At 46.5% G+C, this 57,671-nt stretch carries 57 protein-coding genes, 1 tRNA gene and 2 riboswitches (1 of these 60 running past the window's edge); of the genes, 19 read left to right on the top strand and 39 right to left on the bottom strand.

Annotated elements, in window-relative coordinates; translation table 11 throughout:
* Together uvrA and VNE01S_RS12085 are read left to right on the top strand one after the other, a co-directional pair.
* Positions 1-1,681 carry the 3' portion of an excinuclease ABC subunit UvrA gene (uvrA, locus tag VNE01S_RS12090; protein WP_053396357.1) on the top strand. Its footprint begins 1,142 nt before the window's first position, so the window shows 1,681 of its 2,823 coding nt (coding positions 1,143-2,823); the start codon falls outside the window, past its left edge; the stop codon is at positions 1,679-1,681.
* Positions 1,682-1,747: 66 nt separating this feature from the next.
* Positions 1,748-3,520, top strand: a complete 1,773-nt coding sequence (locus VNE01S_RS12085) for a PglL family O-oligosaccharyltransferase (RefSeq protein WP_053396356.1) — start codon at positions 1,748-1,750, stop codon at positions 3,518-3,520.
* A gap of 74 nt (positions 3,521-3,594) precedes the next feature.
* Here the strand turns inward: VNE01S_RS12085 and VNE01S_RS12080 are convergent, their stop codons facing one another.
* The gene (locus tag VNE01S_RS12080; protein ID WP_053396355.1) at positions 3,595-4,716 is read right to left on the bottom strand and encodes a pyridoxal-phosphate-dependent aminotransferase family protein; all 1,122 of its coding nucleotides are present in this window, start codon (positions 4,714-4,716) and stop codon (positions 3,595-3,597) included.
* 264 nt (positions 4,717-4,980) lie between these two features.
* A riboswitch (Lysine riboswitch) is annotated at positions 4,981-5,158 on the top strand.
* Between the two features lie 157 nt (positions 5,159-5,315).
* Here VNE01S_RS12080 and lysC point away from each other — a divergent pair.
* A complete protein-coding gene (gene lysC / locus VNE01S_RS12075) occupies positions 5,316-6,668 on the top strand; it encodes a lysine-sensitive aspartokinase 3 (RefSeq protein WP_053396354.1) in 1,353 nt (450 codons plus the stop codon).
* A 58-nt stretch (positions 6,669-6,726) separates the two neighbouring features.
* On the opposite strand, the gene pmbA is transcribed toward lysC, so the two are convergent.
* Positions 6,727-8,070, bottom strand: a complete 1,344-nt coding sequence (gene pmbA / locus VNE01S_RS12070) for a metalloprotease PmbA (protein ID WP_053396353.1) — start codon at positions 8,068-8,070, stop codon at positions 6,727-6,729.
* Positions 8,071-8,180: 110 nt separating this feature from the next.
* Here pmbA and yjgA point away from each other — a divergent pair, with 110 nt between their 5' ends.
* The gene (gene yjgA, locus VNE01S_RS12065; protein WP_053396352.1) at positions 8,181-8,708 is read left to right on the top strand and encodes a ribosome biogenesis factor YjgA; all 528 of its coding nucleotides are present in this window, start codon (positions 8,181-8,183) and stop codon (positions 8,706-8,708) included.
* Between the two features lie 43 nt (positions 8,709-8,751).
* On the opposite strand, the gene thiQ is transcribed toward yjgA, so the two are convergent.
* The 5 genes from thiQ to mpl form a co-directional block, all read right to left on the bottom strand.
* Positions 8,752-9,456 carry a thiamine ABC transporter ATP-binding protein gene (gene thiQ / locus VNE01S_RS12060; protein WP_053396351.1) on the bottom strand — a complete coding sequence of 235 codons (705 nt, stop codon included), beginning with the start codon at positions 9,454-9,456 and terminating at the stop codon, positions 8,752-8,754.
* Positions 9,440-11,044: a thiamine/thiamine pyrophosphate ABC transporter permease ThiP gene (gene thiP, locus VNE01S_RS12055; protein ID WP_053396350.1), complete on the bottom strand. Its 1,605-nt coding sequence runs from the start codon at positions 11,042-11,044 to the stop codon at positions 9,440-9,442. The genes thiQ and thiP overlap by 17 nt, the downstream gene beginning before the upstream one ends.
* 9 nt (positions 11,045-11,053) lie before the next feature.
* On the bottom strand, positions 11,054-12,046 hold the full coding sequence (gene thiB, locus VNE01S_RS12050; protein ID WP_053396349.1) for a thiamine ABC transporter substrate binding subunit: 993 nt from the start codon (positions 12,044-12,046) through the stop codon (positions 11,054-11,056).
* A 49-nt stretch (positions 12,047-12,095) separates the two neighbouring features.
* Positions 12,096-12,215: riboswitch (TPP riboswitch) on the bottom strand.
* A gap of 37 nt (positions 12,216-12,252) precedes the next feature.
* Positions 12,253-12,876, bottom strand: a complete 624-nt coding sequence (locus tag VNE01S_RS12045; RefSeq protein ID WP_053396348.1) for a flavin prenyltransferase UbiX — start codon at positions 12,874-12,876, stop codon at positions 12,253-12,255.
* A 14-nt stretch (positions 12,877-12,890) separates the two neighbouring features.
* Positions 12,891-14,243 carry a UDP-N-acetylmuramate:L-alanyl-gamma-D-glutamyl-meso-diaminopimelate ligase gene (gene mpl / locus VNE01S_RS12040; RefSeq protein ID WP_053396347.1) on the bottom strand — a complete coding sequence of 451 codons (1,353 nt, stop codon included), beginning with the start codon at positions 14,241-14,243 and terminating at the stop codon, positions 12,891-12,893.
* A gap of 308 nt (positions 14,244-14,551) precedes the next feature.
* Here mpl and fbp point away from each other — a divergent pair, with 308 nt between their 5' ends.
* Entirely contained in the window at positions 14,552-15,568 is a 1,017-nt protein-coding gene (gene fbp / locus VNE01S_RS12035) for a class 1 fructose-bisphosphatase (protein WP_053396346.1), read from the top strand.
* A gap of 167 nt (positions 15,569-15,735) precedes the next feature.
* On the top strand, positions 15,736-16,263 hold the full coding sequence (gene ppa / locus VNE01S_RS12030; RefSeq protein ID WP_053396345.1) for an inorganic diphosphatase: 528 nt from the start codon (positions 15,736-15,738) through the stop codon (positions 16,261-16,263).
* Between the two features lie 63 nt (positions 16,264-16,326).
* Here the strand turns inward: ppa and VNE01S_RS12025 are convergent, their stop codons facing one another.
* From VNE01S_RS12025 to tamA, 3 genes are read right to left on the bottom strand one after another with little or no spacing between them, the layout of a single operon-like run.
* Positions 16,327-16,677: a gamma-glutamylcyclotransferase family protein gene (locus VNE01S_RS12025; protein ID WP_053396344.1), complete on the bottom strand. Its 351-nt coding sequence runs from the start codon at positions 16,675-16,677 to the stop codon at positions 16,327-16,329.
* Positions 16,678-16,719: 42 nt separating this feature from the next.
* The gene (gene tamB / locus VNE01S_RS12020; protein ID WP_053396343.1) at positions 16,720-20,478 is read right to left on the bottom strand and encodes an autotransporter assembly complex protein TamB; all 3,759 of its coding nucleotides are present in this window, start codon (positions 20,476-20,478) and stop codon (positions 16,720-16,722) included.
* Positions 20,475-22,190 carry an autotransporter assembly complex protein TamA gene (gene tamA / locus VNE01S_RS12015; protein ID WP_053396342.1) on the bottom strand — a complete coding sequence of 572 codons (1,716 nt, stop codon included), beginning with the start codon at positions 22,188-22,190 and terminating at the stop codon, positions 20,475-20,477. The genes tamB and tamA overlap by 4 nt, the downstream gene beginning before the upstream one ends.
* 118 nt (positions 22,191-22,308) lie before the next feature.
* Between tamA and msrA the strand changes: the two genes are divergently transcribed.
* A complete protein-coding gene (gene msrA / locus VNE01S_RS12010) occupies positions 22,309-22,932 on the top strand; it encodes a peptide-methionine (S)-S-oxide reductase MsrA (RefSeq protein ID WP_053396341.1) in 624 nt (207 codons plus the stop codon).
* Between the two features lie 62 nt (positions 22,933-22,994).
* On the opposite strand, the gene VNE01S_RS12005 is transcribed toward msrA, so the two are convergent.
* A complete protein-coding gene (locus VNE01S_RS12005) occupies positions 22,995-23,195 on the bottom strand; it encodes a DUF1107 domain-containing protein (RefSeq protein WP_053396340.1) in 201 nt (66 codons plus the stop codon).
* A gap of 205 nt (positions 23,196-23,400) precedes the next feature.
* Between VNE01S_RS12005 and VNE01S_RS12000 the strand changes: the two genes are divergently transcribed.
* The 7 genes from VNE01S_RS12000 (at position 23,401) to VNE01S_RS11975 (ending at position 28,788) form a co-directional block, all read left to right on the top strand.
* A complete protein-coding gene (locus VNE01S_RS12000) occupies positions 23,401-23,952 on the top strand; it encodes a YtfJ family protein (RefSeq protein ID WP_053396339.1) in 552 nt (183 codons plus the stop codon).
* A gap of 74 nt (positions 23,953-24,026) precedes the next feature.
* Complete coding sequence (locus tag VNE01S_RS18915) at positions 24,027-24,320, top strand: DUF2607 family protein (RefSeq protein ID WP_082331713.1); 294 nt, start codon at positions 24,027-24,029, stop codon at positions 24,318-24,320.
* A 68-nt stretch (positions 24,321-24,388) separates the two neighbouring features.
* Positions 24,389-25,072, top strand: coding sequence for a zinc uptake protein ZrgA (gene zrgA / locus VNE01S_RS11995; RefSeq protein ID WP_053396338.1), 684 nt, complete (start codon positions 24,389-24,391; stop codon positions 25,070-25,072).
* A gap of 55 nt (positions 25,073-25,127) precedes the next feature.
* The gene (locus tag VNE01S_RS11990) at positions 25,128-25,835 is read left to right on the top strand and encodes an ABC transporter ATP-binding protein (protein WP_053396337.1); all 708 of its coding nucleotides are present in this window, start codon (positions 25,128-25,130) and stop codon (positions 25,833-25,835) included.
* Positions 25,832-27,091, top strand: coding sequence for an ABC transporter permease (locus tag VNE01S_RS11985; RefSeq protein WP_053396336.1), 1,260 nt, complete (start codon positions 25,832-25,834; stop codon positions 27,089-27,091). The genes VNE01S_RS11990 and VNE01S_RS11985 overlap by 4 nt, the downstream gene beginning before the upstream one ends.
* Positions 27,092-27,094: 3 nt before the next feature.
* A complete protein-coding gene (locus tag VNE01S_RS11980; protein WP_053396420.1) occupies positions 27,095-27,595 on the top strand; it encodes a DUF3299 domain-containing protein in 501 nt (166 codons plus the stop codon).
* 296 nt (positions 27,596-27,891) lie between these two features.
* Entirely contained in the window at positions 27,892-28,788 is an 897-nt protein-coding gene (locus tag VNE01S_RS11975) for a TIGR03899 family protein (protein ID WP_053396335.1), read from the top strand.
* 65 nt (positions 28,789-28,853) lie between these two features.
* Here the strand turns inward: VNE01S_RS11975 and pgi are convergent, their stop codons facing one another.
* Positions 28,854-30,506, bottom strand: coding sequence for a glucose-6-phosphate isomerase (pgi, locus tag VNE01S_RS11970; protein WP_053396334.1), 1,653 nt, complete (start codon positions 30,504-30,506; stop codon positions 28,854-28,856).
* Between the two features lie 301 nt (positions 30,507-30,807).
* Here pgi and VNE01S_RS11965 point away from each other — a divergent pair, with 301 nt between their 5' ends.
* Positions 30,808-31,227 (top strand): secondary thiamine-phosphate synthase enzyme YjbQ, encoded by a 420-nt coding sequence (locus VNE01S_RS11965; protein WP_053396333.1) that lies wholly within the window; start codon positions 30,808-30,810, stop codon positions 31,225-31,227.
* A gap of 25 nt (positions 31,228-31,252) precedes the next feature.
* On the opposite strand, the gene alr is transcribed toward VNE01S_RS11965, so the two are convergent.
* Together alr and VNE01S_RS11955 are read right to left on the bottom strand one after the other, a co-directional pair.
* A complete protein-coding gene (gene alr, locus VNE01S_RS11960; RefSeq protein ID WP_211263095.1) occupies positions 31,253-32,338 on the bottom strand; it encodes an alanine racemase in 1,086 nt (361 codons plus the stop codon).
* A 3-nt stretch (positions 32,339-32,341) separates the two neighbouring features.
* The gene (locus VNE01S_RS11955; protein WP_053396332.1) at positions 32,342-33,754 is read right to left on the bottom strand and encodes a replicative DNA helicase; all 1,413 of its coding nucleotides are present in this window, start codon (positions 33,752-33,754) and stop codon (positions 32,342-32,344) included.
* Positions 33,755-33,928: 174 nt separating this feature from the next.
* Here VNE01S_RS11955 and VNE01S_RS11950 point away from each other — a divergent pair, with 174 nt between their 5' ends.
* Complete coding sequence (locus VNE01S_RS11950; RefSeq protein WP_053396331.1) at positions 33,929-34,693, top strand: DUF481 domain-containing protein; 765 nt, start codon at positions 33,929-33,931, stop codon at positions 34,691-34,693.
* 97 nt (positions 34,694-34,790) lie between these two features.
* On the opposite strand, the gene rplI is transcribed toward VNE01S_RS11950, so the two are convergent.
* From rplI to fkpA, 15 genes are all read right to left on the bottom strand, one after another.
* Entirely contained in the window at positions 34,791-35,243 is a 453-nt protein-coding gene (rplI, locus tag VNE01S_RS11945; protein ID WP_053396330.1) for a 50S ribosomal protein L9, read from the bottom strand.
* Positions 35,244-35,276: 33 nt separating this feature from the next.
* On the bottom strand, positions 35,277-35,504 hold the full coding sequence (gene rpsR, locus VNE01S_RS11940; RefSeq protein ID WP_000090472.1) for a 30S ribosomal protein S18: 228 nt from the start codon (positions 35,502-35,504) through the stop codon (positions 35,277-35,279).
* 16 nt (positions 35,505-35,520) lie between these two features.
* Positions 35,521-35,823: a primosomal replication protein N gene (priB, locus tag VNE01S_RS11935; protein ID WP_053396329.1), complete on the bottom strand. Its 303-nt coding sequence runs from the start codon at positions 35,821-35,823 to the stop codon at positions 35,521-35,523.
* 8 nt (positions 35,824-35,831) lie between these two features.
* Entirely contained in the window at positions 35,832-36,221 is a 390-nt protein-coding gene (gene rpsF, locus VNE01S_RS11930) for a 30S ribosomal protein S6 (RefSeq protein WP_041154705.1), read from the bottom strand.
* Positions 36,222-36,431: 210 nt separating this feature from the next.
* A complete protein-coding gene (gene bfr / locus VNE01S_RS11925; RefSeq protein ID WP_053396328.1) occupies positions 36,432-36,917 on the bottom strand; it encodes a bacterioferritin in 486 nt (161 codons plus the stop codon).
* A gap of 76 nt (positions 36,918-36,993) precedes the next feature.
* Positions 36,994-37,185, bottom strand: coding sequence for a (2Fe-2S)-binding protein (locus VNE01S_RS11920; RefSeq protein ID WP_053396327.1), 192 nt, complete (start codon positions 37,183-37,185; stop codon positions 36,994-36,996).
* A 326-nt stretch (positions 37,186-37,511) separates the two neighbouring features.
* Positions 37,512-38,696 (bottom strand): elongation factor Tu, encoded by a 1,185-nt coding sequence (gene tuf, locus VNE01S_RS11915; RefSeq protein WP_061781645.1) that lies wholly within the window; start codon positions 38,694-38,696, stop codon positions 37,512-37,514.
* A 154-nt stretch (positions 38,697-38,850) separates the two neighbouring features.
* Positions 38,851-40,950 carry an elongation factor G gene (gene fusA, locus VNE01S_RS11910; RefSeq protein WP_053397178.1) on the bottom strand — a complete coding sequence of 700 codons (2,100 nt, stop codon included), beginning with the start codon at positions 40,948-40,950 and terminating at the stop codon, positions 38,851-38,853.
* Positions 40,951-41,087: 137 nt separating this feature from the next.
* A complete protein-coding gene (rpsG, locus tag VNE01S_RS11905; protein ID WP_053397177.1) occupies positions 41,088-41,558 on the bottom strand; it encodes a 30S ribosomal protein S7 in 471 nt (156 codons plus the stop codon).
* A 98-nt stretch (positions 41,559-41,656) separates the two neighbouring features.
* On the bottom strand, positions 41,657-42,031 hold the full coding sequence (gene rpsL / locus VNE01S_RS11900; protein ID WP_004399892.1) for a 30S ribosomal protein S12: 375 nt from the start codon (positions 42,029-42,031) through the stop codon (positions 41,657-41,659).
* 173 nt (positions 42,032-42,204) lie between these two features.
* A complete protein-coding gene (gene tusB, locus VNE01S_RS11895; protein ID WP_053397176.1) occupies positions 42,205-42,480 on the bottom strand; it encodes a sulfurtransferase complex subunit TusB in 276 nt (91 codons plus the stop codon).
* 12 nt (positions 42,481-42,492) lie between these two features.
* Positions 42,493-42,849 (bottom strand): sulfurtransferase complex subunit TusC, encoded by a 357-nt coding sequence (tusC, locus tag VNE01S_RS11890; protein WP_053397175.1) that lies wholly within the window; start codon positions 42,847-42,849, stop codon positions 42,493-42,495.
* Positions 42,846-43,241 carry a sulfurtransferase complex subunit TusD gene (gene tusD / locus VNE01S_RS11885; RefSeq protein ID WP_053397174.1) on the bottom strand — a complete coding sequence of 132 codons (396 nt, stop codon included), beginning with the start codon at positions 43,239-43,241 and terminating at the stop codon, positions 42,846-42,848. Before tusD ends, tusC begins: the two co-directional genes overlap by 4 nt.
* Positions 43,238-43,960, bottom strand: a complete 723-nt coding sequence (locus tag VNE01S_RS11880; protein WP_053397173.1) for a helix-turn-helix transcriptional regulator — start codon at positions 43,958-43,960, stop codon at positions 43,238-43,240. Before VNE01S_RS11880 ends, tusD begins: the two co-directional genes overlap by 4 nt.
* Positions 43,961-44,144: 184 nt before the next feature.
* Positions 44,145-44,930 carry an FKBP-type peptidyl-prolyl cis-trans isomerase gene (gene fkpA, locus VNE01S_RS11875; protein ID WP_053397172.1) on the bottom strand — a complete coding sequence of 262 codons (786 nt, stop codon included), beginning with the start codon at positions 44,928-44,930 and terminating at the stop codon, positions 44,145-44,147.
* Positions 44,931-45,062: 132 nt separating this feature from the next.
* Between fkpA and VNE01S_RS11870 the strand changes: the two genes are divergently transcribed.
* Both VNE01S_RS11870 and VNE01S_RS11865 read left to right on the top strand, forming a co-directional pair.
* A complete protein-coding gene (locus VNE01S_RS11870) occupies positions 45,063-46,043 on the top strand; it encodes a WD40 repeat domain-containing protein (RefSeq protein WP_053397179.1) in 981 nt (326 codons plus the stop codon).
* Between the two features lie 16 nt (positions 46,044-46,059).
* Positions 46,060-46,287, top strand: coding sequence for a SlyX family protein (locus tag VNE01S_RS11865; RefSeq protein WP_053397171.1), 228 nt, complete (start codon positions 46,060-46,062; stop codon positions 46,285-46,287).
* 25 nt (positions 46,288-46,312) lie between these two features.
* Here VNE01S_RS11865 and VNE01S_RS11860 read toward each other — a convergent pair whose 3' ends face one another.
* From VNE01S_RS11860 to tsaE, 9 genes are all read right to left on the bottom strand, one after another.
* Positions 46,313-46,498, bottom strand: coding sequence for a DUF2065 domain-containing protein (locus VNE01S_RS11860; protein ID WP_053397170.1), 186 nt, complete (start codon positions 46,496-46,498; stop codon positions 46,313-46,315).
* A 60-nt stretch (positions 46,499-46,558) separates the two neighbouring features.
* Positions 46,559-47,539 (bottom strand): protease modulator HflC, encoded by a 981-nt coding sequence (gene hflC / locus VNE01S_RS11855; RefSeq protein WP_053397169.1) that lies wholly within the window; start codon positions 47,537-47,539, stop codon positions 46,559-46,561.
* Between the two features lie 2 nt (positions 47,540-47,541).
* Positions 47,542-48,729 carry an FtsH protease activity modulator HflK gene (hflK, locus tag VNE01S_RS11850; protein ID WP_053397168.1) on the bottom strand — a complete coding sequence of 396 codons (1,188 nt, stop codon included), beginning with the start codon at positions 48,727-48,729 and terminating at the stop codon, positions 47,542-47,544.
* A gap of 45 nt (positions 48,730-48,774) precedes the next feature.
* Positions 48,775-50,064: a ribosome rescue GTPase HflX gene (gene hflX, locus VNE01S_RS11845; RefSeq protein ID WP_053397167.1), complete on the bottom strand. Its 1,290-nt coding sequence runs from the start codon at positions 50,062-50,064 to the stop codon at positions 48,775-48,777.
* 44 nt (positions 50,065-50,108) lie between these two features.
* A complete protein-coding gene (hfq, locus tag VNE01S_RS11840) occupies positions 50,109-50,375 on the bottom strand; it encodes an RNA chaperone Hfq (RefSeq protein ID WP_006957051.1) in 267 nt (88 codons plus the stop codon).
* A 184-nt stretch (positions 50,376-50,559) separates the two neighbouring features.
* Positions 50,560-51,507, bottom strand: a complete 948-nt coding sequence (gene miaA / locus VNE01S_RS11835) for a tRNA (adenosine(37)-N6)-dimethylallyltransferase MiaA (protein WP_053397166.1) — start codon at positions 51,505-51,507, stop codon at positions 50,560-50,562.
* Positions 51,508-51,509: 2 nt separating this feature from the next.
* A complete protein-coding gene (gene mutL, locus VNE01S_RS11830; protein ID WP_053397165.1) occupies positions 51,510-53,504 on the bottom strand; it encodes a DNA mismatch repair endonuclease MutL in 1,995 nt (664 codons plus the stop codon).
* Between the two features lie 13 nt (positions 53,505-53,517).
* Positions 53,518-55,245 (bottom strand): LysM peptidoglycan-binding domain-containing protein, encoded by a 1,728-nt coding sequence (locus VNE01S_RS11825; RefSeq protein ID WP_053397164.1) that lies wholly within the window; start codon positions 55,243-55,245, stop codon positions 53,518-53,520.
* Positions 55,239-55,703, bottom strand: coding sequence for a tRNA (adenosine(37)-N6)-threonylcarbamoyltransferase complex ATPase subunit type 1 TsaE (gene tsaE / locus VNE01S_RS11820; RefSeq protein WP_053397163.1), 465 nt, complete (start codon positions 55,701-55,703; stop codon positions 55,239-55,241). The genes VNE01S_RS11825 and tsaE overlap by 7 nt, the downstream gene beginning before the upstream one ends.
* Positions 55,704-55,903: 200 nt before the next feature.
* On the opposite strand from tsaE, the gene queG reads away from it, so the two are divergent.
* Complete coding sequence (gene queG / locus VNE01S_RS11815; RefSeq protein ID WP_053397162.1) at positions 55,904-57,022, top strand: tRNA epoxyqueuosine(34) reductase QueG; 1,119 nt, start codon at positions 55,904-55,906, stop codon at positions 57,020-57,022.
* Between the two features lie 556 nt (positions 57,023-57,578).
* On the opposite strand, the gene VNE01S_RS11810 is transcribed toward queG, so the two are convergent.
* Positions 57,579-57,654 (bottom strand) — tRNA-Gly (locus tag VNE01S_RS11810).
* Positions 57,655-57,671 lie beyond the last annotated feature (17 nt).

Raw genomic sequence — 57,671 nt, 5'->3', positions numbered from 1 at the left:
AAGACGTTACAGAGACACCGAGTCAAGCTCTGTACGTGAAGACTTAGCCAAATATATCTCAACCAAAACCTGTGATAGCTGTGATGGCAGCCGATTACGTTTAGAAGCACGCAACGTGTTTATCGCTGACACCACACTTCCTGAAATCGTTGAGCTGAGCATCGCCGATGCATTGAGCTTTTTTGCCTCACTTACTTTAGAAGGTCAACGCGCTCAAATCGCCGAAAAGGTGATGAAAGAGATCAATGATCGCCTGCATTTTTTGGTCAATGTTGGCCTCAATTATTTGAATCTGTCGCGCAGTGCAGAAACACTTTCTGGTGGAGAAGCACAACGCATTCGTCTCGCAAGCCAAATCGGTGCGGGTCTTGTTGGCGTCATGTACGTCTTGGATGAACCATCTATTGGCCTTCACCAGCGTGACAACGAGCGACTGCTAAACACCCTCACCCACCTGCGTGATTTAGGCAATACGGTATTGGTGGTGGAACACGATGAAGATGCGATTCGCATGGCCGACCACGTCATCGATATTGGCCCTGGTGCTGGTGTACACGGCGGTAATGTGGTTGCGGAAGGCACCATGAAAGAAATCATCGCCAATCCAAACTCTTTGACTGGACAATACCTCAGTGGCAAGAAAGAGATCGCTGTCCCGGACACTCGTACCCAACGAGACCCGAAAAAAGTCGTCGAACTGATGGGCGCATCGGGTAATAACCTGAAGGATGTAAACCTAAAACTGCCTGTAGGTCTGTTTAGCTGTATTACCGGGGTATCTGGCTCAGGTAAATCCACCTTAATCAACGATACCTTCTTTAAGATTGCTCATACGCAGCTCAATGGCGCTACAACAGCAACACCTTCGCCTTATAAAAAAATCAAAGGCCTAGAACACTTTGATAAAGTGATCGACATCGATCAAAGTCCGATTGGTCGCACGCCTCGCTCGAACCCAGCGACCTACACGGGCATCTTCACACCGATTAGAGAACTGTTTGCAGGGACTCAAGAATCCCGCTCACGTGGCTACAAACCAGGGCGATTCAGCTTTAACGTCCGCGGTGGGCGCTGTGAAGCCTGCCAAGGTGATGGTGTGATCAAAGTAGAGATGCATTTCCTACCTGATGTGTATGTCCCTTGTGACGTATGTAAAGGAAAGCGCTACAACCGCGAGACATTGGAAGTTCGTTATAAAGGCAAAACCATTGACGAAGTTCTCGAACTCACCGTTGAAGACGCGCGAGAGTTTTTTGACCCTGTGCCTGTCATTGCCCGTAAACTGCAAACATTAATGGATGTCGGTTTGTCTTACATCCGATTAGGCCAAGCCGCTACGACACTCTCTGGTGGTGAAGCCCAACGCGTCAAGCTGGCGCGAGAGCTATCAAAACGAGATACAGGCAAAACCCTGTACATTTTGGATGAGCCGACCACAGGACTGCACTTCCACGATATCCAGCAACTATTGACGGTACTCCACAGACTGCGCGACCACGGCAACACGGTGGTCGTGATAGAACACAACCTCGATGTGATAAAAACGGCAGACTGGATTGTTGATTTGGGTCCCGAGGGAGGTCAAGGCGGCGGTGAAATTGTTGCGGAGGGTACTCCTGAAGATGTGTCATTGGTCGAAAGTTCCCATACCGCACGCTTCCTTAAGCCTATGTTAAAATAACAAATAGTTGTAAAGTCACCAGGCCAGCGAAATCCATCGCTGGCCTGTTTTTAGGATTATTGAACCATGGCCACGATACATGTAGCTGGAACCAAACTAGCGCAGCCAACGCCCAAACTGCCATTAATCAAGCCATTCCTTTTCTCATTGGGTGCTGTGTTTATTCTGGCAATGCACTTCTTTATGCCCAACCCGGGAGGCTCTGGACTCGCCCTGTCTTTTAATCCAACAACCTGGCTCGTGCTGGGGATTGCCATTGCTATCGGGCTTTACCAAATTGGCACTCTGGGCATTCTGAGATACAACAAACTAACTATCGGCTTTTTTATTAGCTGCTTAGCGATAACAATACCCGTTGTATACCCAACCTCAGCTATTGAGCTAACAGTCGGAAAAATCGCGGGGTTATGGGCTGGCTACATCCTGTTTGTTGTCCTGCAACAGTTTCGTTTCAGTAACAAACAAAAACAACGTTTGCTCTGGTTTATCGCCATCGGGGTATTCATTGAGGCGATCTTGGGCTGGGTGCAATATTTGTTTCTCCAACCAGGCAACCCCCTGGGTTACGATACAGTGCAAAATAGACCATACGGCATTTTCCAACAACCGAATGTCATGGCAAGCTTCCTCACCACAGGTTTAGCAATCTCTGGATACTTACTGACGCGACAACGAGTGAAATACCAGTCAAAACTCAGTGAAATAGCGTTATTATACTTAATGCCTCTGGTGACAATCCCATTACTCATTGTCCTAGCTTCACGAACTGGCTGGTTAAGCGCCATCTTAGTGATACTTTTTACCCTCCCATACCTATTTCGCTTTGCGACTAACAAGCGCCGTTGGGGGTGGGTATTATCCGTCGTTTTAGGATTAGGTATCGGGCTCATTCCTTCTCTGCTCAGCTCTGACACGGCCACATTGTCAGAACAAAAGGTCAACTTAGAGAGCCCAAGACAATATACTTTCCCACAAACCTTAGACATGTTTATCGAGAAGCCATTTACGGGCTATGGCTACGGTAAATTTGAGTCTGAATACATTATTTACACAGCTAGACAGCACCAGTTAAATAACAACTACGAACCCGGCCTAGCATCGATGGATCACCCACACAATGAGCTGCTTTATTGGGGCGTAGAGGGCGGCCTATTGCCCCTTGTTGGGATACTGATTGCAGCAATACTGATCCTCTATCGTATTTACCAAACGAAGAAAGGAACCCGACTCGCTCTGTTTGCCCTGTTCATTCCGATCGTACTGCACACCCAGCTAGAGTACCCTTTCTACCACTCGGCGGTTCACTGGATCACCTTCATTATTTTGCTGTACTGGGTGGATCAGCGCGTGAATAAATACCGGATATTTACGCTCAGTTTTATCTCTCAAACGGCACTGCGTGTTCTGAGTTTACTGGTTCCGATTTTGCTCGGTTTTTATATGTTAAGTGCCCTGCATACAAACTATGTGTTGACGCAATTTGAGAGGTCTAACCCCAAAAACCCAGACATTCTTGATCAAGTCAGCAACCCCGTTGTTTGGAAAGATCGTTATAATTGGGACATTTATAGTACGTACTTGAATATTGGCTTATTCACGCAAGACGCCAAACTTATAGAGCCTTACATAAACTGGTCATTAGAGATCATCAAAGATAAACCAAGACCTGCGTTTTATAACAACCTTATTCTTGCTTACCAAGGCTTAGGAGACATGGAAAAAGCAGAGCAAATCCGCAGTGAAGCTCAATTTCTGTTCCCGAGACAAGATTTCTCTCAGGTCCAATATATTCCGCCTAATATCGATGCATTGAAGGCAGAAAATGAAAAACAGCCCTAGTGCGCTGATAACAAAAATGACAAAGGCGACTCATTGAGTCGCCTTTCTTATATTAACAACGGTACCTGAACCATTTATTGAGTCAGAGACTCCTCTAATGCGCGTAGACAGAGCGCGACATTTTCTGGACGAGCAGCATAGCCCATCAAGCCAATACGCCACGCTTTGCCTGCTAAGGCACCTAAGCCCGCACCGATTTCTAAGTTGTAAGTTTCCAATAGATGGCTGCGAACTTTTGCTTCATCAATACCATCAGGAACATAAATCGCGTTCAACTGAGGCAGACGAGACGCTTCATCCACCACAAATTTAAAGCCCAGTTTTTCTAAGCCCGCTTTTAACTTTTCATGCATATCACGATGGCGCTGAAACGCATTTTCTAGACCTTCATTTTTTAACATCAATAGCGCTTCATGCAGCGCATACAGGCTGTTCACTGGCGCTGTATGGTGGTAACTGCGTTTACCCTCACCACTCCAATAACCCAGCACGAGACTTTGATCTAAGAACCAACTTTGAACAGGGGTCTTACGTGATTGGATCTTTTCAATCGCGGCTGGAGAAAGCGTGACTGGAGAAAGTCCTGGCACACAAGACAAACATTTTTGGCTACCCGAGTACACCGCATCCAGTTGCCACTCATCCACCTTTAGCGGCACTCCGCCAAGTGACGTTACTGCGTCAACAATCGTCAGTACATTGTGTTGCTTCGCCAGTTTACCCAGCGCTTGTGCATCACTACACGCACCTGTGGACGTTTCTGCATGCACAAACGCCAGAATTTTTGCGTCTGGGTTTTCGTTTAATGCCTGTTCCACTTTCTCAACTGAAACGGGTTTGCCCCACTCATCGTCAACAACAACCGCAACACCACCAGCACGAATCACATTCTCTCGCATGCGTTCACCGAACACACCATTACGACAAACGATGACTTTTTCACCCGGTTCAATCAGGTTAACAAAACAGGTCTCCATTCCTGCACTACCCGGTGCTGACACTGCGATAGTGAACTCATTGTCCGTTTGGAACGCGTATTTAAGCAGTTGTTTAAGCTCATCCATCATACCAATAAACAAGGGATCTAGGTGGCCGACTGTCGGACGACTTAAAGCTTGTAATACTTGAGGTGAAATATCCGAAGGACCTGGTCCCATCAGAGTTCGATGAGGGGGAATGAAACTTTGAATCGTCATTGGCTTCTCCTTGAATTGTAGGCTGTCTTTTCTTGTAGTTATATCGATTTCATAAATCACCTTAATTCAAATCGGCATAAGCAGCAATTATTCCTAAGTAGGGTAGGCAGATTCGTGTCACTAACTTGTTACTTTAAATTGTCATTAAGTTACAAATTATCGTTGACAAGCGATATATAAAAACGTTCAATGCAAAACAGGTGGTGAATATTTATCCCACCAACGCCAGCTTTTAGAATAATTATTTGAAGTTGGTAGATTGCATTTTGCAGAAGAGGAGCACTACCCAGGTAGGTGTATTGTGGAGCCGCAACTCCAATACAATTCACTAAGGGGGAGTAGTGCCGAGGTAGGTCAAGATTGTGGTTTTGATCTGTCGGTTGACTTGGGTTGAGTCCCATCAACTGTCATCAGCGCAGACTGATGATGAGCTTCTGAGGTATACCGTACAAATATAAACCTCTCAATACGCTCATTTTCTCTTCAAATACAGCTTTGTATTACCGCAAAACATCGGATGTTGGATCCCATTAGGCAAGTACTAAAGTACGTCATTGGGCTCCTAACTGTCATTTTCAGGAAGTCGTGGGAGAAATGTTGTGAGCAATTTTAACGTTGCTAAATTTGGTGGAACCAGCGTTGCTAACTTTGAAGCAATGAGCCGTTGTGCCGCTATCATCGAATCAAATCCAAACACTAAGCTTGTGGTAAGCAGTGCTTGCTCAGGAGTGACGAACCTATTGGTTGAGTTAGCCAATGGTGTGCAAGATCAAGCGCGCCGCAGCCAGATCCTCCAGCAACTCGCAGACATTCATGATTCGATTCTGAATCAACTCAAAGAGCCATCTGAAGCGGCGAACCAAGTCTACGGCATACTAGATACCGTCACTAGCCTCGCGGAAGCGGCTTCTATTCAAGCGAGCACTAAACTCACCGATCACTTGGTCGCTTGTGGCGAGCTCATGTCGACGCATATTCTGACTCAGTTGATGAAAGAGCGCGGTATCAACGCAACACGCTTTGATATTCGAGATGTACTAAAAACGGATAGCACTTTCGGTAAAGGTGAACCCGAACTGGAAACCATCGCTGGCCTTGCACAGCAATCCTTGGTGCCGCTTTGCAATGAGTTTGTCGTCGTTACTCAGGGCTTCATTGGTTCGGATGAAGAAGGCAATACGACAACTCTGGGACGAGGTGGCAGCGATTACAGTGCCGCGCTAATCGCCGAAGCCGTACAAGCTTCGGGATTAGAAATTTGGACCGATGTTCCAGGGATCTACACCACAGACCCACGCATTGCACCAAAAGCGTCACCGATTCCGGAAATCAGCTTTAGTGAAGCGTCAGAGATGGCGAACTTCGGTGCGAAAATCCTGCACCCTTCCACGTTAGTGCCTGCACTGCGTCATGACATCCCGGTGTTCGTCGGTTCATCCAAAGAACCAGAGAAAGGTGGCACTTGGATTCGACACAAGGTGGGAAGCTCTCCCTTATTTCGTGCGCTGGCTCTGCGTTGCAACCAAACCATGGTTACCTTACGCAGTGCAAAAATGTTCCACGCTTACGGTTTCTTAGCCAAAGTATTCGAAATATTGGCAAAACATAAAGTGTCGGTCGACCTGATCACCACCTCAGAGATCAGTGTGTCGTTAACCTTAGATCAAACGGACACCGCTGGTGGTGCGCCACAGTTACCAGAAGCCGCGCGCTTAGAGCTCGAAGAACTGTGTACCGTGGAGGTTGAACACAATCTATGCTTGGTCGCACTAATCGGTAACAATATGAGTGAGAGTAAAGGCTATGCAAAACAAGTATTCGGCACGTTAGAAGACTTCAACTTGCGTATGATTTGCTATGGTGCAAGCCCGCATAACCTGTGCTTCCTTGTGCATGAATCCGTCTCTAAACTGGCCATTCAGAAACTGCATAAAGAACTGTTTGAAGAGTAGAAAACAAAAAAGGTTGGCTACCGAGCCAACCTTTTACTTTCAAGTCATTTGGATGCGGTTACTCGCCCGCGACTTTCATCGACTCAAGCAAGATAGACCCCGTCTGGATCTGTGAGCGTGTTTCCACGTCACTGCCTACAGCCACGATCTGGTTGTACATATCTTTGAGGTTACCCGCGATGGTAATCTCTGATACTGGGAATTTAATCTCACCATTTTCAACCCAAAAGCCTGCTGCGCCACGAGAATAGTCACCTGTAACGATATTAACGCCTTGGCCCATCACTTCTGTCACCAATAGACCTGTACCCAGCTCTTTTAGCATTTGTTCAAAGTTTTGCCCGGTAGACTTCACGTACCAGTTGTGGATACCACCCGCATGACCTGTTGGTGTCATATCCATTTTACGCGCCGCATAACTCGTCAATAAGTACGTTGCTAATACGCCGTCAGTAATGATTTTACGGTCTTGTGTGAACACGCCTTCGCTATCAAATGGACTCGACGCCAACCCGCGTAAAACGTGTGGACGCTCAGAAACATTGAACCACTCTGGGAGAATTTGCTGCCCTAATTGATCCAGCAAAAACGATGACTGACGATAAAGATTCCCACCACTGATGGCCATCACAAGGTGGCCCAACAACCCTGTCGCTACATCGGCCGCAAACATCACTGGGTATTGCCCTGTTCTGAGTTTTTGTGCATCCAAGCGATTGATCGTCTTCTCACCCGCCGTCATACCGACAGTTTCAGGCGTCCAAAGCTCATCTTTGTGGCGGGCAACTGTGTAGCTGTAGTCACGCTCCATCTCACCATTAGCACCTTGACCAATCACACAGCAGCTAATGCTATGACGGCTAGACGCATAACTGCCCAACAGACCATGGCTGTTGCCGTAAACTTTTAATCCGTAGTGACTGTCGTAACTACCACCATCACTCTGTTTGATCTTATCACTGTAAGACAACGCATGCTCTTCCGCTGCGATCGCAATTTCCGCGGCATGATCAGGATCTGGCGTGTCCGGGTGGAACAGGTCCAAATCAGGGATCTCTTTGACCATTAACTCTTTCGGCGCTGGACCTGCATAAGGATCTTCAGAAGTGTATTGAGCAATATCCAACGCAGCACGCACGGTTTGTTGGATGGCTTTTTCACTCAAGTCCGACGTAGACGCGCTGCCTTTGCGCTGACCACGATATACCGTAATGCCTAACGCACCATCGCTGTTAAATTCCACATTCTCTACTTCGCACATACGAGTAGACACACTCAATCCCGTTGTCTTGGTGATTGCTACTTCTGCGCCATCGGATTTCTCTGCGGCCATCTCAAGAGCTTTGGCTACGGCGGCTTCTAGCTCAACGCGCTGTTGAGCAATTTGCTGTCTTACGTCCATATCAACTTAATTCAATGAGGTCTTTGTACTCTAGGATAACAAGAATTTCGCTTTCTCCCCACGATTCTTGTTAAAATAGAGAAATAGAATGTTCAAATTAAGGCAGAAAAATGGCACGTAAAAACCAAAAAGCGCCATGGGAACCAGAAGAAGAGATCATCTGGGTAAGTAAAACCGAGATGAAACGTGACATGGAAGAGTTACAGAAGCTGGGTGAAGAGCTCGTAAACCTGAAACCGTCAGTGTTAGAGAAATTTCCGCTGAGTGAAGAACTTGCGGATGCAATTAAAGATGCACAGCGCTTTAAGAACGAAGCACGTCGTCGCCAACTGCAATTCATCGGCAAGCTGATGCGCCATGAAGATCCAGAACCGATCCAAGCGGCGTTGGATAAAGTCCGTAACAAGCACTCGCAGCACACTGCAGTACTGCACAAGCTTGAGCAATTACGTGACCGTGTGGTTGAAGAAGGTGATAAAGCTATCGCAGATGTGCTCGATCTTTACCCAGAAGCCGATCGTCAGCGTTTACGCCAACTTGCTCGCCAAGCTTCAAAAGAGAAAGCAGCAGGAAAACCAGCGAAAGCTTACCGTGAAATCTTCCAAGTGCTAAAAGAGCTCAATGACGAAGAGTATTAAGCGATAAACAAAAAAGGTTGATGAGGATTCATCAACCTTATTTTTATTCACCCGCTCTAACAAAATCACTCAGCAGTGTATTTGTGTGGCTAGATATCAGTTGCTCAATGCCTGCCGACACTTCCACTCGCCCACCCGCCACAAAGGCAAAATGTGAAGCTATCGCCCTAGCGTCACTAATATGATGCGTAACCATCAATACCGTAATATCACGCTCTTTGGCCAAACGCTGAACTAAGGTCAGCATTTCTTCACGTAGAATAGGATCCAACGCGGAGAATGGCTCATCGAGCAACCATACCGGATGAGGCTGTACAAAGCATCGAGCCAAAGCGACACGCTGCCGCTGGCCGCCAGAAAGCTGCTCAGGCAAACGATCCAGATACTCGGCAACACCAACTTGATTAGCGGCTTCCTCGACCTGCCTCTGCTGCGAGTCATTGAGTTTTAGCCCAGGGTGCAAACCCAAGCCAATGTTTTCACGCACGGTGAGGTGGGCAAACAAATTGTGCTCCTGGAACAGCATCGCAAACGGACGCTGATGGGGCTCTTTCCCTACGACCTCACTTCCGCTGGCCGAAATACTGCCTTGCTCAGGCTCAATAAAGCCAGCAACTAGTGCCAATAAAGTGGATTTCCCTGCCCCACTCGGCCCCATTAAAGCAACAATCTGCCCTTGTTCAATACTCAGGTCAAAATGAAACAGCTCACTATGGTAATAGTAACGGACATCACTTAGCGTCAGCATAAGTCACCTTTGAATTCGCTTTAAATAGAGTTTCGATCAACGTAAAACAGCCGACACTGAGAGCCAGCAAGGTCACAGAAACCACCGCGGCGGCGTCCATCTGATAACTGCCCAATAGCTGGAAAAGGTATAGAGGCAAGGTTCGAAATTCTTGGCTACCAAACAAGGCAATCGCGCTCAAGTCACCGATGGCAAACATAAAACTGATCGCAAAAGCATGAGCCATCGGCTTTTTCAACGCTCGCCACTCCACCACTTTCAGTCGTTGCCAGCCTTTCATGCCTAAACTTGCACACACATATTGGTATTGTTGCTCGATTTGCAACATCGGCTGTGACAGTGTTTTGATCACGTACGGTAAGCCCATTAAGCCATTCACGGCGACCACCACAACAAAAGCCAAGCTGAACACGTCGGTCATTGAACGAAGCAACAAGAACAACCCTGTCGAAATCACCAAACCTGGCGTGACCAAAATAATAGTCCCTATTAGCTCGATTTGATCCGCTCGTTTTTCATGAAAGTTCAATCTCAAGCGACGGCTAGAGATCAAAATGCCAATGCCAGCCAGCAATGCAAACACACTCGCCAGCGTCGCTACTTTGAGTGATGCCCATAAGGCAGACCAAAAACGGACATCAGAAAAAACCGCCAGTACTTGGCTGTTCAAACCACTTAAGATCACCATTAATAGTGGTGGTAGAACCAACAGCGCACTAAAGCCTATCCACCCCCAATCCCAAAACTTGGATTTGGCAGAATCGTTGGTTAAGTAAATCTTCGACGATGTGCTACCCGCACTGACAGACACGGGTTTTGCTAAACGCTGAATTGTCAGCGCCATTAAGCCACAAAGCAGCATTTGCCAAATAGCCAGCAGAGCTCCAGCCTGTAAGTCAAAATCAAATTTGATCGCCTGATAGATTGCCAGCTCAATGGTGGTCGATTTCGGCCCACCACCTAACGCCATCACCGTGGCAAAACTGGTAAAGCAAAGCATGAACACCAACCCACAAACATGCGCCAGTTGCTGTTTTAAACGCGGCCATTCGACCCACTTAAACTTTTGCCAATGCCCCATACCTAGGTGAGCACACAGCTTATGCTGTTCTGCTGGGATGGTTTCCAGTGACTGCAGCAACAATCGGGTCGCATAGGGGAGGTTAAAAAACACGTGCGCCAACAAAATGCCATTCAGCCCATAAATGGAGAATGGCAGTTGGCTGTCTAATGCTTCTAAAAGCTGAGCAAGTAGACCACGGTTACCGTAAATCGCCAGCAAACCAAATACGCCCACCAAAACGGGTAGCACCAGTGTCGTCGCAAACAGTTTTAGCAACAGCCTTTTACCAGGAAAACTTCGACGCGAGAAAGCATGCGCGACAGGAATAGCCAAGCCGACGCTCAATACGGTCGATAAAAACGATTGATAAAAACTGAATTTCGTTACGTGGCGGTAATATGGGTCTTGCCATACTTGCAGCACGTTTAAAGAGGGAGCTTCAATAAACAGAGCCCCCAAGGCAGAAACAACAAAGGTCGCGATAATGATCGCGACCCAAATGCCTATTTTAGGAGTCTTGCGCAAAACAGTACCTTAGAAGGTCAGAGCACTTTGCCACTCACGGATCCATGTTTTGCGGCTCTCGGCAACTTCATCAGCACTAAAACTCAACGCTTTGCTTGGAACCGTCAGAGTGTCAAAACCTTTTGGCAGGGCAACATCCGTCACTGGGTACATCCAGTTTCCGGTTGGCATGACCGACTGGAATTCATCACTTAAAATAAAGCTCATAAACTCATCGGCCAGCGCTTCATTTTTTGAGCCTTTCACCTTCGCCGCCACTTCAACCTGAGTGTAGTGCCCCTCCGCAAAATCCGCCGCTGCAAATTTCGCGTCTTGCTCTGCAATCAAATGGTACGCAGGAGAAGTCGTGTAAGAAAGCACGAGATCCGACTCACCCTCTAAGAACATAGAGTATGCTTCAGACCAGCCTTTGGTTACCGTCACGGTTTTCTTCGCTAACTGTTTCCACGCTTGAGGGGCATCATCACCGTAAACAGACTTCATCCATAGCATCAAGCCTTGACCAGGCGTCGACGTTCGCGGATCTTGGTAAATCACTTTAAGATCATCGCGTGATTCAACCAGCTCTTTGAGGCTTTTCGGTGGGTTGGCTAGGGTTTCTTTGTTGTAGACAAAAGCAAAGTAGCCAAAGTCATACGGCACAAATGTCGCATCATTCCAACCGCCTGGGAGCGTAACGTTGGCAGTGTCAACTTTGTGCTCTGTAAGCAGGCCGGTTTTCTTTGCTTCCGCCATCAGATTGTTGTCGAGGCCGAGTACGATGTCCGCTTTGCTGTTGTCACCTTCCAAACGCAGGCGGTTCAAGATAGAGACACCGTCATCAAGCGCGACAAAATTAACGTCGCAACCGCACTTTGCTTCGAATGCTTTTTCCACTTTAGGGCCCGGGCCCCAATCAGCAGCAAAAGAATCGTAGGTATAAACGGTTAAGGTGTTGTCAGCCGCCACAGCCGAGAATGAAGTTAAGGTCGCAATTGCTAAGGTGCTTAGAGTGGTTTTCACTGCTCGCTCTCTCCTTGTTGAGCGGCACAGGCTTGAGGGACGGGGAGAATTCGTGTCCAAACTCAATTCCTACGCCAGCATTATCTGGTTCAGGTACACGGGTCCCGAGCTTGCGCTCGATCTCAGCTGATCCCTATTGATAGGATGAATAGCGCCCCGATGAGTATCGGCAAAATTGTAATCGTTATGTCATCTGATAGCTAGCGTTAACCACGCTGATCATAGCCCCAACGCGGCACTAAACCTTGTGCAACACCAAGGTGATCCAGAATACGGGCTACCATAAAGTCCACTAGATCTTCGATTGATTGAGGTTGATGATAAAAGCCTGGAGCGGCTGGCATGATCGTCACGCCCATTTGCGACAACTTATGCATATTTTCGAGGTGCAGCGTTGAAAATGGCGTTTCACGCACCACCAGCAATAATTGCCCGCGTTCTTTCATTACGACATCGGCAGCGCGCTCAATCAAGTTGTCAGACATACCATGCGCAATCGCCGCCACACTGCCAGCAGAACATGGGCACACCACCATTTGCTTAGGTGCCGCAGAACCCGAAGCGACTGGCGAAAACCAATCATCTTTACCACACACCGTAAGTTTCTCAGGATCGCAGTTCAGGTGCTCCACCAACACTGCTTTGGCAGCATCAGGATTACCAGGTAGCTTTAAACCATGCTCGGTGGCCAATACCACTCGCGCGGCAGATGAAATCAGTAAGTAGACCTGATAATCAGCAGCTAAAAGGCATTCCAATAAACGTAATCCATAGGGCGCACCTGATGCGCCCGTAAATGCCAAAGTAATGGCTTTTTGTTTATCACTCATGTTTCTACACTAATTTACTCTGCTAATTTTGCCAGTAGCTTGCCGTGAATACCTTCAAAGCCACCATTGCTCATGATCAGGATCTGATCACCTGGTTGAGCTTCCGCGACGATTTTAGCCACCAACTCATCGACACAGCCCGAGACTTGTGCTGGTTGATGACACGTTTTCGCCACCGCTTCAACCGACCAGTCAATCGTTTCCGGCTGATACAAAAATACTTGGTCAGCCGCATGCAACGACTCAGCCAAGGTGTCTTTGTGCACACCGCGCTTCATCGTGGCACTGCGCGGTTCTAAGACCGCAAGAATACGCTTGTCGCCCACTTTGTTGCGTAAGCCGCCTAGCGTCAATTCAATCGCCGTTGGGTGATGCGCAAAGTCGTCATAGACCGTCACGCCATTCACCTCACCCTTGTGCTCTAAGCGACGTTTGGTATTAATAAATGTTGCCAGTGATTCACACGCTAAGTCTGGTGTCACCCCAACGTGACGCGCAGCCGCAATCGCCATCAACGCGTTATCGACGTTGTGATCGCCGACCAGATCCCACTTCACAGTACCCACTTCCTCGCCTTGGAAGCGCACTTTAAATTGCGAGCCATCTAGGATCAGTTTTTCCGCTTGCCAATCGCCTTGTTCACCACTGAACTCCGTTTCACTCCAGCAACCACGCTTTAGCACATCGTCAATTGCCGTATCTTGCTTGGGCGCTAATATTCGACCATTGCCCGGCACTGTGCGTACTAAATGGTGGAATTGGCGCTTGATCGCTTCCAGATCATCGAAGATGTCCGCATGATCAAATTCTAAGTTGTTCATCACTAATGTGCGTGGATGGTAATGAACAAACTTAGAACGCTTATCGAAAAAAGCACTGTCGTATTCGTCTGCTTCCACTACGAAGAACATGCTTTCGCCAAGTCGTGCCGACAGGCCAAAGTTACCCAGCACACCACCAACAAGGAAACCTGGCTTGTAACCGCAATCTTCTAAGATCCACGCTAACATACTTGAAGTGGTTGTTTTGCCATGGGTTCCCGATACCGCCAATACCCAGCGGTCATGCAGTAGAAACTCTTGTAGCCATTGCGGGCCAGAGGTATAACGAAGGTTAGTATTCAGAACATGCTCAACACACGGGTTGCCGCGACTCATCGCGTTGCCAATCACCACCAGATCAGGCGCGGGATCGAGTTGAGAAGGGTCAAAGCCTTCTATTATTTCAATACCTTGAGACTCAAGCAGCGTACTCATTGGTGGGTACACATTGGCATCACTGCCTGTCACTTTGTGTCCGAGCTGTCGTGCTAAAATCGCTGCGCCACCCATAAATGTGCCGCAAATCCCTAAGATATGAATATGCATAAACTGACCCTATCGCAGGCAAAAAATTATCTGGTCATTATGGCGTTAACGCACTGAAAAGCGAACTACTTTGATCAGTTCGTGACCTTTAACCCACTAAGTGTTCATTCCTTACCCATTGAGTACTTTTGGCTTTCTCAAATGAAACAAGCTGTAAGGTCGACAAATAAATTGAGATCTCAAGCAGTTAGTTCATTACCAATAAAAAGATTCGGCTTTTAAAATAGCAGCTGGCGACAACTAAGATCCGAGAGAGATCCCAAACGCCAACTCCCCCTATATTTTGAAGCGACTTTTAAGGAAACATCATGTCTGGAATGCGCACCCTTGGCGAGTTCATTGTTGAGAAACAAGCAGACTTCCCCCATGCAGGCGGTGACTTATCATCCCTACTTTCTTCCATTCGTCTTGCAGCTAAAATCGTAAACCGCGAAATCAACGCCGCGGGTCTTGGCGATATTACTGGTGCTGTAGGTACTGAAAATGTGCAGGGTGAAGCTCAACAGAAGTTGGATGTTTACGCCAACGACAAATTTAAAGCGGCGCTAGAAGCACGTGACCAGGTATGTGGTGTTGCGAGTGAAGAAGAAGACGAAGCAGTAGCGTTTAGCAAAGAGCTTAATAAGAACGCGAAATACGTCGTACTTATGGATCCTCTTGATGGTTCTTCAAACATTGACGTGAACGTCTCTGTAGGTACTATTTTCTCTATCTACCGTCGTGTATCTCCAATTGGCACGCCTCCTACAGAAGAAGATTTCTTGCAGCCAGGCCACAAACAAGTTGCGGCAGGCTACGTTATTTACGGTTCGTCGACCATGCTGGTTTACACCACAGGTAACGGCGTTAACGGCTTCACTTACGATCCATCGCTAGGCACCTTCTGCCTATCTCACGAGAATATGATGATTCCTGAAGACGGAAACATTTACTCGATCAACGAAGGTAACTACATTCGCTTCCCACAAGGTGTGAAAAAGTACATCAAGTACTGCCAAGAAAGCGCACCTGAAGAAAACCGTCCATACACGTCACGTTATATCGGCTCTTTGGTAGCGGATTTCCACCGCAACCTACTGAAAGGCGGCATCTACTTATACCCAAGCACAGAAAGCAACCCTAACGGTAAACTGCGCTTGTTGTATGAGTGCAACCCAATGGCGTTCATTATTGAACAAGCTGGCGGTGTCGCATCAGACGGTATTAACCGCATTATGGACTTAGAGCCACAAGAGCTTCACCAACGTGTCCCATTCTTTGTCGGTTCAAAGAATATGGTGAAGAAAGTGGAACAGTTCTTAGAGCTTAACCGCGAAGAACAATAACCAGTTCGATACCCAAAAAGGCGCTTTAACAGCGCCTTTTTCACATTTCTTGAACTCAATCTAACCTTTCTCGTTTACATAAAACCGAGTTTAGCAGTAAGGTATTTTGGTTAAAATTTCAGCCCATCATTCCGTATTGGGTACAATACAAAAAAGGAACTTTCTCAATGAGCTTAAACAACGTACCAGCAGGCAAATCACTTCCAGATGATATTTATGTCGTTATCGAAATTCCTGCTAACGCTGATCCAATCAAGTACGAAGTAGACAAAGATTCAGGTGCTGTGTTTGTAGACCGTTTTATGTCTGCGCCAATGTTCTACCCATGTAACTACGGTTACGTTAACCACACGCTTTCTTTGGACGGTGACCCGGTAGACGTATTGGTACCGACACCGCATCCTCTACAGCCAGGTTCTGTAATTCGTTGCCGCCCTGTCGGTGTGCTAAAAATGACGGATGAGTCCGGTGAAGATGCCAAAGTGGTTGCCGTTCCGCACACTAAACTGACTAAAGAATACGACCACATTAATGACGTCAATGACCTGCCAGAACTGTTAAAAGCGCAAATCACGCATTTCTTCGAGCGTTACAAAGAGCTTGAGTCTGGTAAGTGGGTAAAAGTTGATGGTTGGGAAGATGCGGAGTCAGCACGCAAAGAGATTTTAGAGTCGTACGAACGCGCGCAAAAATAATCGATTCCCCGAATTTGAATAGTAAAAGGGCCAGCATAAAATCGCTGGCCCTTTCTTTTTTAGTTAGACTCTCTGGCACCAATCGCCGGATGACAGCAACACATCCAATTGGCTGGTATCTTGGTAAAGATAAATCCACGCACGGCCAAAGGGCGTATCAATTTGCTGTTCTCGGCGATACTCGATAGGCACATCTTCCAGTTTATCAATTCGCGCCAACATCTCGTCATCAAGCAGATATACCTCACCTTGAATAGAGCTATGCCCTTCAACAACGGCAGGATGACCGCTTAAATCATACAAAGCGTATTCGGGCGCCGTTTCATGACTGCCCAGAAATTCCGCGCTCTCGAGGAATGCTTGATTGCTTTCGCCTTTACGTAGCGTGCCGTAAACAAATAATAAATGTTGCATAGCCTTCCTTGCTCTTTCACCAATCAGAGTTAATGAGTGCCGTTAGTCAAACTCAAACTGATAGAGTATATCGACCGCGCTGCTCACCCCAGTAACGACTTCAAGATAGAGGTCTTTCATGAGTCGGTAACGTACCGTAAATTCGCCAACCGAGTCAAAGATGCCGACCCCATACTTCACCTGTAACCCTGGAAGTATATAACCGCTTACCGTGACTTGTGAGTCATCTCCCGAGCCGGCGGTATCCACTTGCAGATCTTGCACACCAAATGCTTCACCGATGGCCCCGACCACACGACCACTCTTCGCTAAGCTTAGTCCAATCAACGCGGTAGTCATCGAGTTACCACTCGACTCCGCATCAATATCCTGACCTCTTAATAGATAGGATAGAGCATTGGCTTGAGGCATGGCAGGTTCAGAGAAAATCGTCACGCTTGGGTCCGTAGCTGGCCCCGTCACTTTCACCCCTGCGATCACATCATCTTGCGTGTTTTCTGGGTTTCGGATCGCCGAGATCTGCACGTATGGAAGGTCAACCGGACCACTCATCAAGATCTTACCTTCTTGAATGCGCAGATCTTGCCCGAATGAACGGTAGGAACCATCGACAATATTAACGTCACCCACAACGTACGGGGCTTTGTCTTTCTGCGTGACATTCAAGTTACCAATGAGCCCACCTTCAAGACCAAACGCGGATAATTTAAAGTCATCACCAATCTTGATATTGATGTCAGTCTCAACTTCAAATGGAATCGATTTACTCTCATCGACGGGCTTTAATTCCTCATCAAGCAAGACTAAGTCTGATGAAACCCCAGTTGCGCTTGGTGGTAACTCCTCGACCACAATGCGCCCCCAAGGTAAATCGATATTACCTTCAATTTTAGCCAGTTTTGGAGAGACGTTGATTGTCATGTCTGGCACCACTTTAATGTCGACCATTGGCGGCATTTCAACGCGCAGCTCTTGGGCAAAGACGCGCAGCTTGGTCTTCCAGTCTGTCAGATCTTGCCAGTCTGCGTCACCCGCCAAATTTAACGTCCCATCAGGCGTATTGAGCGCCGCCTGTAGATCGGCCTGATAGCCTTTGAAAGCTACCGTTAATTGACCTGAGTCGACTTGCACAGGCGAAATCTCACCCTTCAACTGCATATTGTCGATGAGTAACTCGCCGTTAGCCTGTGGGTGTAATACCGGACCATTTAGCGCTAACTCCGTCGAAATATTGGATTTGAGCTCGCTGTAGTCCCCCACCAGCGGCGCAAGAAAGTCGAGATTAAACGTGGTGAGTTTCAACTTTGCGTCCAGCATTTGCTCTTGGCTAAGCACATCTGGAATCGTCGCTTGACCAGAAAAATCACCGTTGTCCGTAACCGCAACCAGCCAGCTAGCATCCAATCGATCACCGGCTAGGTTTGCGTCTAGCGTGATGTTGTCCCAGCCGATATCGATAGGCTGAGCCAGTTGCTGTGAAACCCCGCCTGCTGGCAGTCTCAGTTCCACCTTGGCTTGTGGTGATGCGTCTGGCGCCCACTTGGCCCACACATTCGCATTGGCTTCACCGTGCAATTCGGTCTCTTTAGGTACAAACGCGGCTATCTGTGAAAAGTTGAATTGATTGACACTTAGGCGTGCTTCGCCACTTTCACCCACTTTAATGTTTTCTTCTAAACACACTGACGAGTCTTGCTGCAACCAACAATGTGCGGCGACACTCACTAGCTGAGTCGCCATATCAAAGCCCAATTGTGTCGGCTGGTTCAAACGCCACTCACCTTGCTTAGACGTGATCAGCATTCGCTCCAATTGCCCTGCCCATCGGTAATTGGGTTGCTCATTCAAACCACCATTCAGCGCTAAACTGGTAGAGGCGATGTTAGAATCTACGTCCAAAGTCAGACTGTGAGCAGCCTGGTTACCTGACACGTTTAGCACTACATCTTCAACGCGATAATCTTGGTAAACACCTCCGTTGACCTTAAGTGTGAGGTTGCCTTTCGGTTTCGGCAGTGGTGTTACCTCACCCGTTAAAGTCACGTGCTGGACTTGGGCTTGCTGCTGGAAATCGATCGAGTCCACGTCTAACGCCAGTTTGACGTTTGGCTCTTTCATCGGCCCTCGGAGCACGACATCACCGATCGCTTTGCCAGATAGATCAGGCACAGACTTAGCCAAATTCGGTAAATCAAGCGACAACGACATACGCCATTCATCCGTCAGCTTACCTTTCGCTTCAATGCTGTTTGGCCCATGCGCCAGCATTAAGCTCGGCGTGTCGACTCGGAATCGGCCTTTACCGGTCACATCCGAAGCATCCAACTGACCTTCAATGTGCAATGGGTAGTCACGCAGTACACCATCAATATCCAGCTTACTGACTGCGACTTTCCAGCCACCTTGCTTGGTCAGCGCGCCTGTGGTTGAAATATCCCCACTCACTTTACCTTCGGCTTCTGGCCATTGTAGACCGGGCTGAATGTCTTGCAGTGATAAATTAGCCGCCCAGTTAATTGGCTGCTTCCAGTTAACCAGTACATCACCAACCGCGCTTCCGCCTAACGTCTTCAGGTTAAGCGAGCTGAGTTCAATCTGCTCTAAATTCCCCTTACCTTTCACCGCTAAATCTAAATCCGGAAGGTCTTTCCCTTTCAGCTCAGAATCCAAACTTAAGCTGTACCCTTTCAAAGAGCCTTTGGTTACTAGCTTATCGACCTTGACGAAGTAATCTCCTTTGCCAACCAGAGGCCATTGCGCCTTGGTTTTTCTCAGGTCGATGTCAAAGGGTAAATCAGGATCTAACAAGGCTAACTGCGCTTTAAGATCGGCTTGCGCTGGCCCACTGAGCTGCGCTTTTAGGCCAAGGTCGGCCACACTGCCTTGCGCTGAAAGTACGATTTTTTGCCCTTTCGCCATGTCATCTTTAACCAGCGCATCAAGGTTTAACGTCAGTGGATACCCTTCTTTTAGAGTCACTTGCGCATCTAATTTGCCTTGTGCTTGCGGCATGTCTAACTCAAGTACAGGCACAGAAACATCCGACCCTAAAGCTGTTGCCTCTACCGCCAAGTGATGCACAACAAGTGGCGATTCTTGCTTAAGTTGGAAGTTATGCACGTCCAAACGAACCACTTCCACTTGCAGTGGCAAGTCAACGTCGGGCAACGCTATTGGCTGTGGCTCTGTGGAGGTGGGTTCTGGTTGTGGTTTTTCTTGGTCGGTTTGAGAGTCGGCGAGCGCAATATTGATGTCTTTGAGTTCCGTTTTTCTCACGCGTAGGCGGTTACCTTCAAAACTCAGCCCCGTGGTAAAACTTTGCCAATCGATCTGATTGCCAAGAATATTCAAATCAATATTCGTCAGCGCAACACGAGATATTTTCACCGGGATCGGGGTTGTGATTTTCCCGACTGGTGCCGATTCTTCTTCCTTCACTTCCGGCTCTGATGAGGTTTCTTGCAGAGCGAAGGTTAAACCATCAATAGCAATCTCATCGATACACACGCTCGGCTCAGTAAAGCAGGTATGATTAATCGCCAGAGTTAACTCATCAACCTTGGTGTCTATTGCTAGATCTTGATCAGCAAACTCGACGTTTTTTAATGTGAATCTTGGAAACAGTGCACCACTGTATGAGCCTACTTTTAACTGAGGAACAAATGTCTCACCGGCCCACAAAGCCAGACCCAAACCAGGTCGCGTAAATAACAGAAAGCTCACTGCAAGTAGCAGCGTCAGCAGAATACCAAGTAGCGATAACGACAACCATTTCGACCACTTTAATACCACTTTGGTCATAGTTCAGGCCCCAAGGTAAAGTGAATTTTAAACTCATCGACGGGTTCTTCATCAAGCCCCCACGCGATGTCTAAGCGAATCGGTCCAACGGGTGAAGCCCAGCGTACCCCAGCACCGGTACCGCGTTTGAAATCTGGTGTGTCATTAAACGCATCACCATAATCGTAAAAGAGCGCTCCCCACCAATCGCCATAGACGCGGTATTGGTATTCAAGGGACGTCGTCAACATGTATTTCGCACCAGTTAATGCGCCACTCTCATCGCGTGGTGAGATAGACTCATAGCCATAACCCCGAAGGTTATTGTCACCACCTGCGAAGAAACGCAAAGACGGCGACAGTTTTTCGTACTCTTCAGCAAAGTTCGCCGCGCCGTCAATACGGAAAATACCGCGGTGATTTTCACCCGCGCTGCGAACCCATGTCATGCCCCCTAGCAGACGCGTCACTCGTGTCTCGGACAATGCCCCTGGATCACCGTATTCGATTGTGAGGTTCTGGCTGTCTCCCCAAGTCGGCATTGCGCCGCCGCGGATACGGCTACGCGAAAATGAAATGCCCCCGAGTAGGAACTGAGAACTGTCATCTTGCAAACCTTGTTCATAGTTTTCCAGTAGATAGCGAATAAACACGGTGCGAATCCAGCCATTATCCAAACGCTGACTTCGGCCTACCGAAAGGTTGGACTCCAAGCTTTTCGTATCGCGCTTATCCACATTTTTCAGGCCGTAGTTAATGCTGTAGTAGTCGTTGAGCACATCGGTTTTGGGAATCCGGTAACTGGCCGTCACCGTCTGCTCCGGTTGAGAAAGCTCTAGGCTGCTATTAAAGCTGTGTCCGCGGCTATGCACCCACGGTTTTTTCCATTTTAGAGAACCACGAACACCCACATCGGTTGAATAGCCCAAACCAGTTTCAAGCTGGTTACGCGCTTGAGGCGCAAGAGACACTTTGACTGGTAGCTCTCGCCCTTCTCCCAAATAAGACAAATCAGGCTCGACCAGCACCGATGAAAACCAGTCGGTGTTAGAGAGGTTCTGATTATACTCACTCACCTTCGAGACACGGTACGGTTCGCCCTGTTTGAAAGGCGCGAGCGATTCCACGCGTTCGAGTTTAATTTGACTGCCGGTGATCTGATTCTCACCAAAGTGGTAGCGGATACCACTGTCGAAATGCAATCGAATAAAGGCCTGATTGAGTTCTGGAGAGACTTCTAAGCGCGTTAAAGTGTAGGTGCCGTCAAAATAACCCTTCTGCAAGGCTAGATTACGCATTTTGGACTTTAACGCATCATAATCACCGTGATTCAGACGCTTGCCATTTTCTAGGCCGCTGTTTTTAACCAGCAGAATGAAATCCACATCATCCTTCGCCTCACCTGTGACCTGAATATCCACTTCTTTGATGATGACAGGGTTGCCTCGGTTGACCGTTACTATCAGTTCACTGTCGTCTTCAGCAACGTCAAAGCGGAAGGTTGGATGGTAATACCCCAGCGCATTGAGCGCTTCGGTAAGCGATCTCTGAACCCTTGCCTGGAAGCGTAGATCGGTTCGATAGTCTTCTTCAGGGATGGATGATAAAAAAGCCTTTGCGTTATCTTCCACACTACCTTTTAGGCCTTTGATTGTCAGATCAACGTTTTTGCCATGAGCTAACATTGGAGAAAGTAAAAACGCCATCAAAAGTGGTAATGGTTTTCGTAACATGCTTAATTATCTATCTGAATCTGGTTACGGAATAATAACGTTTGAAAATCAAGAAGTCTGTATGAAAACGGCCAAATAAACGGTCTGTACAAAAAATAAATCATCAAGGAATTTTAAGATGCTCAACAAACAAAACATGGTATCCCAAGAAGACGCTTTACCCGGACGCGACAATGCAATGCCAGTGGATGACACACATTTTGTCAACCAATCCAGCCTGACTGCGGAACCAGCTCCAGGTCAGGAAAAAATTCTATTCGGCTTAGGTTGCTTTTGGGGAGCAGAAAGACTCTTTTGGCAACTCGAAGGGGTGGTGAGTACCTCGGTTGGCTATGCGGGGGGCTATACCCCAAACCCGACCTATGAGGAAGTATGTACAGGGAAAACAGGCCATACTGAAGTAGTGCGAGTGGTTTTTGACCCTGCTGTGATCAGCCTTGAAGAACTGCTCAAAACGTTTTGGGAGAAGCACGACCCGACACAAGGAATGCGCCAAGGTAATGATTTGGGTACCCAATACCGTTCAGCCATTTATGTCTACAGTGATAAGCAGGCTCAAAGCGTAGAAAAGACCAAGCAAGCCTACCAAGCGCTTCTGGGCGGTACGCCAATTACTACCGAGACCCTACCCGCTGGGCCGTATTATTATGCGGAAAACTACCACCAGCAGTATCTTGCTAAAAATCCTGATGGTTACTGTGGTCTAGGAGGCACTGGCATCTGCTTCCCACCAAATAGCTAAAATGGAAAAGTCGCCGATAAGGCGACTTTTTCAACTATTCATATGTATTTAAAGCACTGGCATCATGCTGATAATGCTTTAATTTCTTGGTTAATTTCTTTGTACATAATGAGCTTCTGACGATTACTCACATCAGGTATGAGTACCTTACCATTATCAAAAGAAAACTCCCCGATTCCCTCGATGACAAACTGGCCTTTAAACAAAGTTTTAACAAAACGAGCCACCTGACGTGGTCTATATGCAGTAAATTCGCGCAGCATAAATAACTCCCAAACCTTTGAGTAATAATCTTGCAATTTCGCAAGTGCTCTATTCCTTGAGCTCTGCGGACATTATACCGTACTCTGGCTAAATGTATATTTTTTGTTAACAAAACCACCAAAACAATCACCGTTATCAACCCGCCAGCGACACTTTGCTGAATTTCGTTATATACTTTTTGCGCTAACAAAAAGGACCATCACAATGAAAACAAAAACATTAATCGCACTTGCGGTTGCCTGCTCTCCAATGCTGGCATCAGCACACAACATCTCACTGGGCAACACGGTTCCTAGCGTGACCGTTCAAGAACACGGTGAAATCATACTCCAAGGTGACACCACGGCTTACCAAAAATGGTCGAGCCAAAATCTACAAGGCAAGGTTCGTGTTATTCATGCCATTGCGGGCAGAAGCAGCGCAAAAGAAATGAACGCGCAGCTTATGGCCGCCATTACCGCCGCTAAATTTCCAGAGAAAAGCTACCAAACCACGTCGATCATCAATCAAGATGATGCTATCTGGGGCACGGGCTCTTTCGTGAAATCTTCCGCAGAAGACAGTAAAAAAGAATTCCCTTGGTCTTCCATGGTATTGGATGAAAATGGCAAAATCGCACAAACTTGGGCGCTTAAACCTGAATCTTCCGCGATCATTGTCCAAGATAAAGAGGGAAAGGTGCTGTTTGTCAAAGAAGGCGCGTTGACTGAAAGCGAAGTGAAACAAGTACTTGGCTTAATCGCAGCTAACATCTGATCACAAATGCATTTCGCGTTAGAAAAGGAATTGTTATAACATAACAGTTCCTTTTTATTGGGTTTACTTTGCTTGTGTCTCAGCTACGTTTACATTCATATCGCTTGGCCGTGATAGCACTCTGTAGTGTTATGCTCACGCTATGGATGAGTGTGGCTAGCATTGAGCACCAGTACGACCTTTCTCATCACCAGAATCATCATTGCCAACTCTTTTCTTGTGCCCAGCACGGGGTAAGTTCGGCAACACTGTCGACCGAAGACCTATCACTCCCTGATACTTTTTTCATCAGTGAGCATTACCACTATGTCACTTTGACTGCGTTGGTCTACCACGCACGCTCACCGCCTAACAATCCAAGCGCTTAATTCGTCATCTAGCTCCAAATGTGTTGGAGTGATATTTCACAACTTTAAGATTGTATTTAGGATTTAAAATGAACAAGTATTCACCTCTTGCTGCGCTTATCGCACTGACTCTTAGCCATTCTGCAACTGCAGAGGACACCTTCCGCCAGCATGATGCTCACGTTCATGGCGAGGTTGAACTTAACATTGCACAAGATGGCAATGAGATTCTGGTAGAAATCACCGCGCCCGGTGCCGATGTGGTTGGCTTTGAGCATGCGCCGAAAACAGACGAGCAACATGACATATTGAAACAAGCAAAAGCTCATCTGAGTAACGCCAGTGCCGTTTTCACCTTGACGAAAGCTGCGGGTTGTAGCGTGAAGCACCAAAAAGTGTCTCACACGCTTGAAGGAGATGAGCAACACGGCCATGAACATCACGATCATAATCATGATGAACACCATGACCACGATGAGCATCATGATCACCAACACGATGAACATCACGACCATGATGAGCATCAAGATCACCAACACGATGAACACCACGACCATGATGAGCATCATGATCATGAAACAGAACACTCTGGGCATGGTGAATTTACTGTGGAGTACCACTACCAGTGTGACAATGTGGCTCAGCTAACAACCATTGAAACCTCTTGGTTCGAGCTATTTCCAGTCACTGAAGCGATAAAATTCAACCTGCTCACTGATTCTAAGCAGGCTTCATCGCGCCTAAATAAAAACAACAACACGATTTCTCTATAATGGGCATCGCAGCTTGGTGCTAAGCCAAGCTGCTTTCTTGTGATTGGAACTCGCTATGAAAACCAATAACCAACCACCTGTTATCGAATTAAGCCAAGTCTCGTTTACTTGGCCCGGTAATGACTCTCCGACACTCGCCATTCCTCAACTTCAAGTGAACCAAGGTGAACACTTATTTGTGAAAGGGCCGAGTGGATGTGGTAAATCCACGTTACTTAGCCTGCTTACTGGCATTAACACCGTCACAACAGGCAAAGTCACCGTCCTTAACCAATGCCTTTCCGATTTACCAGGCAATCAGCGCGATAAATTTCGTGCTGACAATATTGGCTATATCTTTCAGCAATTTAATCTGCTGCCTTACCTCAGCGTCATTGAAAACGTCACGCTGCCTTGCCAATTTTCCAAGCTGCGACGCTCACAGGTTTCGGGCGATTTGCAGACCGAAGCCAAAGCACTGCTCAACAAGCTTCACCTGTCCGAGCCTTTAATGAACAAGCCTGTTGTCGAGCTTAGTATCGGCCAGCAACAAAGAGTAGCCGCCGCCCGTGCTCTGATCGGTAAACCCAAAGTCATCATTGCCGATGAGCCTACCTCATCCTTGGATCACGACAACCGAACCGCCTTTATTGAACTACTGCTGGATCAGGTGAACCATGCTCAATCAACTCTGCTGTTTGTGAGCCACGATCCCACCTTAGAGCCATTATTCGACCGAAGCATCGACCTGAGATCCCTTAACCAAGTAGGAGGAGAACAATGAGCCCAACTTTATCTCTGGCTTGGAAGAGTGCCCGCAACCGCAAAGTGACCGCGATCCTCTCTATCCTGACGGTCGCGATTTCCGTCATTTTGCTGCTTGGTGTAGAACGAATTCGAACCCAAGCAAAGAGCAGCTTCGCGAACACCATCTCTGGTACAGATTTGATCGTAGGCGGCCGATCTGGGCAGGTTAACTTGTTGCTTTACTCTGTTTTTAGAATCGGTAATGCCACCAACAACATTGATTGGAAAAGTTATCAGGAGTTTAGTCAGCATCGCGCGGTTGAATGGGCCATTCCAATCTCTTTGGGTGACTCCCATAAAGGCTTTCGAGTCATGGGCACCAACCACAGCTACTTTGAGCATTATCGCTATGGGCAAAAGCAGAACTTAACCTTCTCGCAGGGAACAAAGTTTGATGGTCTATTTGAAACCGTCGTCGGGGCCGATGTGGCAAAACAGCTAGGCTATAAGATTGGCAGTGAAATTATCATCGCCCACGGCATCAGTGATGTAGGCTTTAGTCGTCATGATAACCTACCCTTCAAAGTAGTGGGGATCTTAGCACCAACAGGAACCCCGGTAGACAAAACGGTACACGTTTCGTTGCAAGCCATTGAGGCCATCCACGTTGGCTGGGAGTCTGGCGCGAACCTTGGCAATACACCAGAAGCTCATCAGCTTAATGCCATGGACTTTCAACCCAAGCAAATCACCGCTGTGATGCTCGGGCTAAAGTCCAAATTGCAGACATTTGCTTTGCAACGCCAGATCAACACCTATACGAAAGAGCCACTCAGCGCAATTTTACCGGGAGTCGCTTTACACGAGCTATGGGGAATGATGTCTGTTGCTGAGCAAGCTTTAATGGCAGTATCTGGGTTTGTGGTCATCGCTGGGTTGCTTGGTATGTTATCTAGCTTACTGACCAGTTTGCAGGAACGCCGCCGAGAAATGGCCATCCTTCGAGCCATGGGCGCCAGGCCAAAACACGTATTTTCTCTGTTAATTCTGGAAGCAAGCAGCTTAACCTTTATAGGCATAGTTGCTGGCACGCTCGCACTTTATTTAATTCTAACGCTGGCTTCACCAATTATTCAGCAAAGTTATGGTATTAACCTCTCCATAATAACCTTATCCAGTTACGAACTTTCACTGCTTGGCCTAGTTCAGCTAGCAGGAACAGTAATTGGCTTTATTCCCGCTTTGAGGGCTTACAAACAATCTCTAAGCGACGGTATGACAATTCGAGTATAAATGATGAAGACAAAACATATACTTATCCTCTTAGTAGCCATGATGAGCTTTAGCTTACCAAGCTACGCGAAGCAAGAAGATGTACTGAAACTGGACTGGATAGACCTGATCCCAGAAGCCGAAAGGAACCAGTTTGATAAACAAGGCATGCCAGCGATCAACCACTCTGGTGATGTGATGATGCAATCAAAACTTGGTAGCGTCAGACCTGAGCTGAATGGGAGTACGGTGAAAATTCCCGGTTTTGTCATTCCATTGGAAGGCAATGAGAACATCGTTACGGAATTCTTATTGGTACCGTATTTTGGCGCGTGTATTCACGTGCCACCTCCGCCACCCAATCAAATCATCTATGTTAAATTTCCAAAAGGAGCCCCCGTTCAGGAGCTTTGGGATGTCATTTACGTCATTGGTACACTGAAAACAGAGACCATTTCCCATGACTTAGCGGAAACTGGATATGTGATCGAAGGAAGTGCCATCGCTGAGTATGATGACTACTAATTAAGATTAACAAAAATGCAACCTGTCGATCACCTAACTTAAGCAAGATATCTGGACAGATAACCTAGAACCCCTAGGTATATCAATAATAGTAGGGCGATTGACAGGTGCTTCTTCAATTTATTTTCACCGAAGTATTTCATAAGCCCTCTCAAGTTTCGTGATAACAATTTTAACAACTTGTTATCATATGTGGTAGCACTATTTTTTTGACATCGGCCTCACACTCTTTATATGGCGACTTATGCTTATAAAGAGTACAGTAGCGATAACTTCATGATGGCTAAGGAAATAGGATGTCTGAGAGCAAGAAACCCGTCGTCATTGACCATGAACCAGCGTCCCAAAACAGACAAGAGAAAAAGTCGCACTACGTGAAAGACAGTGCTAGCTGCATTCTGCACATTGCGGAAAACCATGGTTTGGGCGCTCTGCTTAATAATGAAACGCCTTCCAAAACGCCTCTGGAAAGAGCTTTGGAGCGAGAAAGAAAGCGCAGAGAGCAAAGACAAAAGAACTTAGAACACATCCTAAAATTAACACATCAATCGTGTAAAGATGAAACCGCTGGAGAGCCTGACCCAGACTGGCTGTATCGCTTCTTCGATATGGCGCAAGAAGTGCACAACCCTTCCATGCAACGTCTTTGGGCTCAGGTACTAAAACGAGAAGTCACCAACCCTGGCTCCACATCAATGAAAGCATTGAACGTCTTGCAAGATATGACGCCAAAGGAAGCACAGATCCTTCAGCGAGCATCGTCTCTGGCCTGTAGTTTTGGCGGTGACAATAGTCGTAAGGTTCTGATTGGCTACCGCTCTCAAGGGGGGATATTCACCTTTGGCAAACGTAACGTCACGAGCAACATTAACGTCGCGAACTTTCAGTTGCCCTATTCCAGCCTGCTGGTCTTGTTTGAACTTGGCCTGATGCATAGCACCGAGTTGGAGTCAGGAGAGATTGAATTAGAGTCTCCACTACCGCTCATTTATCAAGGGAAACAACTCTCGTTGCAAGCGCATAGCAAAGGGATCAGATTGCGTTATTACCGATTTAGTCCAACAGGTAACGAGCTGTGTAAGCTACTGGGCAACAAACCCAATATGCAGTACTACGATCAAATGGTGGCTTTGTTGGGGCAGAAGTTTACCACCCAAAGCGACATAGAAAGCAATATCCACCACACAGTTTGAGCTTTGATTTATCCCAGAAACAAAAACGCCAGCAAATCGCTGGCGTTTTTTAATGCTCTTGGTGATTACGCTTTGTATGCTTTAAACGCGTTAATCAGACCGTTTGTTGAGCTGTCGTGAGAGCTGATTGCTGATTCGTCAGCCAGCTCAGGTAGGATTTGGTTCGCGAGTTGTTTACCTAGCTCCACACCCCACTGGTCAAAGCTGAAGATGTTCCAGATAACGCCTTGTACGAAGATCTTGTGCTCGTACATCGCGATCAGGTTACCTAGCGTACGTGGTGTGATTTGCTTCACTAAGATAGAGTTCGTTGGGCGGTTACCTTCAAACACTTTGAATGGCGCAATCGCTGCCACTTCTTCAGCGTTCTTACCTGCTTTAACCAACTCTTCTTTCACGGTCTCTTCGCTCTTACCAAACGCTAGCGCTTCGGTTTGTGCAAAGAAGTTCGACATCAGTTTCTGGTGGTGGTCACCCGCTGGGTTGTGGCTGATTGCAGGTGCAATGAAGTCACATGGGATCAACTTAGTACCTTGGTGGATCAACTGGTAGAACGCGTGCTGACCGTTAGTGCCTGGTTCGCCCCAGATGATTGGGCCAGTTTGGTACGTTACTGCATTACCTTCGCGGTCAACGTATTTACCGTTTGATTCCATGTTACCTTGCTGGAAGTACGCCGCGAAACGGTGCATGTACTGGTCGTAAGGTAAGATCGCTTCAGATTCTGCACCGTGGAAGTTGTTGTACCAAATACCGATAAGCGCAAGGATCACAGGGATGTTGCTTTCTAGATCAGCGGATACAAAGTGGTTATCCATCTCGTGAGCGCCGTCGAGTAGCTCAATAAAGTTGTCGTAGCCTACCGCTAGTGCGATTGAAAGACCAATTGCCGACCATAGTGAGTAACGACCGCCAACCCAGTCCCAGAATTCAAACATGTTGTCTGTGTCGATACCGAACTCAGATACTGCCGTCGCGTTTGTTGAAAGTGCCGCGAAGTGCTTAGCCACGTGAGCTTGGTCACCTGCAGACTCAAGGAACCAATCACGTGCAGTATGCGCGTTGGTCATGGTTTCTTGTGTGGTAAACGTCTTAGATGCGATCAGGAACAGTGTCGTTTCTGGGTTAACGTTTTTCAGCGTTTCAACGATGTGGGTACCATCAACGTTAGATACGAAGTGAAGGTTTAGATGATTTTTGTATGGTGCCAGTGCTTCTGTCACCATGTAAGGACCAAGGTCAGAGCCACCAATACCGATGTTGACGATATCTGTGATCGCTTTGCCTGTGTAACCTTTCCACTCACCGCCGATTACGCGATCAGTGAACGATTTCATTTTCTCTAGAACCGCGTTAACCGCTGGCATTACGTCTTCACCGTCAACCATCACGGGTTTATTTGAACGGTTACGTAGTGCGGTATGAAGTACTGCACGGCCTTCCGTTTGGTTGATCGCTTCGCCACTGAACATCGCTTCGATTGCTGATTTTAGCTCAGTCTCGTTAGCTAGCGAGAACAGGTGCTTCAAAGTTTCTTCGTTGATTAGGTTCTTTGAATAATCAACCAGAATGTCTGAACCGAAGTGCGCAGAGTACTTGTCAAAACGCGCTGCGTCTTGTGCAAATAGCTCTTTCAGATCCATATCTTGTGCAGTTTCGAAATGCGCAGTTAGCGCTTTCCAAGCTTGTGTTTGCGTTGGATTGATATTTTTCAACATGGTCTTTATCCCGATGTTACAGTAGGTTCTATTCCATATAGTCTAGCGAAAACTAGTGGAATTCCCGATTTAGCAAAATATAAGTAGATGTTTGGGCAAATTGCCACAAAACAAGAGTTTTGTAATTTTTTTTCAAGAGCGCATTATGACCTAGGGGACTCTCCCCCACATTGAGTTAGGTCACGTTCCCTGCTTCGAAGATCAACAAACGCGGCAAGGAAAAGTAAGATCATACCTTAACATAGGCATAGCTTCATTACTTATCCCAACACCTGTCTATTCACCTGATTTAGGAACCGTTATGTGGTCGCAAAAAACGATTCAATTAAAGGCAAGAAAACGTGGATTTCATCTGATTACCGATGAAATAGAACAACAAATACCAGAAATTAAGAGCTATTCCGTCGGAATATTACAGCTTTTCATTCAGCATACCTCAGCAAGTTTAACCATTAATGAAAATGCCGACCCGACCGTTCGCCATGATATGGAAGCGCACTTTAATAAATTCGTGCCAGAGCGAGCACCATACTACCAGCACACCTATGAAGGCGATGATGACATGCCAGCTCATATCAAAGCGTCGACTCTCGGGTGTAGTGTGATGATCCCAATCAGTCATGGGCGTTTAGCGTTAGGAACTTGGCAAGGTATATATCTAGGGGAGCACCGAGACTTCGGTGGAAGTCGCCAGATTGTAGCGACACTTCACGGGGAATAAAAAAGCGGGCTGACGCCCGCTTTAATCATTTGATGTATTCGACTTCAACTCGAGAGGTCAGCTTGGTCACCAACTCATACGCGATGGTACCAACGTGCGAAGCCACTTCTTCCGCAGGCAGACCGTCCCCCCACAATGTGGCAAGGTCGCCAACTTGATCCGTCGCATCTGGTCCCAGATCGACTGTCATCATGTCCATAGATACACGACCTGCCATTGGCACACGGCGGCCATTGACTAATACTGGCGTACCATATGGCGCGGTTCTTGGGTAACCATCACCGTAGCCAATCGCAATCACACCCACTTTGGTGTCTCGCTCACTGGTCCAGGTACCACTGTACCCTACACTGTCGCCTTTCTTTACATCGCGTACCGCGATCAATGGAGACTTCAGGGTCATCAGTGGTTTAAAGCCAAATTCATGGGCAGGCTTATCACCAATGGAAGACACACCATACATGATGATGCCCGCGCGAACCCAATCCAAGTGGCTATTTGGCCAAGCGAGAATACCTGAAGAGGCTGCAATTGAGCGCTCACCTTCACAATCTCGTGTTAAGGATAGGAATAGTTCCGTTTGTTCATTGGTGATGTTTTTATCTAACTCATCGGCATAGCCGAAATGGCTCATAAAGCGCAGCGGCTTAGCGACGTTTGGACACGCTTCTAGGCGCGTAACAAACTCTTGGTATTGGTCTGGATTCACACCTAAACGGTGCATACCACTGTCGATCTTGAGCCAAACAACCAGTGGTGAGTCCAACTCAGCCTGTTCTAATGCTGCAAGTTGCTCTTCGCAGTGTACTGCGGTCTGCAAGTTATTGGCAGCCAACACAGGAAGATCCTGCGCAGCATAAAACCCTTCAAGCAGCAGAATAGGTTTTACTACACCGCTAGCACGCAGTCGAATCGCTTCTTCAACTCGTGCTACGCCAAACGCGTCGGCACTTGTAGCATGTTCTGCAATCTGATCTAAGCCGTGGCCATAGCCGTTTGCTTTTACAATCGCCATAACCTTGCTGTTTGGCGCTTGAGCTTTAACCTGCTCTAGGTTGTGTTGCAACGCATGTAAATTTACATACGCTGTCGCTGCTTTCATGTAACCCATTCGTTACTCATCATCCATATCAAAAGCTGGGCCGGCGTAATTGTCAAAACGCGACCATTGTCCTTGGAAAGTCAAGCGAACTGAACCGATAGGGCCGTTACGCTGCTTACCGAGTATAATTTCTGCGGTGCCCTTCATAGAGCTGTCGGGATTGTACACTTCATCGCGATAGATAAACATGATCAAGTCGGCATCCTGCTCGATCGATCCTGATTCACGAAGGTCCGAGTTTACCGGGCGTTTGTCAGCACGTTGCTCTAGTGATCGGTTAAGCTGCGACAGCGCCACTACAGGCACATTCAACTCTTTGGCTAACGCTTTAAGAGAGCGAGAAATTTCGGCAATTTCGAGGGTACGGTTATCTGATAAAGCAGGCACACGCATCAACTGAAGGTAATCGACCATGATCATTGATAGGCCACCGTGTTCACGGGCAATACGACGAGCACGAGAACGAACTTCAGTTGGCGTTAGGCCAGAACTGTCATCGATGTACATGTTCTTCTTCTCCATCAGAATACCCATGGTCGAAGAAATGCGAGCCCAATCCTCGTCATCGAGCTGGCCAGTACGAATTTTGGTTTGATCAACACGAGAAAGCGACGCCAGCATACGCATCATGATCTGTTCAGCCGGCATCTCTAGCGAGAAGATCAGCACGGGCTTTTCTTGCTCCATTGCTGCGTTCTCACATAAGTTCATCGCAAAGGTGGTTTTACCCATCGATGGACGTGCTGCAACGATCACCAAATCAGAGCCCTGTAAACCAGCCGTCTTTTTATTCAGGTCGGTAAAGCCCGTATTCACACCAGTTACGCCATCCTGAGGAGACTTATACAGCAGCTCAATACGCTCTAGCGTTTTCTCTAGGATGTTATCAACGTTTTGAGGGCCTTCGTTTTCATTGGTGCGAGATTCCGCGATCGCGAATACTTTACTCTCGGCTAAATCCAATAAATCCTCAGAACCACGACCTTGAGGATCGTAGCCCGCATCGGCAATTTCATTCGCGACACCGATCAAGTCACGTACAAGTGCACGCTCGGCGACAATATCCGCATAAGCATTGATGTTCGCGGCACTCGGTGTATTTTTCGCTAAGTCTGCAAGGTAGGCGAAACCACCGACATCATTGAGCTGCTCTCTCTGCTCTAAAAACTCAGAAAGCGTAATCAAGTCAAGCGGTTTACTGTCTTCCAGAATCGATTTTACTGCTTCGAAGATCAGTCTATGTGGACGGCTGTAAAAGTCTTTCGCAACAACCCGCTCAGAAACCGTATCCCAGCGCTCGTTATCCAATAACAAACCACCAATGACGGACTGTTCCGCTTCCAACGAATGTGGAGGCACCTTGATTGCGTCAACTTGTGCATCAGTCATTTTTTTCATGCGATTGTCTGTTCTCGATTCGGCCATGGTATTGCTCTACAACTTGATTCTGACCGCTCATTATAACGATAACGAGCAAGATAGCGATGTCTTGTGATGAGATAGATTTTGCGTTGATCAGGAAATTTTACTCAACATTGACGGAGCGCTTTAGCTTTCCAATTAGTATCAGCGGTCGTTGGGAAAATATAGAGGTCATTGGTGTTTAGGTATTGGTTACTTGCTGCGAGTTTAGTGAATGCCGCGGTGTGCTATGGAGCCGATAAAGAGCCGGCAGAATTAGAGATTGATATCCCCTCACCGCTGAATAGTGAAATTGAGTTTGGATATCAATCTCACAGTGGCAACTCTGACACCCAATCGATGAACGCTAGAGTCGGGGCTGACTACACCTCTGGTAGGCATCGCAGTAGCGGGGAATGGAAGTTCTATTTGCTCTATAAAGATGGTGAAGAGGATAAACGCCTTTCCACTTATAAACTGCAAAGCGACTACAAGCTCGGTCCAAAAACTTATTTATACGCTACCTTCAAAGGGGTCGATTCACTCTACAGTGCGTATTTTAAAGACTATACGCTATCGAGCGGTTTTGGTTATCAGTTCTCCAACACCGAAGAGCTGATTCTAGAATTGGAACTCGGCCCTGGTTTTCGCTATCAAGAGCCTAATCTAGACGAAATTGATGACGATGACATTATCTTCCCTGAAACCGTCCGTGAAGCGATTTTCCGCGGTCACCTATCGTCAAAATGGCAAGTCGTTGACAGCCTTTCTCTATCAGCTTCTGTCACTTTGGTCTCTGGTAGTAGCAATAGCCGCGTCGACAGTGACATCAGCGCAATCAATGACATTACCGATGATATTGCGTTAAAGCTGACTCATTCTCGTCAATATCATGACAAGGTTCCTGAAGGCCTAGAAAAAGCAGATAGCGTATTCTCTGTGAACTTACTTTTTGTCTTCTAACTTCTGCTAGCTACTAACGCCTCAACCCAAACGTAAATTACAGACATAAAAAAAGCACCTGCGAGCAGGTGCTTTTAAAATACGTCTTGATACTGAATTACTCAGCAGCAACAACCTGTAGGTTAACTGTCGCGAAAACTTCAGAGTGAAGTTGAACGCTGATCTCGAACTCACCAGTGTTACGTAGAGCACCTTCAGGAAGGCGAACTTCGCTTTTAACAACTTCAACGCCAGCTGCAGTGATTGCATCAGCGATGTCACGAGTACCGATAGAACCGAATAGTTTGCCTTCGTCACCAGCTTTAGAAGCGATAACAACAGCTTCTAGAGCGTTAACTTTCTCAGCACGTGCTTCAGCAGCTGTTAGTTGCTCAGCAACTTTAGCTTCTAGTTCAGCACGACGAGCTTCGAACATTTCAACGTTAGCTTTAGTAGCCATAACCGCTTTACCCTGAGGGATAAGGAAGTTACGAGCGTAGCCAGATTTAACGTTTACTGAATCGCCAAGACCACCTAGGTTACCGATTTTATCAAGTAGAATAACTTGCATTGCTTAATCCTCTTTCTTAATAAAACGAACCGATTACTGATGCTTGTCAGTGTACGGAAGTAGAGCTAGGTAGCGAGAACGCTTAATAGCACGAGCTAGTTGACGCTGGTACTTAGCGCTTGTACCAGTGATACGGCTAGGTACGATTTTACCAGCTTCAGTGATGTAGTTTTTAAGAGTTGCTACGTCTTTGTAATCAATCTCTTGTACGCCTTCTGCAGTGAAACGGCAGAATTTACGACGACGGAAGAAACGAGCCATGGGCTATCTCCTGATCTTAAATTTGAGTAATGTTGTCGGCATGAAGCACTAATTTACCTACGCCATTTCGGCCGGTCTGGTAAGAGACAAAACCACTTACCTTAATGCTACTGCCTTGTACTAAATTCTGAGTTAATGCTTGTGACCTTTGCCCGCTAACTACGATTGGCATACGGCAGTACACTTGTCTCGGAAAGTCAGCTTCGATAACGGTAGAGCGATGCTCTAACCAAAATCGACAGTGTTCTATACCACTTGGGCTTTTGCTTCGAATCGGAGGTTTAGCAATAGTGCCACTTAACTCCATTCGATTGGCCATAAGTTAAATTACTCAGCAGCTTCTGATTTAGCTTCTGGCTTAGCTTCAGAACGCTCTTCACGACGTGGAGCACGCTCTTCTTTTTGCTTAAGCATGATAGACTGCTCAGTGATCGCTGCTTTAGTACGCATGATCATGTTACGTAGAACTGCATCGTTGAAACGGAAAGCAGTTTCTAGCTCATCGATTACAGCTTGGTCAGCTTCAACGTTCATTAGAACGTAGTGAGCTTTGTGAAGCTTGTTGATTGGGTAAGCCAGTTGACGACGACCCCAGTCTTCTAGACGGTGGATAGTACCGCCAGCTTCAGTGATAGAACCAGTGTAACGCTCGATCATGCCAGCAACTTGCTCGCTTTGATCAGGGTGCACCATGAATACGATTTCGTAATGACGCATTGGTTGCTCCTTACGGATTATTCAGCTTCCACAATTGGCCCGGTCGTCCAGAGGAAGCAAGGAACTAAAGATAATTGACCGAGTTTTAAGGAGCACGAATAGTACAGAAACAAAGCAGTTTAAGCAAGAGAAATATCATGTTAGAGCCAGCACGACGACGCAACTACCTCAACGACAGTGCTGGCCAGAGAGGGAATTCTCAATTAAAGGCTAATCGTCATCATCTTCATCGACGTATTGAGCTTGCAGGTAATTTTGAATACCCGTCATTTCAATCAAACCAAGTTGGGTTTCCAGCCAATCCACATGCTCTTCTTCATCTTCAAGAATGTCTTGGAACAAGTCTCTCGAAACGTAATCATGGATATCTTCAGCATAAGCAATCGCCGCCTTGAGATCAGGAATTGCCGCCATTTCCAACTTCAAATCGCACTCAAGCATTTCTTTTGCATCTTCACCGATCATCAACTTACCGAGGTCTTGCAGATTGGGAAGTCCTTCTAAAAACAGAATCCTTTCAATCAAATGATCAGCATGATTCATTTCATCAATCGATTCGTGGTATTCCTTATCGGCAAGATGCTTTAAGCCCCAATCCTTGTACATGCGGGCGTGAAGAAAATATTGATTTATCGCGATAAGCTCGTTGCCGAGCACTTTATTGAGGTGTTGAATTATGATTGGATCACCTTTCATGACATAGCCCTCCTTTTTGGCTCTTTTAACTCTAGTTCCAAATAAGAAGGTGTCAAAGCAGGACTTTTTTGTCGGGTTAACTGGCCTGCTTAAATAGGGTTACTGATGCTGACTCATTAATAATTTCTTTCGCCGCTCTGACGCATTTACCACATTGGCTACCCAAGGCCGTGCACTTTTTGATGCCTCGCATATCGGTCACACCCTCTTCAATAACCAGCTTACGAATTTTTTTATCAGAGATGCCGTGACACAAGCAAATATACATATCGAACCCTACCGTATAAACTGAGCAAAGAATATAAAGGAGAATCATTCCTATTTCTAATTGATACTTTAATTACTTTAGAACAATTTGTTATAGAAGACAGAAGAGTTACCGTTCAATATCGCCTTTTAGGTGGGATTGGGCAAGCGGTAGCATCAGGCACAGAACTAAGCTGATGAATTAGAATATGAAAAAATAGCGGTTATATTTTTAGGAAAAACTATGCTTATAACTGAAACGAAAAAGGGAAGCCGAAGCCTCCCTTTTTCTAGTGCGCTTTCTTCAAAAAGAAGAAGAGTGCAAGATTTCGTTTAATTCGTTATGAATTAGTCGAAGATCTTAGCAACAACACCAGCACCTACTGTACGGCCGCCTTCACGGATCGCGAAACGTAGACCTTCGTCCATTGCGATTGGTGCGATTAGCTCTACAGTCATCTGTACGTTGTCACCTGGCATTACCATTTCTACGCCTTCTGGTAGCTGGATGTCACCAGTTACGTCAGTTGTACGGAAGTAGAACTGTGGACGGTAGCCTTTGAAGAATGGAGTGTGACGACCACCTTCATCTTTAGACAGTACGTATACTTCTGATTCGAACTTAGTGTGTGGAGTGATTGAACCAGGCTTCGCTAGTACTTGACCACGTTCAACTTCGTCACGCTTAGTACCACGTAGAAGTGCACCAACGTTCTCACCTGCACGGCCTTCGTCTAGAAGCTTACGGAACATCTCAACACCAGTACATGTCGTTGTAGTAGTGTCTTTGATACCTACGATAGCAACTTCGTCACCTACTGTTAGGATACCACGCTCGATACGGCCAGTTACTACTGTACCACGACCTTGGATTGAGAATACGTCTTCGATAGGCATTAGGAATGGCTGATCTACTGCACGCTCTGGTTCTGGGATGTAGTTGTCTAGTGCTTCTGCTAGTTCAACGATTTTTGCTTCCCACTGCTCTTCGCCGTTTAGTGCGCCTAGTGCAGAACCTTGGATAACTGGTAGGTCATCACCTGGGAAATCGTATTCAGATAGAAGTTCACGAACTTCCATTTCTACTAGTTCTAGTAGCTCTTCATCATCAACCATGTCACATTTGTTCATGAATACGATGATGTAAGGGATACCAACCTGACGGCCTAGTAGGATGTGCTCACGAGTTTGTGGCATTGGGCCATCTGTCGCAGCAACTACAAGGATACCACCGTCCATCTGAGCAGCACCAGTGATCATGTTTTTAACGTAGTCCGCGTGTCCTGGACAGTCAACGTGTGCGTAGTGGCGAGTTGGAGTGTCGTACTCTACGTGAGAAGTAGCGATTGTGATACCGCGCTCACGCTCTTCTGGAGCGTTATCGATAGATGCGAAGTCTTTCGCGTCACCGCCGTACACTTTAGCTAGAGTAGTACAGATTGCAGCAGTTAGAGTTGTTTTACCGTGGTCAACGTGGCCGATAGTACCAACGTTAACGTGCGGTTTAGTACGTTCAAATTTTTCTTTAGACACGATCGTGTTCCTTCCTAGTTATGATTCGCCGGGATCATTATTGACCTCGACGCGCCAGAATTTGCTATTTTATGCGCCAACGTCCGTCAGCGCAATATTTGGACGTATTGATCTTAAAAAAAGTAGCACTCTTTTCGAAGATCAGTACATTTTATTAGTAACCACGCTCTGCAATGATTGCATCTGCAAAGTTCTTAGGCACTTCTGCGTACTCGTTGAATTCCATTGAGTACGACGCGCGGCCTTGAGTTGCAGAACGTAGGTCTGTTGCGTAACCAAACATTTGAGAAAGTGGTACTTGAGCGCGGACGATCTTAATACCAGCCACACCTTCATCCATACCTTCGATAATGCCGCGACGACGGTTTAAATCACCGACAACATCACCCATCCAATCTTCTGGAGTCGTTACTTCAACATTCATCATTGGCTCAAGAATAATCGGCTGCGCTTCAAGCGCACCCTTCTTGAATGCCATCGAACCGGCAATCTTAAACGCCATTTCGCTAGAGTCAACATCGTGGTAAGAACCATCGAACAAAGTTGCTTTGATGTCTAGAACTGGGTAACCAGCCAATACACCGCTATTCATTTGCTCTTCGATACCTTTCGCTACTGAACTAATGTATTCCTTAGGAACAGCGCCACCCACGATTTCATCTACGAATACGAAACCTTCGCCAGGCTCAGAAGGCTCAAGTTTGATCCAAACATGACCGTATTGACCACGACCACCAGATTGACGAACAAACTTACCTTCCACTTCAGATGTGCCGCGAATAGTTTCGCGGTAAGCAACCTGAGGTTTACCAACGTTGCAATCAACATTGAATTCACGTTTCATGCGGTCAACGATGATGTCTAGGTGAAGCTCACCCATACCAGAGATCAGAGTTTGACCTGTCTCGTCGTCCGTTTCTACGCGGAAAGATGGATCTTCTGCTGCCAGTTTACCTAGCGCGATACCCATTTTCTCTTGGTCTGCCTTAGAACGAGGTTCTACAGCAATCTGAATTACTGGTTCAGGGAACTCCATACGTTCCAGAATCACTTTGTGGTTCTGGTCACATAGAGTGTCGCCTGTTGTCACGTCTTTCAGGCCGATAGCCGCTGCAATATCACCCGCGCGAACTTCTTTGACTTCTTCACGCTTGTTGGCGTGCATCTGCACGATACGTCCAAAACGCTCTTTCTTCTGTTTTACAGAGTTGTAAACAGCATCACCTGAGTTTACAACGCCTGAGTAAACACGCATGAAAGTTAGCGTGCCCACAAACGGGTCAGTCGCGATCTTAAACGCTAGTGCAGAGAACGGTTCGTTGTCGTCTGCGTGACGTTCAACTTCATTTTCTCTTTCGTCGACACCTTTAATTGCAGGTACGTCAACTGGCGATGGCAAGAATTCGATCACAGCGTCTAGTACAGCTTGTACACCTTTGTTTTTGAATGCACTACCACAAGTAGCCAGTACAATTTCGTTGTTTAGTGTACGAGTACGAAGACCTTGCTTTAGCTCAGCTTCTGACAGTTCGCCTTCTTCAAGGTACTTATCCATCAGTTCTTCGCTAGCTTCAGCAGCCGACTCAACCATATGGTTGCGCCATTCTTCGGCAAGCTCAATCATGTCAGCTGGAATATCTTCAAGAGTGAATGACACGCCTTGATCGGCTTCATTCCAGTTGATCATTTTCATCTTGATAAGGTCGATGACTCCTCTGAACTCATCTTCCGCACCAACATTCAGCTGGATAGGAACTGGGTTCGCACCAAGACGATTTTTAATTTGGTCCACAACGCGTAGGAAGTCTGCACCTGCGCGGTCCATCTTGTTCACAAACACCATACGCGGAACGTGATATTTATCTGCTTGACGCCATACAGTTTCAGACTGAGGTTCAACACCAGATGAGCCACAGAACACAACTACAGCACCGTCAAGTACACGAAGAGAACGCTCTACTTCGATAGTAAAGTCAACGTGTCCAGGAGTATCAATGATGTTTACGCGATGTTCTTGGAATTGTGCTTCCATACCACGCCAGAAGGTAGTCGTCGCAGCAGAAGTGATAGTGATACCACGCTCTTGCTCCTGCTCCATCCAGTCCATGGTTGCTGCGCCATCGTGAACTTCACCGATTTTATGAGACAGACCAGTGTAGAACAGAATACGTTCAGTAGTGGTTGTTTTACCTGCATCTACGTGAGCACAGATACCGATGTTACGGTAGCGCTCAATAGGAGTTTTGCGAGCCACGATTGAATCCTCTTAACTTAGAGATAGGGACTATTGCTATAACTAAAAATGCTATCCCCTAGATATAGCAATAGTTCCTAGCATAGGCATAGGAACTAAAGAAGTGCTGCAAGGAACCTTGCAGCACTGAAAAGGTATTACCAGCGGTAATGAGCAAACGCTTTGTTTGCTTCTGCCATACGGTGAACGTCTTCACGTTTCTTAACAGCAGTACCTTTGTTTTCTGACGCGTCTAGCATTTCAGCAGCTAGGCGAGCAGCCATAGATTTTTCACCACGCTTACGCGCAGCTTCAACTACCCAACGCATAGCAAGTGCGTTACGGCGAACCGGACGTACTTCTACAGGAACTTGGTAAGTTGAACCACCAACACGGCGAGATTTAACCTCTACCGCTGGGCGAACATTTTCAAGAGCTTCTTCAAATACAGCTAAGTGATCTTTACCAGATTTCTCAGCCATTGTGTCTAGTGCAGTGTAAACGATTTTCTCTGCAGTAGATTTTTTACCGTCAACCATTAGGATGTTAACGAATTTTGCCAGCAGTTCAGATTTGAACTTTGGATCTGGAAGGATCTTACGCTGACCAATAACGCGACGACGTGGCATGGAATATTCTCCGTTGTCTTCTTCAGGTTATCCAAAACTTTTCAGTTTCTTCAAAATTACAAATTAATTTAGTGTTTGGCCTTACTTAACGGAATCCATTAAGACTTAGGACGCTTCACACCGTACTTAGAACGACCTTGTTTACGGTCATTTACGCCAGCACAGTCTAGTGCGCCGCGAACAGTGTGGTAACGCACACCTGGAAGGTCTTTAACACGACCACCACGGATTAGAACAACTGAGTGCTCTTGAAGGTTGTGACCTTCACCGCCGATGTACGATGTAACTTCGAAGCCGTTTGTCAGACGTACACGACAAACTTTACGAAGTGCTGAGTTAGGTTTTTTAGGTGTAGTAGTGTAAACACGAGTACATACACCACGTTTTTGTGGGCACGCTTCTAGTGCAGGCACGTTGCTTTTAACAACTTGCTTTGCACGAGGCTTACGTACCAACTGGTTAATAGTTGCCATTAACTAGCTCCTGAATTACTTAAAAGTAAGCTTTGTGAAAAATCTATCCCTAGCCGCCATTGCAGTTAGGGACGCAAAATTCTATGCAGCAGTGAGAGGTGTGTCAAGGAATAAACGGATCTTTTTTGTTCAATAGGGTGATTCAACCGTAAAGGAGAAAGGACGGAGAAAAACTACCCCCAAGTCAACGAACTCGAATGCTTCACTGTCAACGAAACAAAACCACGATAGTCCAGCACTGAGACCGAGGGACTCACTCGATTTGCGATGCCTCTCGCGTCCAAGTCGTTGATAAGTGCTGAAACGTTCAGCCCTTTCACTTTTGCGAAGTCTCTGTGTTGGGGATTGGCTGCATACACGGCGCCCTCAATCAAAAGAACGTCATCTGACACATCAACGACGGTGTTAAGTTCTTCTAATACGCAAGGGGATTTGACGATATGTAACATCGACTGTATTCCTTAAAATGATAACAGCTTGCTGGCTTGATGTAGCTTAGCTTGTACTTGGTCTACATCCAACATTTCGGCATCAATAATTAAGTCGGCTTGAGCCAAGCCTCTCTCGGCCAACGAAGAATGGCACACGTAGACCTGCTCGATATCGTAGAGGTCAAACAGTTTCAGCATCGGTGCGTAATCTTTACTGAGAATCGATTGAGGCTGCTGCCCACTTAGCAGCTGATAAACACCATCACCCAAAAATATCACGCTGATATCTTCGCAATACGCAGAGGCCGCGAGCAGCGCATCCACACCTTCACGACCCGCTGCACTGCCGTGTGGCGCGCTGCGAAATAGATAAGTTAACTGACTCAAAACTGCACCACTCTGTCTTGCATTAGCATCGCTTCGGCTAAGCTACCTAGGCCTGCTTGAGTAAAGTTTTCGGCAAGATTACTTTGAACCAAACCATGTTGACTGGCTTCATCTTCGCTAACAATGCCACGACGCAACGCCGCTGCGACACAGGTTTCTAAACGAACTTGATGTTCCTGCGCCAAACTCTGCCAAGCTTTACCTAAGTCAAACTCATCATTAGCAGGCACCGTTAACGCACTGCCATTGGTTACGCCATCTTGATAAAAGAACACGCTGACCAGCTTATGACCTTCTTCTAGCACCGCTTGAGCAAACTGATACGCACTGCGTGCAGATTGGCTGCCGTAAATCGAACCATTCACGACTAAGGTGTAAGTTAATTGACTCAACTTTCTTCGTCCTCAGTTTTACGCTGACGAATATAAAGGTACACAGTGTGTTTCGATATGTTTAAACGTTCTGCCACGCGGTTGATGGCATCTTTAATATCAAAGATCCCCTTGTCATACAGCTCCATAACGATCTGACGGTTTTTAGTATTGTTGGATACGGATTTATCCGCGTTGATCTCTTCAATGGTGCGTTCTACAGTCTGGTCCACCAGCTCCTCTACGTCACTGGCAAAGTTAACCGATGAGGCCGCTTGTTTTGCTTCTTCCGTAGGCATGAAAGACTGCAAGACTTGAGAGAAGGGTGCGTCAAGGTTGACGTTAATACACAATAACCCGATCACGCGATTTTCACCATTGCGAATAGCAACCGTGATCGACTTCATCAACACGCCACCTTTGGCGCGCGTGAAATAAGAACGAGAAAAGTTACGTTCCGAACCTTCAATATCTTTAAGCATTTTTAGTGCAAGATCGGTGATCGGAGAACCCACCTGACGACCAGTGTTTTCACCATTAGCGATTTTGATCGCAGAGGTATTTAGGTCTTCTAAGGAGTGAAGGACAATCTCGCAGAAAGGGCCAATCAGGCTTGCGATACCATCCACAACTGCTTCGTATGATCTTAGAATTATTTTATCGTGCTCGCTAAATGGCATCACATTAACAGATTCCATTTCGAGCAACATATCCGTGTTTACTGTTTCTGTAGTTGTCACGTTTAAGCCTTCGAGCGAAAAATCAACAAATTAGTGTAAGTTTATCAGAATTTTTGATGAGAACACCTAGCTAAGCAGTCATCTAGTGATTTAGAACAAATAATTCACACCTAATTTCGTGCCAGACAACTAAAAAGGCCCAGCATAAGCCAGGCCTTGTGTAGTAAAAGTCGGTTACTAATTATTATTTAGTCTCTTCTGCACTTTCAATTTTTAGCAATTCCACTTCAAAGACTAACGTCGAGTTGGCAGGAATTGTCGGCGTGTCTTGTTCACCATATGCAAGCTCTGGTGGGATAACAAACTTAAACTTAGAGCCTACAGGCATTAGCTGAACGCCCTCCGTCCAGCCTGGAATTACGCGGTTAAGTGGGAATGTTGCTGGTTCACCACGGTCGTAAGAGCTGTCGAATTGTGTGCCATCAGTCAACGTGCCTTTGTAGTGCACTTGAACTGTATCTGTATCTTTCGGCATTTCACCTTCAGTTGACGTCATCACTTGGTATAGAAGACCAGATTCAGTCTTCTTTACGCCTTCTTGCTTTTCGAACTCAGCGCGGAACTCATCACCCGCTTTCTTAGCCGCTTCTGCTTTTTCAGCCGCTTGCTTTTGCATGGTTTCCGCTACACGCTTGTCTAATGCTTCCAACGCCGCGCGAGTTTCTTCTTCATTCAGCTCAGGGTTACCAGCAAATACATGCTCAATACCTTTAAGCACTAGGTCTTTGTTTAGAGTGATGCCAATTTCATTTGGCTTATCTAAGCTCGTATTCAAGTAGTTAGCAAAAGAAACACCGATTGCGTATGCTGCTTTGTCATCTTCGGTTTTAAAGTGAACCGCTTTGCCAGTCTCAGCTTGTACGGCTTCTGCCGCTGGTGCAGCTTCTGTTTTAGGCTCTTCTTCCTTTTGGCAGCCAGCAGCTAGTGCAACAGTTGCTGCAAGCAGTGACACTTTAAAAAATGATTTCATTGAACTCTCCAATTGAGACATTTTGTCTTTGTGCACAAATCTTTAAGAAAGACTGGTGCGCATTTGCATGTTGTACCAATATAACCAATATGCGTATGAAATAAACGTAAACCAAGTGGATAATTGGACTTGATACGAATAATTTTTAACACTCTACTTATAACGATTGTCATCACCACGTTAAATGGATGCTTTTTCTCCACCAGTGATCAACAGCGTTGGAATTTAGAGCCGCACGGCTCGACCAGTTTCGCTTTAAGCCGAGATGCTCGCTTTGCCCTTCTCTACTCCAAAGAGCACCAGCTCGTACTTTGGGATCTGTATGACAACCAAAAACTGGCGTCACTCGGTGCTCAAGACCCTCAAGCTAATACGGTATCCCACATCCGCATATCAGATAATAGTCGCTTTGCCGTCACTGCAACACAAATGAACTTTGCCGTATGGGACTTAGCCTGGGCGCAGGCTAAGGGATTATGGTCTATTTCAGATGGCCTTATCCGTGATATCGACATTACCAATAATGGCGAGCAAGTGTTACTTGGTCTTTCGAATGGCAAAACGATCTATGTTCACTTAGTCACTGGTCGTCGTTTAGAGTTCCTTGCCCATAATGAAAAAGTCAACTCTGTTGCGATATCACCCAATGGTCGCTATGCGTTATCAGGTGGCAACGATTATATCGCCTACCTGTGGAACACTGAGACGGGACAAATACTTAAGACGTTTGAACATGAGCAACGCATCAACCGGGTCGCACTCCACCGCGACGGAAAGTACGCCTTCACCTCTGATGGTGGCAATCAAGCCAGAGTATGGGATTTAGAGACAGGAGAAATGGTTTCAGAGCTGAGTAGCTTCTCACGCCAACTGATTTTTTCCACCGCTCGCTTTTCTGACGACGGTAAATATTTAGTTACCGGTACGCCATCAAGCCGAATCATGGTTTGGGATGTGGGAAGTGGGAAACGAGTGGATGGATTTGAGGCTGAGCCATTAAAAGATACTCGCCCTCCCCGTGCGGTCGTGTATGATGCTGCTTTTGACAATCAAAACCGTGTGGTCTCTGCAACATCAGCTGGGATCGCTCAAGCTTGGCAAGTAGATTATTAGAGGCTGTTGACCTGATATGAACGAACAATACATTGAACAGTTGGAAAACCGCATCAACGACTTAGAGTGTCAGCTAGCGTTTCAGGAACAGACGATTGATTCACTCAACGATGCATTAAGTCAGCAGCAACTGCTGATCACGAAAATGCAGGATCAAATGAAATATGTGGTTGGCAAAGTTAAGAATATGGATTCGTCCAACTTAGCCGATCCATCAGAAGAAACACCTCCGCCCCACTATTAAGATAAGTAGCGTGCGGTGCATTTAATTAGCTAAAGACGTAAGCAATCACCGCACCCGCAACCACAAGACAGCCGCCAATTCGCCTTAATTGATTATCCGGTTGTTGACTCAATTCTGCGACCATTCTACGCCAGCCATTCGGCGCAATTAACGGCCCGAGTCCTTCGACAATCAGAACTAAACCAAGCGCCACCCAAAGTGAATTAGACATATTCTTATTCCAATAAAAAATAAAGGCTCCGCAAGGGAGCCTTTATACAATAGTGTGCAATTATTTAGCGCTTTCGCCCGAAGACTGGTTCATGTATTTAAAGAACTCACTGTTCGGGTCAAGTACCAAAATATCACTCTTGTCTTTAAACGATGACTGGTAAGCTCGCAATGAACGGATAAAGCCAAAGAACTCAGGATCCTTATTGAAAGCTTTCGCGTAGATACTCGCCGCTTCCGCATCCGCACCACCTCGAGTTACACGAGCGGTTTTATCCGCTTCCGCCAGAATAGTCGCCACTTCCAGTTCCGCTTGCGCACGAATAATTTCCGCTTGCTCTCGGCCCTGTGAACGGAACTGCCTTGCAACTGATTCACGTTCAGCTCTCATACGGTCATAGATTGACTTACTGATGCTGTCTGGAAGGTTGATTTTCTTCATACGGAAGTCAAAGACATGGATACCTAGATCTTCCATTGCATCTTTACGCGTATCATTCAATACGTTCTTCATGATGATATCGCGCTCACCGTCGACTTCTAACGCTTCTTTCGCGGCTTCAGTCGTAACTACATCGCTATCCGCGCTGTCCGGCAGAATATCGTCATTGCGCGGACCAGATACGATCTGCTTGATTTCGCGAGAACCGATCTCAGAACGAAGGACGTCAGTTACTTTACGGCTCAGAAGTGTCTGTGCTGTTGCAGAGTTACCACCACCCGTCGCTAGGTAGTACTGACCAAAGTCTTCGATGCGCCATTTGACGTACGAATCGATGATCACGTCTTTTTTCTCCGACGTTACGAAACGGTCTGAACGGCCATCCATGGTCTGAATACGCGCATCTAGTGTTTTCACGCGGTCAAACAACGGCATTTTAAAATGCAGGCCTGGCTCGTAAATACGTGCGATTTCATTGTTGTCTTTCAACACACGACCAAATCGAATTACGATGCCACGCTCTCCTTCAGGAATCACGAATAGCGACATAAGCATCAGCGCCAATGCGACTACCAATACAGGGATCATTAACTTACGCATTATTAGTATCTCCCTTGACGTGAAGTAGAACGTGAGCCCGAATCAGTGCTCTGGCTACTAGTGTGTGGTTCCAACTCGATCCGATCATACGTAGACGTTTCTGTCACAGTGTTATTTTTGGTTCCACTTTGGCTGCCTGTGAGTTTATCAATCGGTAAATACAACAGGTTGCCACTCGACTCCGAATCAATCAGTACTTTTGAGCTATTGGTGTACACTTTTTCCATCGTATCTAAGTAAAGACGATTACGTGTTACCTCTGGCGCGGCTTGATATTCTGGTAGCAGTTTCTCAAACTGAGCTACTTCACCCAATGCACCATTGATTACTCGTTCGCTATAACCTTGTGCTTCCTTCAGCAAACGCTCCGCACGACCTTTGGCTTTAGGAATAATGTCGTTTTGGTACGCTTCAGCTTCACGTTTGAACCTTTGCGCATCCTCACGTGATGCTGTGGCATCATCAAACGCATCTTTCACTTCTTCCGGCGGGCGAGCATCTTCAAAGTTGACCGCAACGACTTCGATACCCATGTCATAGTTATTAACGATATCTTCTAGTGTCACCTGAGTATTTTGACGAATCGACAAACGACCACTGGTCAGAATACTGTCCATCAAAGAGTCACCGATTACTGCACGAAGAGCTGAATCCGTTGCTTGGCGTAAGCTATCATCAGCATTCGTTACACGGAATAGGTATTTGTACGGGTCAGCAACGCGGTACTGAACATCCATAGCAACGGTCACTACGTTCTCATCTTTAGTCAGCATGAGACCCGATGAACGTAGAGAACGAATTGCCTGTACATTGACAGGGGTTACTTCGTCAATAAAGCGTGGACGCCAGTTCAGACCAGGATCGACCACTCTGTCGTATTTACCTAGTCGTAGAACGACACCACGTTCCGCTTCACCGATGGTGTAAAAGCCAGCAAATACCCAAATTGCTATAGCGATAGCTGCGATTACACCAATACCTAGTGCACCGCCTCCGCCGATAGAAGGGCCTTTGCCACCTTTACCACCACCAAACTTTCCACCCAGTTTCTGACTCAGTTTGTTAAATACTTCGTCCAAGTCTGGCGGTCCTTGATCACGGCCACCTTTGTTACCGCGATTATTATTACCCCACGGGTCATTATCGCGGCCATTGTTGCCGTTGTTATTACCAGGCTCATTCCACGCCATTAGAAAGCTCCATCATTTGATATGACGTTATACTGTAGCAGTCATTTAAGTAACTATAAAGCCACGTAAATCTGCCTCTTCTCTTTTTTCAAGTCTAGACCAATCCACTTGTTGCATGCGAACATTTATCAACAAGTTACCATCTTGATCATACTCTTCCTGCTGAATACATTTCATTTGGAAGAATATACTGCGAAGCCGCCCTTGATGCTGTGGAGGAATTCGCAATTGGTGCTGAACCATCTGACTTGCTAAACGTTCAGTCAGCGCTTCAAATAAAAGATCAATACCTTGACCTTCCATTGCAGACACCCATACAGCTTGAGGGACACCTTCGTCGTCTCTTTCTATACGAGGTTTCTGACCATCGAGATTATCGATCTTGTTCATCACGACTAAAGCAGGCACCTCATCGGCATCAATCTCTGCTAAGACATCATGAACGGCTTGAATATTCTCACGAAAACGCTCATCACTGGCATCAACAACATGTAACAAAATGTCAGCTTCTTGCGTTTCTTGAAGTGTTGCTTTAAACGCAGCAACCAAATCGTGTGGCAGGTGACGAATAAATCCGACGGTATCTGCCAAGATTGCAGGGCCAACATCGGCTAACTCAATCTTACGTAAAGTAGGATCCAGTGTCGCAAACAGTTGGTCGGCAGCATAAACGCCTGCTTCTGTAATTCGGTTGAACAACGTTGATTTCCCTGCGTTGGTATAACCAACTAAGGAAACCGTAGGGATTTCCGCTCGATTTCGAGCACGGCGACCTTGTTCACGCTGCTTGGCAACTTTATCTAAGCGGCGCAAAATAGCTTTAATACGATCACGCAATAAACGTCGGTCAGTTTCTAACTGAGTTTCACCTGGACCACGTAAACCGATACCACCTTTTTGTCTTTCAAGGTGAGTCCAACCCCGGATCAGTCGGGTGGAAATATGACGAAGCTGAGCTAGCTCAACTTGTAATTTACCTTCATGCGTACGGGCTCGCTGAGCAAATATATCGAGGATTAGGCCTGTACGGTCCAATACACGACATTGGCATAGCTGTTCGAGGTTACGTTCTTGGGCAGGAGAGAGGGAGTGATTAAAAATCACGATGTCAGCCTCAGTTGACTGCACGACGTGTGCAATTTCTTGGGCTTTACCCTCTCCGACATAGTATTTGGGGTGTGGTGACTGGCGGCTCCCGGTTACGACTTGTAACGTAGAAACACCAGCTGAAGATACCAACATTTCAAATTCGTTGAGATCTTCCCACTCCCCATCTTGCGTGAAGTTGATATGAACAAGTACGGCTCGCTCACCGGCTTCATAACGGTCAAACAAGCAACCAACTCCTTAATTTTTTAGTAATGTTACTGTTCAGAAAATTAATCTTCTGATTTCTCCTGCTGACGCTCACCACCTTGAGGACGCTCACCGCTGTGGTGGCTCACTGGACGAGCTGGCACGACAGTAGAAATCGCGTGCTTGTACACCATTTGGTTAACCGTGTTTTTCAGCAGAATAACAAACTGGTCGAAAGACTCGATCTGACCTTGTAGTTTAATTCCGTTTACAAGGTAGATAGATACTGGAATACGTTCACGACGTAATGCATTTAAGAATGGGTCTTGTAGAGATTGCCCCTTAGCCATTTTATTTTCCTTATTTTGTAATTTTGTTTTAGTTATTTAGCTAGTGGTGCTGCATCAAGGTGCGGCTTTTGCATCTGAGCTAAACGAATAAAAAACACCCTGCCCCTACCTGTTATGACGACTTTGAATCGAAATTTCAAGTAACAGATCCTTTACAGGGTACATTCACGCAAAAGCGATCACATTATACACGGCTAAAACCTGCGGATGCTATTGCATTCGATACCGTTTCAAACGCCTCGTCAATGTTCTCGCTATCTAACCAAGTTAAATTATCCCAGCTGCGCAACCAGGTAATTTGTCGCTTGGCCAATTGGCGGGTTGCACAGATGCCTTTAAATATCGCGTCATCTAATGTGCAATTACCTTCCAAATATTCCCACATCTGTCGATATCCAACACAACGAATCGATGGCAAATCTGGGTGAAGGTCTTCTCGCGCAAACAACGCTTTCATCTCACCTTCAAATCCCGCAGCCATCATTTTTTCGAAACGTAATTCGATACGACGGTGGAGTTCAGCCCTTTCCTTGGGAGCTATAGCAAACTGTTTGACTCTAAAAGGTAATGCCTCTCCTTTAGTCTGAGTCAGCTCAGTCAATGTTTTACCCGAAATACGATAAACTTCCAATGCTCTTGACAATCTTTGTGGATCGTTCGGGTGAATTCTTTCTGCTGAAACAGGATCAATCAATTTCAGCTGATCGTGCAGCACGTCCCAGCCGTGAGTCAATGCTTCTTGCTCAATTTGCTGACGCACCTCAGGGTTTGCTGCAGGTAACGGTGATAAACCTTCTAATAACGCTTTGTAATAGAGCATCGTCCCGCCGACTAAAAGTGGGATCTTGCCTTCTGCCGCGATCTTATTCATTTCGTTGAGCGCATCGCGACGGAAGTCTGCCGCTGAGTACGCTTCACTAGGGTCCAGAATATCGATCAATCGGTGTGGCGCTAATGCTTGTTCTTGTGCATCTGGCTTAGCCGTACCGATGTCCATACCCTTGTAGATCAAAGCTGAGTCTACAGAAATGATTTCCACCGGGTATTTCTGACGTAATCGGATAGCCAGCTCAGTTTTTCCTGATGCAGTAGGCCCCATTAAAAATAGAGCCAACGGTAATTCTTTTTTCATAATTATTTCAGTGCTGCGAGTGTTGCAGTGAAGTCGACAGGCCGTACAAAATTCTTATCATGAAGTGGGAGCTCTCCCTGCCATAGCTGCTCAACTTCTGAGATGATTTGAATAGCTTCCGACAAAGTGTAGTCGCTTTTCACTGGTGCCACCTGAGCAGCTAACCAATGTGATAACTGGCGAGATGAAAAGTTCACTTCACTTTCTGAATTAGAGGCGGCGTAAGATAACAGATCTGGTATTAATTGCTGTAGATTTTGCTGCCTAAGTGGTTGAGGCACTCCCATCACCATCAATGAGGTACTTGAGCGCTGTTTGAGTTCTATGCCCATGGTCATGAGCAGAGACTGAAGCTGAGTTGCGGTTGAGACTTGGGTTTCATCCAGCTTCAGCGATAACGGGACCAGTAAGGGTTGTGATTTCAGGTTGCTTTCCCGTGGTAAGAGTTGCCCCACAGTCCGTAACCATTCAGCTTTGATTAGTGAAACTAATCTGGCGCCGTGCTTGTCTGCCGTCATCAAGTATTGGCCTTGAACCATACAAATCGCTTTGCCCAGACTTTCGATTGGCTGGTCAAACTCATTACCTTTGCTGCCGCGACTTTGTTGCGTCTCGTTGCTTGCTGAAGAAGGCGTCACTTCACCTGCATGTTCAAGCTCGGAGGTTTGCATTAACTCTCGGTAAGCTTTTACTTCTTGTTTGCTCGGTGCGGGATCACTGTATCTTTGCTGCTGTTTGGGCGAAGCAGTTGTGCGTGACTCGACCCATTCGCTTCGACTTGGCGCTTCTCTTAACTGTGTGTCTGCGTGCGAAGATGGCTCAAAGCCTCCCCCTTGCTTACGTGGGTAATCAGGCGTTCGCTCTATCGCTTGATAGACGCGCTTAGGTACTGCAGCCTCTTCAGCTTTCACCCCCGTACTTGCTTCTTTGTCTACAGGAGGCTTTTCTTCACCTTCCATGTGAAAAGCAGATGGCTTGATCTCCGGTTTGTCGATATGCGCACTCTGCGCTAGACCATCGCTCAATGCTTGATAGATAAAGTCATGTACAAGACGAGCTTGGTGGAAACGCACTTCGTGTTTTGCCGGATGAACATTGACATCAACCTGATGAGGATCCAGTTCAATGAAAAGCACATAAGTGGCAAATTGATCCGGGCGCAAGCTGGTTTCATAACTTTGACGAATCGCATGATTGATCAATTTGTCGCGCATCATACGGCCATTCACATAACAATATTGCAAATCGCTCTGCTGCCTTGCCCCTTCAGGCGTGGTTATCCAACCGTGTAATTTAAGCCCTTGATGCTCTAGTTCAATCTTCAGCATATGTCGGACAAAGTTATTCCCGCATACCGACGCGATACGCTTTTCAAGCTGTGCTTCGGTTTTTGCTGCCCGATACTGCTTCACTAACTTTCCATTGTGGCGAAGGTTAATGGTGACATCAAAACGACTGAGCGCAATGCGCTTTAGCAGCTCATCAATGTGGCTAAATTCTGTTTTTTCAGTCCGCAGAAACTTACGCCTTGCTGGCGTATTAAAAAACAGATCCAAGACTTCGACCGAGGTACCAATAGGGTGCGCAGTCGGCTGTAACTTGACTGCCATTTCCCTGCCTTCACTATACGCAGACCAAGCTTGATCCTGCGTTGCTGGGCGAGACGTGATGGTTAAACGAGAGACAGAGCTGATACTCGCTAAAGCCTCGCCACGAAAGCCAAGACTGATGATGGCTTCAAGATCATCTAAGGTGTGTATTTTTGACGTAGCATGACGACTTAAGGCTAAACCCAATTCACCCTTCACAATGCCTTTGCCGTTATCTCTGACTCGGATGAGCTTCGCACCGCCTTTCTCGATATCGATATCGATCCGAGTGGCTCCTGAGTCCAAGCTATTCTCAACCAGTTCTTTCACTACAGAGGCAGGTCTTTCGACCACCTCCCCTGCAGCAATTTGGTTGGCTAGCCTTGCTGGCAAAATCTTAATCGTCATACTGCTATCACACTTAATTCGTAGGAATGATCAGAACTTGTCCAACCGATAGTGTATCGGTTCTAAGGTTATTGGCCTCACGAAGACTGCGTACACTGACATTGTACTTGTTTGCAATCTTACCAAGGAATTCACCACGCTCTACTTTGTGTTTACGTTCTGGTTTCGCTTTTTGAGTCACGGTTATCTTCAGTTTCTGACCCAACTTTAGGGTGTCTGACTTAAGCTTGTTGTCTCGCTTAATATCAGAAACTGACACGCTATAGCGAGCCGCTATTTTTCCTAAATACTCGCCGCGCTGAACTTTGTGTACAACCGTTGTTCTCTCTACCTTACTGACCGGCTTCGACGCGGCTAGGTGAGCATTCGCCCCCGGTATGGTCAGTACTTGGCCAATAGCAATGCGGCTGTTTTTCAGCTTATTGGCCTGCATAATCGCTTTTGTCGTGGTTCCGTACTTCTTAGCAATCAACGACAGAGCTTCGCCTCGGGAGACTTTATGTTTGATTGCCTTGCCGCGATTCGCAAACATAGTGCCTTCAGGCGGATTCGCTTCAAAGTACTGAACGATCGCTTTCGATAAAGAGCGTGCCAACTTGTCTTGGTGACGACGTTGGAACAGTAACCGTTCTTCGGTTGGGTTTGAAATAAAGCCAGTTTCAACCAGAACAGACGGAATATCCGGTGACTTCAGTACCGCTAAGCTTGCATTGACTGGCTCTTTTTTATGTAAGTAGATCCCTGAACGCGACATCTCTCGCAGTATTTTGCTAGCCACTTTGTAGCCTTCTTTTTGCGAGTGACTAAATTGCAAATCCAACAGAGTCTGGCTTATATTTTTATCTTTGTTGTTCTTTGCCAACACTTCACCCGCACCACCCAGTAACTGTGACTGTGCCTCATGGTTTTCCACCCAACGACCGATTTCGGTATTGGCACGACGGGTATTCAGCACAAATACTGAGCCGCCTCGAGGTTTTGGTGAGCGGAAAGCATCAGCGTGGATCGATACCAGTAAGTGCGCTTTGTTCTTACGCGCAATCTCCGAACGCTTATTGAGGTTTACAAAGTAGTCGCTGCGACGAGTCAACACGGCTTTCATACCAGGAACGGCATTAATTCGATCAGCAAGCTTTTTCGAAATCGCTAAGGTCGCATGTTTTTCATACTTACGTGTTGGGCCAATCGAGCCTGGGTCTTCCCCACCGTGACCCGCATCAATCGCGACCACAATCTCTGAGTTTCCTAACAAATGAGAAATATCTCGGCTTACTGACGCTTGATTAGAAGAGTCAGTTTTCGGGCTAGAAGCCGATGAAGAGCTCTTGTCGTGAGGCAAATCAATCACTAATCGATGGCCATATTGACCACCCGGCGTAGGGGCTAATTTAAAGAGTTGCGCACTAACTTTCTTTTTAATTTCAAAAACAAGTCGGTACGTCGTTTTCTCTGGCGGAGAGCTTTTTCGAATCTTGGTTAAAACCGGGCTATCACCAACTTTTATCGGCAGTTTGGTGCTCAAGGTGGTCTTTTTTAAATCCACCACCAAACGCTCCGGACTGCTCAGCGTAAAGTAGCTGTAGTCGGCTTCGGATTCTAAGTCTATAACCACACGTGTTTCATCAGGCGAAGGCCATACGCGGATACCCTCTAGCGCATTCGCAAAAACCAATGTGGGTAAAAGTGAAAGAGCCAAAAGAAAAGAAGACAAAGCAGCTCGTAACAGTTTACTGATTAACATAGCTCCAACTGTTCAAGTAAGTGACAACCATATTCGTTATTTGCAGTGAGTTGGACGACTCGCGCTTCACCGTTGTAACGTAGCTCAATATCCAGATCCGCCGCTGGCAATAATCCTGCGCCCTTCTCTGGCCACTCGACTAAGCAAATGGCATCAGCGGTAAAGTAATCACGGATACCCATAAACTCCAGCTCTTCAGGATCCGCCAAGCGATACAAATCAAAGTGATATACTTGCCATTGTTCGAGCTGATAAGGTTCAACCAATGTATAGGTTGGGCTTTTTACATTGCCTTGATGCCCTAATGCGCGAACGAACCCTCGGCTAAAGGTTGTTTTTCCTGCGCCAAGATCTCCATGTAGATAAATAGTGGTCTGCTGCGAGCAGATATGCGCTAGCGCGGTCCCTAATTGAATCGTTGCTTGCTCATCTTTAAGGGCAAATTGTTTCGTGCTCATGAAGATCAATCTCTAATCTGTGACTATATAAAACTCAAAAGAACAGGAATAGTAAACTGGGTTGGAATTGAGAGACAAGATCTGTTGTGTAAGTAAAAGCCAAAATCCGCAATTTCTTTACAATAATGTCGCTTACACCCGCTAGATCCGTTCAATAAGATCCGTTAAGATCCGCCACCCATTTCACCAGAGCCGTCAGAATGAACTACCAAGAGCTTGCGAACAAGATCAAACTTTGGGCCCAAGAGCTCGGGTTTCAGAAGGTCGGGATCTGCGATGTTGACCTGAGTGAACATGAAGGCGCGTTACAAAAGTGGCTAGATGCAGGTTATCACGGTGAAATGGATTGGATGGCACGTCACGGAATGATGCGCGCTCGACCAGCAGAGTTATTACCAGGCACTATCCGTGTCATTAGTGCACGCATGGACTACCTCCCCCCCGAAGCACAGTTTGCTTCCAACCTGTCCGCCCCCACACAGGCATACATCAGTCGTTATGCACTTGGCAGGGATTATCACAAACTCGTTAGAAACCAGTTAAAGAAACTCGGTCAGAAGATAGAGCAAGAAGTTGGCAAGTTCGGCTATAGACCATTTGTCGATTCGGCCCCGATTTTAGAGCGCCCCTTGGCACAGAAGGCTGGTTTAGGTTGGACTGGGAAACATTCCCTTATTTTAGATAAAGATTGCGGATCTTGGTTTTTTCTCGGCGAGTTATTAATTGACCTTCCTCTACCAATAGATGAGCCTCATCAAGGGGATTGTGGTAAATGCAAAGCTTGCATAACATCTTGCCCTACCCAAGCGATTGTCGAAGATGGTGTTGTGGATGCAAGACGCTGTATATCTTATCTGACCATTGAATATGATGGCGTGATCCCTGAAGAGTTTCGTAAACCTATGGGGAATCGTATATACGGCTGCGATGACTGCCAACTCGTCTGCCCTTGGAATCGATTCTCAGAAATCACTGAACAAAACGATTTTCATCGCAGAGCCTCATTTAACAATCCAGATTTAGTTGCATTATTCCTGTGGGAGGAAGAAGCCTTCCTTAAAAACATGGAAGGTTCGGCTATTAGGCGTATTGGACACCTACAGTGGATGAGAAACCTATCCATTGCCATGGGTAATGCACCCTACTCACAGAGTATTGTTGACGCTTTAGAATCGAGGAAAGGGTTAAGTGAAGTGTTAGACATACATATCCAATGGGCTATCGAACAGCAGCAATCTCAAATCCCGCACCAAACTCTTTCCAACAAGCAAGAAAGGCTGATTCGTATCGTCCAAAAAGGATTGCCTAGAGATGCATAAATCCTGCCTTACACGGCTTTGCAAAGTTTGATTCAGCTCTAAAAACCAAAATGTGGAAAACAAACTGCGAGATTACTTGGTTTGGTATAGGCAAAGAAGTTAATCACAACAACAACAAATGACTAGGATCAAGGAAAAATTACTTAATGATCGTCAAAAACTTTAAGTGACTCATCAATAAATAACAAAAAAAGCATTAAAAACAAACACTTGAGCCCGAAAGGGTACTTTTCTTAAAGCTATGATTTCCCAAAAGATCTTTCTATTCTAAGCTTATACAGTGTGTAAAATCAGGTTACCCACTAAGTTATCCACATATAATAATTTGTGGATAAGTCTGTTGATTGTTATGAAGAAGCCTGGCTCACATACGTTCACCATCGTTCATCAATACGAGCACATCCCGTGCTGGATAGATATTAGAGACATAAAAATGCCCGCCTGAAATCAGGAGGACTAGTTATGTTATTTTTGGGTTTGATGCTTCTCAGCATTAGAGTAAAGAGCGGTGGTCATCGTGACCGATTCAAATGAACATTTCACTTGAAGAAGAGTTTGGAGCGACACACGAGGTTCGAACTCGTGACCTCAACCTTGGCAAGGTTGCGCTCTACCAACTGAGCTAGTGTCGCATATTGTCATCGTTAAA

Source organism: Vibrio nereis NBRC 15637, from assembly GCF_001591105.1.
GTDB lineage: Bacteria > Pseudomonadota > Gammaproteobacteria > Enterobacterales > Vibrionaceae > Vibrio > Vibrio nereis.
This window is presented reverse-complemented; position numbering and strand designations above follow the sequence as displayed.

Bases quoted from the DNA above. Each gene is read 5' to 3' on its own strand.
- VNE01S_RS12085 (WP_053396356.1), top strand. From the start codon at position 1,748: ATGGCCACGATACATGTAGCTGGAACCAAACTAGCGCAGCCAACGCCC.
- VNE01S_RS12080 (WP_053396355.1), bottom strand. From the start codon at position 4,716: ATGACGATTCAAAGTTTCATTCCCCCTCATCGAACTCTGATGGGACCA.
- pmbA (WP_053396353.1), bottom strand. From the start codon at position 8,070: ATGGACGTAAGACAGCAAATTGCTCAACAGCGCGTTGAGCTAGAAGCC.
- yjgA (WP_053396352.1), top strand. From the start codon at position 8,181: ATGGCACGTAAAAACCAAAAAGCGCCATGGGAACCAGAAGAAGAGATC.
- thiQ (WP_053396351.1), bottom strand. From the start codon at position 9,456: ATGCTGACGCTAAGTGATGTCCGTTACTATTACCATAGTGAGCTGTTT.
- VNE01S_RS12045 (WP_053396348.1), bottom strand. From the start codon at position 12,876: ATGAGTGATAAACAAAAAGCCATTACTTTGGCATTTACGGGCGCATCA.
- mpl (WP_053396347.1), bottom strand. From the start codon at position 14,243: ATGCATATTCATATCTTAGGGATTTGCGGCACATTTATGGGTGGCGCA.
- fbp (WP_053396346.1), top strand. From the start codon at position 14,552: ATGTCTGGAATGCGCACCCTTGGCGAGTTCATTGTTGAGAAACAAGCA.
- ppa (WP_053396345.1), top strand. From the start codon at position 15,736: ATGAGCTTAAACAACGTACCAGCAGGCAAATCACTTCCAGATGATATT.
- VNE01S_RS12025 (WP_053396344.1), bottom strand. From the start codon at position 16,677: ATGCAACATTTATTATTTGTTTACGGCACGCTACGTAAAGGCGAAAGC.
- tamB (WP_053396343.1), bottom strand. From the start codon at position 20,478: ATGACCAAAGTGGTATTAAAGTGGTCGAAATGGTTGTCGTTATCGCTA.
- tamA (WP_053396342.1), bottom strand. From the start codon at position 22,190: ATGTTACGAAAACCATTACCACTTTTGATGGCGTTTTTACTTTCTCCA.
- msrA (WP_053396341.1), top strand. From the start codon at position 22,309: ATGCTCAACAAACAAAACATGGTATCCCAAGAAGACGCTTTACCCGGA.
- VNE01S_RS12005 (WP_053396340.1), bottom strand. From the start codon at position 23,195: ATGCTGCGCGAATTTACTGCATATAGACCACGTCAGGTGGCTCGTTTT.
- VNE01S_RS12000 (WP_053396339.1), top strand. From the start codon at position 23,401: ATGAAAACAAAAACATTAATCGCACTTGCGGTTGCCTGCTCTCCAATG.
- zrgA (WP_053396338.1), top strand. From the start codon at position 24,389: ATGAACAAGTATTCACCTCTTGCTGCGCTTATCGCACTGACTCTTAGC.
- VNE01S_RS11990 (WP_053396337.1), top strand. From the start codon at position 25,128: ATGAAAACCAATAACCAACCACCTGTTATCGAATTAAGCCAAGTCTCG.
- VNE01S_RS11985 (WP_053396336.1), top strand. From the start codon at position 25,832: ATGAGCCCAACTTTATCTCTGGCTTGGAAGAGTGCCCGCAACCGCAAA.
- VNE01S_RS11980 (WP_053396420.1), top strand. From the start codon at position 27,095: ATGAAGACAAAACATATACTTATCCTCTTAGTAGCCATGATGAGCTTT.
- VNE01S_RS11975 (WP_053396335.1), top strand. From the start codon at position 27,892: ATGTCTGAGAGCAAGAAACCCGTCGTCATTGACCATGAACCAGCGTCC.
- pgi (WP_053396334.1), bottom strand. From the start codon at position 30,506: ATGTTGAAAAATATCAATCCAACGCAAACACAAGCTTGGAAAGCGCTA.
- VNE01S_RS11965 (WP_053396333.1), top strand. From the start codon at position 30,808: ATGTGGTCGCAAAAAACGATTCAATTAAAGGCAAGAAAACGTGGATTT.
- alr (WP_211263095.1), bottom strand. From the start codon at position 32,338: ATGGGTTACATGAAAGCAGCGACAGCGTATGTAAATTTACATGCGTTG.
- VNE01S_RS11955 (WP_053396332.1), bottom strand. From the start codon at position 33,754: ATGGCCGAATCGAGAACAGACAATCGCATGAAAAAAATGACTGATGCA.
- rplI (WP_053396330.1), bottom strand. From the start codon at position 35,243: ATGCAAGTTATTCTACTTGATAAAATCGGTAACCTAGGTGGTCTTGGC.
- rpsR (WP_000090472.1), bottom strand. From the start codon at position 35,504: ATGGCTCGTTTCTTCCGTCGTCGTAAATTCTGCCGTTTCACTGCAGAA.
- priB (WP_053396329.1), bottom strand. From the start codon at position 35,823: ATGGCCAATCGAATGGAGTTAAGTGGCACTATTGCTAAACCTCCGATT.
- rpsF (WP_041154705.1), bottom strand. From the start codon at position 36,221: ATGCGTCATTACGAAATCGTATTCATGGTGCACCCTGATCAAAGCGAG.
- bfr (WP_053396328.1), bottom strand. From the start codon at position 36,917: ATGAAAGGTGATCCAATCATAATTCAACACCTCAATAAAGTGCTCGGC.
- VNE01S_RS11920 (WP_053396327.1), bottom strand. From the start codon at position 37,185: ATGTATATTTGCTTGTGTCACGGCATCTCTGATAAAAAAATTCGTAAG.
- rpsG (WP_053397177.1), bottom strand. From the start codon at position 41,558: ATGCCACGTCGTCGCGTTATTGGTCAGCGTAAGATCCTTCCAGATCCA.
- rpsL (WP_004399892.1), bottom strand. From the start codon at position 42,031: ATGGCAACTATTAACCAGTTGGTACGTAAGCCTCGTGCAAAGCAAGTT.
- tusB (WP_053397176.1), bottom strand. From the start codon at position 42,480: ATGTTACATATCGTCAAATCCCCTTGCGTATTAGAAGAACTTAACACC.
- fkpA (WP_053397172.1), bottom strand. From the start codon at position 44,930: ATGAAATCATTTTTTAAAGTGTCACTGCTTGCAGCAACTGTTGCACTA.
- VNE01S_RS11865 (WP_053397171.1), top strand. From the start codon at position 46,060: ATGAACGAACAATACATTGAACAGTTGGAAAACCGCATCAACGACTTA.
- VNE01S_RS11860 (WP_053397170.1), bottom strand. From the start codon at position 46,498: ATGTCTAATTCACTTTGGGTGGCGCTTGGTTTAGTTCTGATTGTCGAA.
- hflC (WP_053397169.1), bottom strand. From the start codon at position 47,539: ATGCGTAAGTTAATGATCCCTGTATTGGTAGTCGCATTGGCGCTGATG.
- hflK (WP_053397168.1), bottom strand. From the start codon at position 48,729: ATGGCGTGGAATGAGCCTGGTAATAACAACGGCAACAATGGCCGCGAT.
- hfq (WP_006957051.1), bottom strand. From the start codon at position 50,375: ATGGCTAAGGGGCAATCTCTACAAGACCCATTCTTAAATGCATTACGT.
- miaA (WP_053397166.1), bottom strand. From the start codon at position 51,507: ATGAAAAAAGAATTACCGTTGGCTCTATTTTTAATGGGGCCTACTGCA.
- mutL (WP_053397165.1), bottom strand. From the start codon at position 53,504: ATGACGATTAAGATTTTGCCAGCAAGGCTAGCCAACCAAATTGCTGCA.
- VNE01S_RS11825 (WP_053397164.1), bottom strand. From the start codon at position 55,245: ATGTTAATCAGTAAACTGTTACGAGCTGCTTTGTCTTCTTTTCTTTTG.
- tsaE (WP_053397163.1), bottom strand. From the start codon at position 55,703: ATGAGCACGAAACAATTTGCCCTTAAAGATGAGCAAGCAACGATTCAA.
- queG (WP_053397162.1), top strand. From the start codon at position 55,904: ATGAACTACCAAGAGCTTGCGAACAAGATCAAACTTTGGGCCCAAGAG.